The 57,671-nt window shown below is 54.1% G+C and carries 50 protein-coding genes (2 of these 50 cut by a window edge); 25 read left to right on the forward strand and 25 right to left on the reverse strand.

Annotated features, from left to right (window positions below):
• A protein-coding gene (mfd, locus tag BJF95_RS18740) for a transcription-repair coupling factor (RefSeq protein ID WP_075640922.1) crosses the window boundary here: on the reverse strand, positions 1-2,618 show its 5' portion. The gene continues 895 nt to the left of window position 1, outside the view; the window shows 2,618 of its 3,513 coding nt (coding positions 1-2,618); its start codon is at positions 2,616-2,618; the stop codon falls past the left edge of the window.
• Complete coding sequence (locus tag BJF95_RS18745) at positions 2,615-2,932, reverse strand: FAD assembly factor SdhE (RefSeq protein WP_075640923.1); 318 nt, start codon at positions 2,930-2,932, stop codon at positions 2,615-2,617. The genes mfd and BJF95_RS18745 overlap by 4 nt, the downstream gene beginning before the upstream one ends.
• A 94-nt stretch (positions 2,933-3,026) precedes the next feature.
• On the opposite strand from BJF95_RS18745, the gene recG reads away from it, so the two are divergent.
• Positions 3,027-5,132, forward strand: a complete 2,106-nt coding sequence (recG, locus tag BJF95_RS18750) for an ATP-dependent DNA helicase RecG (protein ID WP_075640924.1) — start codon at positions 3,027-3,029, stop codon at positions 5,130-5,132.
• Between the two features lie 28 nt (positions 5,133-5,160).
• Here recG and BJF95_RS18755 read toward each other — a convergent pair whose 3' ends face one another.
• From BJF95_RS18755 to BJF95_RS18785, 7 genes are all read right to left on the reverse strand, one after another.
• Complete coding sequence (locus BJF95_RS18755) at positions 5,161-6,639, reverse strand: esterase-like activity of phytase family protein (protein WP_075640925.1); 1,479 nt, start codon at positions 6,637-6,639, stop codon at positions 5,161-5,163.
• A 132-nt stretch (positions 6,640-6,771) separates the two neighbouring features.
• Positions 6,772-7,479 carry a DUF502 domain-containing protein gene (locus BJF95_RS18760; protein WP_075640926.1) on the reverse strand — a complete coding sequence of 236 codons (708 nt, stop codon included), beginning with the start codon at positions 7,477-7,479 and terminating at the stop codon, positions 6,772-6,774.
• Positions 7,480-7,497: 18 nt separating this feature from the next.
• A complete protein-coding gene (locus tag BJF95_RS18765; RefSeq protein ID WP_075640927.1) occupies positions 7,498-7,995 on the reverse strand; it encodes a GNAT family N-acetyltransferase in 498 nt (165 codons plus the stop codon).
• The gene (gene glmS / locus BJF95_RS18770) at positions 7,992-9,818 is read right to left on the reverse strand and encodes a glutamine--fructose-6-phosphate transaminase (isomerizing) (RefSeq protein WP_075640928.1); all 1,827 of its coding nucleotides are present in this window, start codon (positions 9,816-9,818) and stop codon (positions 7,992-7,994) included. The genes BJF95_RS18765 and glmS overlap by 4 nt, the downstream gene beginning before the upstream one ends.
• Positions 9,819-10,024: 206 nt before the next feature.
• On the reverse strand, positions 10,025-11,386 hold the full coding sequence (gene glmU / locus BJF95_RS18775; protein WP_075640929.1) for a bifunctional UDP-N-acetylglucosamine diphosphorylase/glucosamine-1-phosphate N-acetyltransferase GlmU: 1,362 nt from the start codon (positions 11,384-11,386) through the stop codon (positions 10,025-10,027).
• A gap of 69 nt (positions 11,387-11,455) precedes the next feature.
• Complete coding sequence (locus BJF95_RS18780) at positions 11,456-12,619, reverse strand: DUF1501 domain-containing protein (RefSeq protein ID WP_075640930.1); 1,164 nt, start codon at positions 12,617-12,619, stop codon at positions 11,456-11,458.
• Between the two features lie 13 nt (positions 12,620-12,632).
• Positions 12,633-14,177, reverse strand: coding sequence for a DUF1800 domain-containing protein (locus BJF95_RS18785; protein ID WP_075641153.1), 1,545 nt, complete (start codon positions 14,175-14,177; stop codon positions 12,633-12,635).
• Between the two features lie 452 nt (positions 14,178-14,629).
• On the opposite strand from BJF95_RS18785, the gene BJF95_RS18795 reads away from it, so the two are divergent.
• The 3 genes from BJF95_RS18795 to uvrB all read left to right on the forward strand — a co-directional run bounded on the left by BJF95_RS18795 (position 14,630) and on the right by uvrB (position 20,491).
• Positions 14,630-15,223, forward strand: coding sequence for a cytochrome b (locus tag BJF95_RS18795; protein WP_075640932.1), 594 nt, complete (start codon positions 14,630-14,632; stop codon positions 15,221-15,223).
• 267 nt (positions 15,224-15,490) lie between these two features.
• Positions 15,491-17,494, forward strand: coding sequence for a putative bifunctional diguanylate cyclase/phosphodiesterase (locus tag BJF95_RS18800; RefSeq protein WP_083638906.1), 2,004 nt, complete (start codon positions 15,491-15,493; stop codon positions 17,492-17,494).
• A 78-nt stretch (positions 17,495-17,572) separates the two neighbouring features.
• A complete protein-coding gene (gene uvrB / locus BJF95_RS18805; RefSeq protein WP_075641155.1) occupies positions 17,573-20,491 on the forward strand; it encodes an excinuclease ABC subunit UvrB in 2,919 nt (972 codons plus the stop codon).
• Between the two features lie 108 nt (positions 20,492-20,599).
• Here uvrB and BJF95_RS18810 read toward each other — a convergent pair whose 3' ends face one another.
• The gene (locus BJF95_RS18810; RefSeq protein WP_075640933.1) at positions 20,600-21,355 is read right to left on the reverse strand and encodes a metallophosphoesterase; all 756 of its coding nucleotides are present in this window, start codon (positions 21,353-21,355) and stop codon (positions 20,600-20,602) included.
• Between the two features lie 269 nt (positions 21,356-21,624).
• On the opposite strand from BJF95_RS18810, the gene BJF95_RS24135 reads away from it, so the two are divergent.
• A complete protein-coding gene (locus tag BJF95_RS24135; protein ID WP_175577289.1) occupies positions 21,625-21,789 on the forward strand; it encodes a hypothetical protein in 165 nt (54 codons plus the stop codon).
• Between the two features lie 55 nt (positions 21,790-21,844).
• On the opposite strand, the gene tgt is transcribed toward BJF95_RS24135, so the two are convergent.
• The 5 genes from tgt to coaD form a co-directional block, all read right to left on the reverse strand.
• Positions 21,845-22,975 (reverse strand): tRNA guanosine(34) transglycosylase Tgt, encoded by a 1,131-nt coding sequence (gene tgt / locus BJF95_RS18820; protein ID WP_075640935.1) that lies wholly within the window; start codon positions 22,973-22,975, stop codon positions 21,845-21,847.
• A 4-nt stretch (positions 22,976-22,979) separates the two neighbouring features.
• A complete protein-coding gene (gene queA, locus BJF95_RS18825; protein WP_075640936.1) occupies positions 22,980-24,038 on the reverse strand; it encodes a tRNA preQ1(34) S-adenosylmethionine ribosyltransferase-isomerase QueA in 1,059 nt (352 codons plus the stop codon).
• A gap of 80 nt (positions 24,039-24,118) precedes the next feature.
• On the reverse strand, positions 24,119-24,628 hold the full coding sequence (locus BJF95_RS18830) for a peptidylprolyl isomerase (protein ID WP_075640937.1): 510 nt from the start codon (positions 24,626-24,628) through the stop codon (positions 24,119-24,121).
• Positions 24,629-24,750: 122 nt separating this feature from the next.
• Complete coding sequence (locus tag BJF95_RS18835) at positions 24,751-25,323, reverse strand: peptidylprolyl isomerase (RefSeq protein ID WP_075640938.1); 573 nt, start codon at positions 25,321-25,323, stop codon at positions 24,751-24,753.
• A gap of 27 nt (positions 25,324-25,350) precedes the next feature.
• A complete protein-coding gene (coaD, locus tag BJF95_RS18840; protein ID WP_075640939.1) occupies positions 25,351-25,845 on the reverse strand; it encodes a pantetheine-phosphate adenylyltransferase in 495 nt (164 codons plus the stop codon).
• A 451-nt stretch (positions 25,846-26,296) separates the two neighbouring features.
• Here coaD and BJF95_RS24140 point away from each other — a divergent pair, with 451 nt between their 5' ends.
• Positions 26,297-26,449, forward strand: a complete 153-nt coding sequence (locus tag BJF95_RS24140; protein WP_175577290.1) for a hypothetical protein — start codon at positions 26,297-26,299, stop codon at positions 26,447-26,449.
• A 313-nt stretch (positions 26,450-26,762) separates the two neighbouring features.
• Here the strand turns inward: BJF95_RS24140 and gyrA are convergent, their stop codons facing one another.
• On the reverse strand, positions 26,763-29,543 hold the full coding sequence (gene gyrA, locus BJF95_RS18845; protein ID WP_075640940.1) for a DNA gyrase subunit A: 2,781 nt from the start codon (positions 29,541-29,543) through the stop codon (positions 26,763-26,765).
• A gap of 185 nt (positions 29,544-29,728) precedes the next feature.
• On the opposite strand from gyrA, the gene BJF95_RS18850 reads away from it, so the two are divergent.
• Complete coding sequence (locus tag BJF95_RS18850; protein WP_075640941.1) at positions 29,729-30,358, forward strand: MarC family protein; 630 nt, start codon at positions 29,729-29,731, stop codon at positions 30,356-30,358.
• A gap of 81 nt (positions 30,359-30,439) precedes the next feature.
• Here the strand turns inward: BJF95_RS18850 and BJF95_RS18855 are convergent, their stop codons facing one another.
• Both BJF95_RS18855 and BJF95_RS18860 read right to left on the reverse strand, forming a co-directional pair.
• A complete protein-coding gene (locus BJF95_RS18855) occupies positions 30,440-30,691 on the reverse strand; it encodes a hypothetical protein (protein WP_075640942.1) in 252 nt (83 codons plus the stop codon).
• A 49-nt stretch (positions 30,692-30,740) separates the two neighbouring features.
• Positions 30,741-31,268, reverse strand: a complete 528-nt coding sequence (locus tag BJF95_RS18860) for a single-stranded DNA-binding protein (RefSeq protein WP_075640943.1) — start codon at positions 31,266-31,268, stop codon at positions 30,741-30,743.
• A gap of 264 nt (positions 31,269-31,532) precedes the next feature.
• Here BJF95_RS18860 and uvrA point away from each other — a divergent pair, with 264 nt between their 5' ends.
• Positions 31,533-34,454: an excinuclease ABC subunit UvrA gene (gene uvrA, locus BJF95_RS18865; protein ID WP_075640944.1), complete on the forward strand. Its 2,922-nt coding sequence runs from the start codon at positions 31,533-31,535 to the stop codon at positions 34,452-34,454.
• Positions 34,455-34,598: 144 nt separating this feature from the next.
• On the forward strand, positions 34,599-35,402 hold the full coding sequence (locus BJF95_RS18870) for a DUF72 domain-containing protein (protein WP_075640945.1): 804 nt from the start codon (positions 34,599-34,601) through the stop codon (positions 35,400-35,402).
• Here the strand turns inward: BJF95_RS18870 and BJF95_RS18875 are convergent.
• A complete protein-coding gene (locus BJF95_RS18875) occupies positions 35,381-36,874 on the reverse strand; it encodes a bifunctional ADP-dependent NAD(P)H-hydrate dehydratase/NAD(P)H-hydrate epimerase (RefSeq protein WP_075640946.1) in 1,494 nt (497 codons plus the stop codon). The genes BJF95_RS18870 and BJF95_RS18875 overlap by 22 nt on opposite strands.
• A 337-nt stretch (positions 36,875-37,211) precedes the next feature.
• On the opposite strand from BJF95_RS18875, the gene BJF95_RS18880 reads away from it, so the two are divergent.
• From BJF95_RS18880 to hspQ, 4 genes are all read left to right on the forward strand, one after another.
• A complete protein-coding gene (locus BJF95_RS18880; protein WP_075640947.1) occupies positions 37,212-37,550 on the forward strand; it encodes a P-II family nitrogen regulator in 339 nt (112 codons plus the stop codon).
• Positions 37,551-37,610: 60 nt separating this feature from the next.
• Entirely contained in the window at positions 37,611-39,020 is a 1,410-nt protein-coding gene (gene glnA, locus BJF95_RS18885) for a type I glutamate--ammonia ligase (RefSeq protein WP_075640948.1), read from the forward strand.
• 85 nt (positions 39,021-39,105) lie between these two features.
• On the forward strand, positions 39,106-40,038 hold the full coding sequence (locus BJF95_RS18890) for a DMT family transporter (protein ID WP_075640949.1): 933 nt from the start codon (positions 39,106-39,108) through the stop codon (positions 40,036-40,038).
• Positions 40,039-40,109: 71 nt separating this feature from the next.
• On the forward strand, positions 40,110-40,439 hold the full coding sequence (gene hspQ, locus BJF95_RS18895) for a heat shock protein HspQ (RefSeq protein ID WP_075640950.1): 330 nt from the start codon (positions 40,110-40,112) through the stop codon (positions 40,437-40,439).
• A 109-nt stretch (positions 40,440-40,548) separates the two neighbouring features.
• On the opposite strand, the gene BJF95_RS18900 is transcribed toward hspQ, so the two are convergent.
• Positions 40,549-41,181 (reverse strand): invasion associated locus B family protein, encoded by a 633-nt coding sequence (locus BJF95_RS18900; RefSeq protein ID WP_075640951.1) that lies wholly within the window; start codon positions 41,179-41,181, stop codon positions 40,549-40,551.
• Between the two features lie 280 nt (positions 41,182-41,461).
• On the opposite strand from BJF95_RS18900, the gene BJF95_RS18905 reads away from it, so the two are divergent.
• Genes BJF95_RS18905 through BJF95_RS18915 form a run of 3 tightly spaced genes read left to right on the forward strand, consistent with a single transcriptional unit; the run spans position 41,462 to position 44,986 of the window.
• A complete protein-coding gene (locus BJF95_RS18905; RefSeq protein ID WP_075641156.1) occupies positions 41,462-43,267 on the forward strand; it encodes an extracellular solute-binding protein in 1,806 nt (601 codons plus the stop codon).
• 55 nt (positions 43,268-43,322) lie between these two features.
• Positions 43,323-43,994 (forward strand): DsbA family oxidoreductase, encoded by a 672-nt coding sequence (locus tag BJF95_RS18910; protein WP_075640952.1) that lies wholly within the window; start codon positions 43,323-43,325, stop codon positions 43,992-43,994.
• A 59-nt stretch (positions 43,995-44,053) separates the two neighbouring features.
• Positions 44,054-44,986: a DMT family transporter gene (locus BJF95_RS18915; protein WP_075640953.1), complete on the forward strand. Its 933-nt coding sequence runs from the start codon at positions 44,054-44,056 to the stop codon at positions 44,984-44,986.
• A 76-nt stretch (positions 44,987-45,062) separates the two neighbouring features.
• Here the strand turns inward: BJF95_RS18915 and BJF95_RS18920 are convergent, their stop codons facing one another.
• On the reverse strand, positions 45,063-45,389 hold the full coding sequence (locus BJF95_RS18920) for an HlyU family transcriptional regulator (protein WP_075640954.1): 327 nt from the start codon (positions 45,387-45,389) through the stop codon (positions 45,063-45,065).
• Between the two features lie 231 nt (positions 45,390-45,620).
• A complete protein-coding gene (locus tag BJF95_RS18925; RefSeq protein WP_075640955.1) occupies positions 45,621-46,658 on the reverse strand; it encodes a glycosyltransferase family A protein in 1,038 nt (345 codons plus the stop codon).
• Positions 46,659-47,157: 499 nt separating this feature from the next.
• On the opposite strand from BJF95_RS18925, the gene ilvA reads away from it, so the two are divergent.
• The 9 genes from ilvA (at position 47,158) to fghA (ending at position 55,137) form a co-directional block, all read left to right on the forward strand.
• On the forward strand, positions 47,158-48,417 hold the full coding sequence (gene ilvA, locus BJF95_RS18930; RefSeq protein WP_425348705.1) for a threonine ammonia-lyase: 1,260 nt from the start codon (positions 47,158-47,160) through the stop codon (positions 48,415-48,417).
• Between the two features lie 74 nt (positions 48,418-48,491).
• Positions 48,492-49,613, forward strand: a complete 1,122-nt coding sequence (locus BJF95_RS18935) for a pectinesterase family protein (RefSeq protein ID WP_175577291.1) — start codon at positions 48,492-48,494, stop codon at positions 49,611-49,613.
• 84 nt (positions 49,614-49,697) lie between these two features.
• Positions 49,698-50,630 (forward strand): DMT family transporter, encoded by a 933-nt coding sequence (locus BJF95_RS18940; RefSeq protein WP_075640957.1) that lies wholly within the window; start codon positions 49,698-49,700, stop codon positions 50,628-50,630.
• A gap of 253 nt (positions 50,631-50,883) precedes the next feature.
• Positions 50,884-51,330, forward strand: a complete 447-nt coding sequence (locus BJF95_RS18945) for a hypothetical protein (RefSeq protein ID WP_075640958.1) — start codon at positions 50,884-50,886, stop codon at positions 51,328-51,330.
• A gap of 200 nt (positions 51,331-51,530) precedes the next feature.
• Complete coding sequence (locus tag BJF95_RS18950; protein ID WP_075640959.1) at positions 51,531-52,658, forward strand: S-(hydroxymethyl)glutathione dehydrogenase/class III alcohol dehydrogenase; 1,128 nt, start codon at positions 51,531-51,533, stop codon at positions 52,656-52,658.
• Complete coding sequence (locus tag BJF95_RS18955; protein ID WP_075640960.1) at positions 52,658-53,131, forward strand: GNAT family N-acetyltransferase; 474 nt, start codon at positions 52,658-52,660, stop codon at positions 53,129-53,131. The genes BJF95_RS18950 and BJF95_RS18955 overlap by 1 nt, the downstream gene beginning before the upstream one ends.
• A gap of 5 nt (positions 53,132-53,136) precedes the next feature.
• On the forward strand, positions 53,137-53,586 hold the full coding sequence (locus BJF95_RS18960) for a YaiI/YqxD family protein (protein ID WP_075640961.1): 450 nt from the start codon (positions 53,137-53,139) through the stop codon (positions 53,584-53,586).
• Positions 53,583-54,257: a DUF1345 domain-containing protein gene (locus BJF95_RS18965; RefSeq protein ID WP_083638908.1), complete on the forward strand. Its 675-nt coding sequence runs from the start codon at positions 53,583-53,585 to the stop codon at positions 54,255-54,257. The genes BJF95_RS18960 and BJF95_RS18965 overlap by 4 nt, the downstream gene beginning before the upstream one ends.
• 49 nt (positions 54,258-54,306) lie before the next feature.
• Positions 54,307-55,137, forward strand: coding sequence for an S-formylglutathione hydrolase (gene fghA / locus BJF95_RS18970; RefSeq protein ID WP_075640962.1), 831 nt, complete (start codon positions 54,307-54,309; stop codon positions 55,135-55,137).
• Here fghA and lpxB read toward each other — a convergent pair.
• The 3 genes in view from lpxB to lpxA are tightly spaced (at most 3 nt apart) and all read right to left on the reverse strand, a layout consistent with a single transcriptional unit that may run on beyond the window.
• The gene (gene lpxB, locus BJF95_RS18975; RefSeq protein ID WP_075640963.1) at positions 55,132-56,307 is read right to left on the reverse strand and encodes a lipid-A-disaccharide synthase; all 1,176 of its coding nucleotides are present in this window, start codon (positions 56,305-56,307) and stop codon (positions 55,132-55,134) included. The genes fghA and lpxB overlap by 6 nt on opposite strands.
• A 2-nt stretch (positions 56,308-56,309) precedes the next feature.
• Complete coding sequence (locus BJF95_RS18980; protein WP_075640964.1) at positions 56,310-57,161, reverse strand: LpxI family protein; 852 nt, start codon at positions 57,159-57,161, stop codon at positions 56,310-56,312.
• Positions 57,162-57,164: 3 nt separating this feature from the next.
• Positions 57,165-57,671 carry the 3' portion of an acyl-ACP--UDP-N-acetylglucosamine O-acyltransferase gene (lpxA, locus tag BJF95_RS18985; RefSeq protein WP_075640965.1) on the reverse strand. Its footprint extends 309 nt past the window's final position, so 507 of the gene's 816 nt are visible here — the last part of the coding sequence; its start codon lies off the right edge, out of view — the gene reads right to left on this strand; its stop codon occupies positions 57,165-57,167.

Consider the following 57,671-nt stretch of genomic DNA (forward strand, 5'->3'; position numbering starts at 1 on the left):
TCGCCAGCAGCCATTTGCCCATGGGCGATCGCCACGCGCAATTCCGGCACGTCTGAGTCCAGGAACGCTTTAATGTCGGCCAGATCAGCCAGTCGAGGGCAGACGTAAAAACTCTGGCCACCACGATAATGCTCACGCATCAAGGTTTCGCGGATCACCAGACCATCAAACGGTGAAATAAAGGTGCGCACCGCCATGCGGTCCACCGGCGGCGTGGTGATCAGCGACAGCTCACGCACGCCGGTCATGGCCAGTTGCAAGGTGCGCGGAATAGGGGTGGCCGAAAGTGTGAGCACATGCACGTCGGATTTCAGCTCTTTCAAGCGCTCCTTATGCTTGACGCCAAAATGCTGCTCTTCGTCGATGATCAACAGACCAAGATTGGCGAATTTAATACCCGCGCCAAGCAGAGCATGGGTGCCAACGACAATATCGGTCTTGCCGTCTGCCACTTCCTTCTTCACCAAATTCAGCTCTTTGGTGCCCACAAGCCGCGAGGCCTGCTGAATGCGAATGGGCAGATCGCGGAAGCGCTCGGTAAACGTCTTGAAATGCTGGCGGGCCAACAGCGTGGTTGGCACTACTACGGCCACCTGAATGCCGTTCATGGCGGCAATGAAGGCGGCACGGAGCGCCACTTCGGTCTTGCCAAAGCCGACGTCGCCGCACACCAAACGGTCCATCGGGCGGCCAGCGCCGAGATCACCGCGCACGGCCTCGATCGCGCTCATCTGGTCCTCGGTTTCATCATAAGGAAAACGAGCGGCAAACTCGTCGTAGAAACCTTCTGTGGTGGACAGCACCGGGGCCGAGCGCATCATGCGTTCCGCCGCAATGCGGATCAACCCACCGGCCATATCCAGCAATTGCTTCTTCAGCTTGGCCTTGCGCATTTGCCATGCGCCACCGCCCAGCTTATCAAGCTGCGCTTCGCTGCCTTCCGAGCCATAGCGCGACAGCAGATCGATATTTTCGACAGGCAAGAACAGCTTGGCCTCATCGGCATATTGCAGCTCAAGGCAGGCATGCTGGCCGCCCGCGGCCTGAATGGTGCGAAGGCCAACGAAGCGACCAATGCCATGCTCGGCATGGACAACGATCGAGCCCTCATCAAGGCCCGCCACTTCCGAGATGAAATCAGCGGCCCGCTTGCGACGCTTGGAGCGGCGCACCATGCGGTCGCCGAGAATATCCTGCTCGCCAACCACCACCAGATCGCTGGCTTCAAACCCGCCTTCAAGGCTAAGAACAGCCGCTGCCGCCTCACCCTTCTTGAGTGTCTCCAGATCATCCAGCTTCGATATGTTTTTGAGCCGCTCCAGCCCATGCTCATTGAGCACCTGCAACAGCCGATCCAGCGAGCCTTCAGACCAACCGGTAATCAGCACCTTGGAGCCTGCGGCGCGCTTGTCGGCGATATATTTGACGGCCTGGGTAAAGACGTTGGCGCGCTCACCCTCTTCTTGCTTCTCCGCCGACACGGCCTTGGCCCAACGCGGACCGGAATGGGCGGAAATATCAATAATCTTGCGGCTTGCCGTGCCAATTTCCGCAAACGGCGTCAGGCGAACCGGATTGAGCGCATCCAGCGACTTGGAAAAATCCGCAGCGCCAAGATAGAGATACTCGGGCGGAATAGGCTTGTAAGGCGCGCCCTGCCTCAGATGGCCTTTGCCGGGCGTGGCCGATTCCAGACGGGCTTCGTAATAATCGCGGATCAGTTTGGCGCGCTCTTCTGCCGATTCGCGAACCGTGTGGTCGGTCACCAGCAGGAAGTCTTTCAGGTAATCAAAGACGGTTTCCATCTTCTCATGAAACAGCGGCAACCAATGTTCCATGCCCGCATAGCGACGGCCTTCGGATACAGCCGTATAAAGCGCGTCGTCGCGGGTGGATGCGCCAAACAATGAGAGATAGTTTTTGCGAAAACGGCCAATGCTCTCTGGCGTCAGCGTCACTTCGCTCATCGGGTTCAAGCTCAGCTCCCGCACCTGCGCAATGGTGCGCTGGCTGGCGGGATCAAAGCTGCGGATCGTTTCCAGCGTATCGCCAAAGAAATCCAGCCGCACCGGCTCTTCAGCACCCGGCAAGAACACATCGAGAATACCGCCGCGCACGGCATATTCACCCACTTCGCGCACGGTGGCGACGCGATCAAAGCCGTTGCGCTCAAGGCGGGCGGCTATATCATCCATCCGCACCTGATTGCCGGGGCGGGCCGAAAAGGCCAGACTATCAATAACCTCTGACGGCACCATTTTTTGCAGCATGGCATTGGCGGTCACCAGCACAATGGCCGGATGCGGCTTTTTGGCATGCGCTATCAAGCCGGTGAGGGCAGAAAGACGCTTGGCAGAAATATCCGCGCTGGGCGATACGCGGTCATAGGGCAAACAGTCCCAGGCGGGCAGCGACAGCACCGGAATTTCCGGCGCGCAAAAGCCCAGCATTTGCTCAATATCAGCCATACGGCTGGAATCGGACAACAGATATGCCACCGGCCTGCCCTGTCTGGCCAGTTCCGCCACCAAAAACGCATCCATGCCATCCGGCACGGGCGAAAGCGTGACAGCAGCCTTGGCGGCTGCCGCCTTTTTCGCATCAAACAAAGAGATCATTGATCAACCACTGTCGAATAATCGTGCACAGGCGAGAAATCCGGACGGATGGCAGCAATACGGGTAAAGAGCGGGCCTTTGATATGGTCTGGCGTCTCTTGAGCGCCGGTGACCCATTTCACCAGATCATTGTCTTCTTCTTCCATGATCCGTTCCAGCTCATCCAGATCGGCATCGTTGAGCGTGGCAATCTCGGCCTCGGCAAACTGCCCCAACACCAGATCCATTTCGCGGATACCGCGATGCCAACAACGAAACAAAATGCGTCTACGGCGCGGATCAAGATCAGAGCTGCTGCGAACCAAACCAGTCATTGGGCATACCTTCCTGTTGATGCGTCTCTATAACCTCTGCAATCCAACTTGTCAGCCTTGCATTGCGCTCCAAGTCGCTCCATTTTCATCCATCATGCGCCCAACCATTCTTGATCCCTTGTTTGCATCCGTTTCCACGCTTTCCGGCGTTGGGCCGAAGCTTGCGCAATTGCTGGCAACCCTTGTGGGAGCCGACGATGCCGATGACGCCCGCGTGGTGGATCTGCTGTATCTGGCCCCGCACCGGCTAATTGATCGACGCAACCAACCCGGCATTGCACGCGCCCAGCAAGGGGCCATTGTCACCGTGACCGGCCGGGTGGACCGACACACCCCGCCACCGCGCGAGAATAAAGCAGCGCCCTACCGGGTATTTTTGCACGATGACACTGGCGAGTTGGCGCTGACTTTCTTTCGAGCCAAGGGCAATTGGCTGGAAAAGGCCCTACCAGTGGATGAAATCATCACCGTTTCTGGCAAGATTGATTGGTTTAATGGTCGCCCTTCCATGGTCCACCCGGATTTCATGGTAAAAGCCAGTGAGGCCGCCAATATGCCGTTGGTGGAGCCGGTTTATCCACTCACGGCTGGCCTTTCGCCCAAAGTATTGCGCAAGGCCATTGACCACGCGGTAGAACGGGTACCCGACCTGCCAGAATGGATTGACCCCGCTCTGGTGGTCAAACAAGGCTTTGAAACCGCCAAAGCCAGCTTTGAGCGGCTGCACAGCCCGCGCGATGAAAAGGACGTTGACCCACAAGCCCCCGCCCGCAGACGTCTGGCCTATGATGAGTTTCTGGCCGGACAAGTGTCGCTGGCACTGGTGCGCCAACGCCTTCGCAAAGTGGAAGGCACGCCAGTAAAACCAACCGGCGTTTTGAGCAGCAAAATTCTGGCCTCCCTGCCCTTTATCCCCACCAACAGCCAAGAACAGGCGGTTGCCGACATCCTGAAAGACATGCAAAGCGATGAGCGCATGTTGCGCCTTGTGCAAGGCGACGTAGGCGCTGGCAAAACACTGGTGGCACTTTTGGCAATCGCTGCCGTTGTGGAAAACGGTGGGCAAGCGGTGCTGATGGCCCCGACTGAAATTCTGGCGCGCCAGCACCACGCGACAATTTCAAAAATGGTGGCCAGCGCCGGTATCTCGGTTGATGTCCTGACCGGCCGCACCAAGGGCAGGGAGCGCGAGGCCATTGTCGAGCGCATTGCATCGGGCGATGCGCAAATCATCATCGGCACCCACGCGCTGTTTCAAGACACAGTCATCTATAAAAACCTGCTGTTGGCCGTGGTGGATGAGCAGCATCGTTTTGGTGTGCATCAACGTCTGCGGCTAACATCCAAAGGCATTTCCCCCCACATGCTGGTGATGACAGCAACGCCCATTCCGCGCACGCTGGTGCTGGCTGCCTTTGGCGATATGGACGTTTCAAAGCTGACTGAAAAACCAGCAGGCCGAAAACCGATCCAAACCGTAACTGTGCCCACGGAGCGCATTGGCGATGTTGTTGGCCGCTTGAAAAGCGCTATTGCCGAGGGCAAGAAGGCCTACTGGATTTGTCCATTGGTGGAAGAATCGGAAGAGTCTGAGCTGATGTCGGCAGAAGAGCGCCACGACACGCTGGCACGCTCCATCAAAGCACCCGTCGGTCTCGTGCATGGCCGCATGACAGGCGCTGAAAAAGACGCCGCCATGCTGGCCTTTAAGAACGGCGAAACCCGCCTGCTGGTGGCCACTACCGTGGTGGAAGTGGGCGTTGATGTGCCGGACGCCACCATTATGGTAATTGAACACGCAGAACGTTTTGGCCTTGCGCAATTGCACCAGCTGCGTGGCCGGGTTGGCCGTGGCGCGGAAGCGTCATCCTGCATCCTGCTTTACAAAGGCCCATTGAGCGAAAATGGCAAAGCGCGGCTCTCGATCTTGCGTGATAGCGAAGATGGCTTTCTGATTGCCGAGGAAGATTTGAAACTGCGCGGCGAAGGCGAATTGCTCGGCACCCGCCAGTCTGGCACTCCGGGCTTTCGCATCGCCAGTCTCGAATTTCACGCGGATTTGCTGGAAATAGCCCGCAAAGACGCCGCCTATCTGCTGGACCGCGACCCGGATTTGACATCGCAGCGCGGCGAAGCAGTGCGCACCTTGCTCTATCTGCTGCGTCGCGATGAGGCTGTGCGGTTTTTGCGAGCCGGGTAAAGCATCGCCCTACCCGGCTTTCTCACGTTTATTTCTTCGCCACACCCGGAAGCGTCACGCGAAAGACTTGGAACATGGTGTCAACCTCAGCACCGTCAGCCGCCTTGTAGGCGGCACCCACCTGATAGCCATTCTGCGTCAGGAAGTCGTTGTCATTGGCAACAAACATGAAGAAATCATCGGGAGCGGCGGGATCGAGCACGGGTGCAATTGAAATTGCTTCCCACTTTTCCGAGAGATTGTTCTTGTCGTTCGGTGCACCATTGTGCAGGCCAAAACGGGCGAGATCCTTGGCATCATTGAGGTCGATGAACGGGGTCACTGTTGCCACCTTCACCGATGCATCAACCACACCCTTGGGGGCCACAGGTTTGAAGCCGTCAAACTCGGTATTGGCAATATCGGTGGCACTCGATAGATCCACCACATCAATCTTGCGATAGACGGACGTGTCGCCCTTCAGGCCCTGGCCATTGTTGCTGTCACGCGCCAGCATCAGAAATGTCTTGTCGGACAGCGCCAGAATTTCGCTTTGGGCCGCAACGGCGACCTTACCCTTGTCATCAAATGTGGGCAACGGCACAACATATTCATGCACCAGCCTGAGATTATCCACGTTCGCAGCATCATAGATCAAGGCGCGGGTATTCATGCGGGTGGTTTTCTTGTCGCCGCCATCCTGGCGGGTTGCCGATTGCAAGACGGCAATCAAATATTTGCCATCGGGCGTGAGCGACATTCCCTCAAGACCCTGATTGTTCTGGCGGCCCGTATCCGGGTCTTTCGGATCGGGCTTCTTGCCACCCTCACCGACGTTGTCAGACGAGAAATTGATCTCTCCCTTGCGCATCGGCAAAAAAGCCTTTGGCGGTTGGGTCGCTGAGATCATTTTGCCGTCGGTGCCGAAATGGTAGATGTAAGGACCGTATTCGTCGCTGATCAACATGGAGCCGTCTTTGAGGCGCACAACCGCTTCGGGGTCCAGCGCCACTTTTCCATTTTTTGCTTCTGGCAAGACAGGCATATTGCCACTCGCAGCACGCACGCCGCTTTCAGGATCGAGGCCGGTGGTTGGTTTGCCCTGATTATCCGACAGAATAATCGTATCGGCGAGTTTTGCCTCGAACCCCGTTTGCTGTTCTGCCTGTGGCAGGGTCTCAGCCGGTGCCGCTGGTGTCAGGTGAAAATCAATCCGGTTGATGCGATCGTTGTAATCGGTTGTGCCTTCAACATTATATCCGCGGTCTGGCAGCAAAAACAGCGAGCCTGAATAACCTGTACCGTCCTTTCTCCAGCTCGACAGATCCATTGCCATGCCGGAACCAGAACCGAATGTGTCTCCAAACCGATCTTTCTGACTGGCTGGAATACGACCGACGGCAACCAGACCGTGATTAACAAGTGTCACGCCAGCCACTGTCGCCGAGCTCTCGGCCAATGCACCCGAACTCAAGCAAAAAACAACGCCAGCGGCAAGAAACGCCGATTTACAGGAAAGCAAATTCATCCCAAACCTCCAGGAATAGTGTGGGATACGCTGAACCGACACGCTGAAACCAGCAAAGATTCACCAATTGTCGCACCCCTTCCCTGCAATTATGCTGTATAAATGACAGAGGCGTGACAAAAACGAGAAAGATCAACTGGCCTTTTTATTCGTTACTTTAGAATTGGATCCAGTCACCGTCATCGCACTATCAACTGCTTTCCAATCGGGCATGACCAAACCGCCAGATATGAGAAGTTTCGCGCCCTCTTCCGGCGTCATATCCAAAATCTTGAGCTTGCTTTTGGGCACAAACATCAAAAAACCCGCCGTCGGCACCGGGGTGGGCGGCATAAACACCGCAACCATCTCTTCGCCATTGGCATTCAGCTTGGCCGCAATTTCGCCCGTGGCTTCGGTTGCCACAAACACCAACGCCCACATGCCGGGACTTGGAAATTCAATCAGCCCGACGGTCTTATAGGAGTTGGATTTTTCCTTCAGTGCTGTCTCAAAAATCTGCTTCAGACTTTTGTGCAATGTGCGCACCAGCGGCATGCGGTTGAGAAGCGATTCACCAAAATTGACAACCGACCGGCCAACCAGATTGCGGCCGAGAAAGCCGATGATCGTAATGCAGATGACCGCGATCAGCAGGCCCATTCCGGGGATGGTGATGTTAAAATAATAGGCCGGATTGTAACGCTCAGGAATATAAGGCGTCACCCAGCTATCTGCCCAATCAATGAAGGCAAATGTCAGCCAGATGGTGATGGCAAGCGGCGCACAAATAATCATGCCCGTGAGAAAATTTGTCCGCAAGCGGGCGGCAAAGGAAATTATCTCAGGTTTTTCGGTCATAAGGTCCGTTTCAGTTGATTATTCGCCATAGAATCCAGCATGGAAGGCAACAGTTGCACATGGAATCGCCCCCGACAAAGCCAAGACTTGAAAATACTGCGGCGGAACCTCCGGCAAAACAAGGTCTGGTGTGTTCACAAAGCCGAAAGCACCGTAATAATCGGGCGATCCCAGCAGGCAACACCCTTTGGCCTCTTGTTCTGTGAGCTTTTCAAGCCCGGCCTTGACCAATGCACGCCCAAAACCCTGCCGCTGCCATGACGGCGCAACAGATAAAGGCCCAAGCCCAAACCACCCCTCATCGCCATTGGAGAGGGTAACCTGCGAAAACGCGATATGCCCGATAATCTCTTCGCTATCCATCGCGACCAGAGAAATGTGCAGAGCGCCTGCGCGCCTTAGCCGATCTACAATCAGGTGTTCGGTTTGGTTGCTATAGCTCTTCCCGGCAAAGGCAGCGATGGTAATGGCAGCAATTGCTGCCTCGTCGCCCGCCTTTTCCGGTCGAACCATCATTCCACCGTCACCGATTTTGCCAGATTGCGCGGCTGATCAACATCCGTACCCATAAACACCGCCGTGTGGTAGGCCAAAAGCTGAATGGGCAGCGAGAACACCATAGGCGCAATAATCTCAGCCACATTGGGCAGAACAATTGTCGCCATGGTTTCAAGCTTGGAACTTGCAGCGCCCTTTTCATCGGTGATGAAAATGATCTTGCCGCCGCGTGCTGCCACTTCCTGCATGTTGGACACCGTTTTATCAAAGAAACGGTCATGCGGCGCGATGACAATCACCGGCATGTTTTCATCAATCAGCGCAATCGGCCCATGCTTCAACTCGCCAGCCGCATAGCCTTCGGCATGAATATAGGAGATTTCCTTCAGCTTCAGCGCCCCCTCAAGCGCCAGCGGATAGCTGGTGCCGCGCCCAAGATAGAGCACATCCTTGAACCGTGACAGTTCCCGAGACAGGCTCTCCATCTGCGGCTGAATGAGGTTCAAAACCTTGCTCATAATGCGCGGCATTTCAGCAAGATGGCGCACAAGTTCGTTTTCATCCGCAGGGGTGATCAATCCGCGTGCCTTGCCCGCCGCAATGGCAAGTGACGCCATCACCGCCAGCTGGCAGGTAAAGGCCTTGGTGGAGGCAACACCGATTTCCGGCCCAGCCAAAATCGGAAACACCGCATCGGCTTCGCGGGCAATGGTGGATTCCTTGACATTAACGATGGCACCAATTTTCAGGCCAGAATCCTTGCAATAGCGCAAGGATGCCAGCGTATCGGCGGTCTCGCCCGATTGGGAGATAAACAATGCCGCCTGATCCGGCGACAGCGGCATCTCGCGGTAGCGGAACTCTGACGCCACATCAATTTCGACTGGCAAGCGCGCATAGCGCTCAAACCAGTATTTCCCGACCAAGCCTGCAAGATAGGCGGTGCCGCAGGCGGAAATTGCTAGTCCACGCAGGTTTTTGAAATCAATGGCGGCATCCGCCGGTTTCACCGTATGGTCCGCGAAATCAACATAATGCGACAGCGCGTGCGAGATCACTTCCGGCTGTTCATAGATTTCCTTTTCCATGAAATGCCGGTGATTGCCTTTATCGACCACATAGGCGCTGGCTTGCGAAATCTGACGCGCACGGCTGACCGGGTTGCCGCTGTAATCAAAGACCTGTGCACCATCGGTTTTCACAACGGCAAAATCGCCATCCACGAGATAGCTGATTTCGTTGGTGAAAGGCGAAAGCGCAATCGCATCAGAGCCTAAGAACATTTCACCACGACCATAGCCAATCGCCAACGGCGGCCCAAAGCGGGCGGCAAAAATGGTGTTTGGATCATCGGCAAACATCACCACCAGCGCATAGGCTCCGGTAATGCGGTTCAGAGTGGCCAGCATGGCGGCCTTGGAATCGAGCGCGCTTTTGCGGTATTTTGCGGCAAGATGCGCCACAACTTCGGTATCCGTCTGGCTGGTGAAAACCGCGCCTTCCGCCAACAATTCATCACGAAGTTCAGAGAAATTCTCGATGATGCCATTGTGTACAACGGCCACGCCATCGACAAAATGCGGATGGGCATTGGTTTCATTGGGCACGCCGTGTGTGGCCCAACGGGTATGGGCAATGCCGATATTGCCGGGAAGCGGCTCTTCAGATAGCTTTTTCTCAAGATTGAAAAGCTTGCCTTCTGCCCGGCGGCGATCCATCACGCCGTGGTCCAGCGTGGCAACGCCCGCAGAATCATATCCCCGGTATTCAAGCCGCTTTAGCGCATCCACAAGGCGCTCTGCCACAGGCTGGCAACCGACAATTCCAACGATTCCGCACATGCACGTCTCCTTCTCGCAAAACAACAGGGCTTTCGAATCCCGAAAGACGAGAGTCTTCTGTTCTCGTTTGTCTTTTCGGGAAAACCGGTTTCCACTTTTCCCTGACAAACTCTAGCGCTGCGAGATCTTTCCTAATGGTTTTGCTGGAATTGGCAATCAACGCGGCAGTCACTTTGGGTTTCGCTGCGTTACGAAAATATCGGCCTTTATGACTTGGATTTTTTCATTGCCTTGATGGCGAGATTGCGCGCGCGAATCGTCTTTGCGCGCTCGGGCTTTATCTCCTGGCGGGCACGGCCAAAAGCCAGCGCGTCCGCGGGCACATCCTCGGTGATCACACTGCCCGATGCGATCAGGGCACCATCACCGATTGTCACGGGAGCGACCAACGCGCTGTTGGAACCAATGAACGCATTGGCCCCAATACGGGTTTCATGCTTGTTCACGCCGTCATAATTACAGGTGATGGTGCCTGCGCCGATATTGGTACCAACCCCAACGAAAGCATCACCGATATAACTGAGGTGATTGACCTTGGCACCAGCCCCAATGTCTGCCTTCTTCACCTCGCAGAAATTGCCAACCTTGGAGCCTTCGCCCAGATGTGCACCGGGGCGCAGCCGTGCATAGGGGCCGACAGTCGCACCCTTTGCCACATGCGCACCTTCAAGATGGGAAAATGCATGAATCACGGCACCGCTTTCCACCGTAACGCCGGGACCAAACACCACGTTTGGCTCAATCAACGCATCCTGACCAATCACCGTATCATGGCTGAGAAACACGGTTTCTGGCGCAATCATCGAAACACCAGAGATCATGATCTCAAGGCGGCGACGCTCCTGCCAGAGCTTTTCAATAGCAGCCAATTCCGCACGATTGTTACAACCCGACAATTCCGTCTCAGGCGCATCAATCGCCACCGCCTTGCCGCCTTTTGCACGGACAATTTCAACCAGATCAGTCAGATAATATTCGCCCTTGGCGTTGGCATTGCCAATATTGGAGAGCAGCTCAAGCGCCTTGGCTCCATTAATCGCCATCAGGCCGCTGTTACACCATGTCACCTTGCGCTCTTCATCGCTGGCGTCTTTTTCTTCACGAATGGCAATCAGTGCGCCATTTTCAACCAAAAGCCGACCATAGCCTGTTGGCTTCTCAGTGTGGAAACCGATAACCACAACGTCATTGCCTTCGGCCATCGCAGCGCGGGCCGATTTCAGCGTCTCGGGGGTGATCAATGGCACATCGCCATAGGCAACGAGAATTTCATCATAGCCGCGTGCAATCGCTTCTTTAGCCGTCAATACCGCATGGCCGGTACCAAGACGTTCGGTCTGCAAAAAGGGTGTCACGCTTAAGCCCTTGAGGCTTGCGGCCTTGGCCACATTCTCGGCATCGCGGCCCACCACCAGCGCCACATCGTCAATGCCCGCTGCCAAAACCGCGGCCGTCACATGAGCAATCATTGGACGCCCAGCCACCGGGTGCAGCACTTTGGAGATCGAGGATTTCATCCGTGTGCTATCGCCTGCGGCAAGAATAACGGCAAGACAGGTGCGGCTCATGGTATCTCCGAATGCAAATCACGTTTATGCGTGAGCTACCATGAGCGCGCCTCCATCAGCAAGCGCCCTTCAAATATATTGCGGGCGATCGTCCAGACTGAGGCCCGGAAACACCGTTCCCGTCAGCGACGACGCTGACAAACCAAACTGCTTGCTCAACAAGGCAGCCGCCACGGCACGCACATCGCCGGTAGGGTTAAGGTCGCGGTTGTCAAGCAGGTTTTGGTCTTTCAAACCCGGCCATTTGCCATAAACCCGACCACCCCTCACGGCACCGCCTGCGATGATGCAACACCCGCCCGTTCCGTGATCGGTTCCGGCATTGGCATTTTGCCGCACCGTGCGACCAAACTCCGTCATGGCCACAACGGCCGTTTTGCGCCACGCGTCTGGCCCCAGCTCATCCCGCAGGGTCAAAATTGCGGCGGCGAGATTGCGGACAGCACTGGCAAAATTGTCTTTTTGCTGCACATGCGTATCCCATCCCGTCACCGAAAAACTGGCGATACGATAGCGCTCATTCAGCAGGGACGCCGCCATTTTTGCCATGTCTTTGACGCCGCCGCCGCGCTTTTGCTGCTTGTACAGCAAATCCGTATAGGCATCGATACCGATAGCCTCTTTAAAGGTGGCGGCAAATTGTGGATCATCCTGATACAGCCGCGCCAGAAAGCCCAGCTCATCTCCGCCCATGGCCAGATCGGCCTGCGGAGACCAGACATCTGCTCTGTTCGGCCCGGAGAGAATGATCTCCTTGCCGCTGGAAATATCGATGGCCTGCACCGGCGTGTTGGTAAGCGACAGCGCACGGTTAAGCCAGCCGCTGTCCTTGGATGCCAAACTCATGCCCCCGGCTTCCAAGATATCCTGTCCGTCAAAATGGCTGCGTTGGTTGCGATAGGGCGTGGAAACCGCATGGACAAAGCCCAACTCGCCCGCCTTCCACAAGGGCATAAGCGGTGCCGCAACCGGATTGAGACCAAAGAAACCATCCAGATCAATCAAACCTTGATCAGAAGACAGCGCCAGATCCGGTCTGGCAAGTTTCAAGGCCGGATCACCATAGGGCTGCACCAGATCCAGCCCGTCCATGGCTCCTCGCAAAATAATCGCGATAAAGCGGTTATCACCCGGCATTTCGGCAAAAGCCAAAGGGGTGAAGATAGGGGCGGCAGCGGCGCAGCAGGCTGCGCCCAAAAAGCCGCGCCGTGAGAGCGTGTTTGGCATTTCCATCCTGCAATCCTCTTCACCGTCTGTTGAACTCGGGGGAAACCAGCGTCATCATCAATCCAGATTTTCGATTGGGGGCCTGGGTCACAACGCGAATGGTGTCATCGCGGGCGTAATCGGCCAAAACAAGCTTCACAAACTGGCGCGGGTCTTCGGTGGCCCCGCCGACTTGATTTGTAAGCCGCCGCACCCATTGGATGCGCTGGCTCATCTGGCTGGCACTAAACCAATGATCGGACTTATCAGAAAAACCCGCCGCATCGCTTGGCCGCCAGATCGGCTGCCCTAAAGACGAAATCACATTGGCGGCCTGCCGCCCCAGCGGCTGCTTTGGTGCAGGCACCGGTTTGGCTGCATCCGCCATCTGCGGCGGCTTGGCTGCCGAAGCGCTTTTGGACGCATCCGCCATCTGCGGCTGCATCATCGGGCTCTCATTGCTCTTGCTTTGCGCCATATCGACCACCGGCATGACAATCCGCCCGAGCGGTTTGGCATCTTCGCCCATGATGTCGTCCTTGGTGACGCCCACAGCCCGCAGGGTTGAAACAACGTAATCAAACGGCAGTTTATACTTCTGCCCCGGCTGATCCCATGCGCCCCGGCTTTGCAGCATCGCGCGGTAAACGTCCGGCAAATAGCCATCGCCCTGCTTCCATGCCGCCACCATGGCATTGATGGCGCTATCATCGACCGTTTCAGCAATGAAATGGGCATAAAGCTGGCGGCTGACGTGGCGCATCGTTCGCTCGTCTTTGGCCAGATCTTCCAGCACGGCAACGGCATTCAGAAAAGGCTCCACGCTGCGCGTGTAGGTTTTGCCCAGCACATTGAAACTGCCCGGCTCGGCTCGGTTGACATCATAGCCCGCGGAAACGGCGATCCGGTCAAACGTAATGCCAGTCAACAGCAATGAGAGCTGCCGCACATCAGCCTGTGTATAGCCGGTGCCAGCGCCAAGGGTGTGAAGCTCCATAACTTCACGGGCAAAATTTTCGTTGGAGCCACCATCTTTGCGTTTCAAGCCTGCTTTGGAATTTGGTCCGATGGACTGGGCCTGATCGAGAAAGACGATCATGGCCGGGTGAAGGGACACTTCCTTCAAAAGCGTCGCAAAATGTCCCCCGAGATGCGGGCGAATGGCCTCCGCCTCAAACAAGGGCACCAGCAACCTGTTCTCCGTGCTTTTATCGGCGCTCACGGTGAAATGATTGAGCCAGAAGGTCGCAAGGCGCTCATGAAAGCCAAAAGGCGAAAGCGTGGCTTGCGCAATCCGCGCCGAAACATCGGCGTTGAAGCGGTTGGCGACATCCTTGTTCAGCGCCTTGTCGACCTCGCCATCCGCAAAACCGGCCTTTTTCTTTTCTTCGATTGTTTTGCGAAGAGCAAAATAATCTGCAACAGTCTGCCGCCGGGCCTCTACGCCTTCCAAAGGAAAGAAAGGCGCTTTTTGCGCAGCATCAGTCAATTGCTTCATCATCGCATCCGCGTCTTGCGGCTCGGGATCACCTTGCCGCAAACCATAGCCGTAGCGAATAGCGGCTGTCGTTGAGTGAGAAAGCAACGGAATCACCTCCAGGTTAAACTCATGGTTCACCGACAGCGCCGCATGTCCTGTTAACCGCACACAGCTTGCTGTCGGAGTTTAAATCTGCCACGCAATGTTGCTTACAAGCCATTTTGGCTTCAGGAATGATGCAATAAAAATCAGCATAACAGGCTTCAATCAAAGGACTTCCTTGAAAGCCTTCCGACTGAAGCCTCTCCTATCCGCCGCGAACCTGTCGCTCGCCCCTATGAACTGCCGTTATTGCGGTAAAAACATGGCTGAAACCTTACAGTTTGGTAAACTTTACCAAGACATGAAATACAGGCTGAAAGCCACATGGCTTCAGGCAATCGTTCAGGTTCCCGTCAGGCTGAAAAGCTTCATGCCCTTTGCCCTGCCGTCATCCTCCCCACCGCGATCGGCAGGAATGATTTCATCGATATATTTTTGAGAATGGAACCCGCACCATGACCTCCGTCGCCTCAAGACAAGCAGACACGCAGAATCCCGAACGATATAACAAAGGCATGATCTGGTTGCATTGGGCAACAGTCGTGCTGGTCCTGACACTTTTCATCTCGGCTGAAGCCTGGGATTTTGCCGAGAAGGGCGGAGCACTTCGAGCGGATTTGAAATTGGTGCACTATGCAGCCGGTATAATCCTTGCAGCCGTTTTTCTCTGTCGCGTCGTCTGGCGAATGTTGAGCGCCAAATCCATTCCTGCTGCTGAAAAAGGTCTGATGGGCGTGGCTGCAAAATGCGCCCATTATGGGCTTTATCTCGGCCTGATTGTTCAAATTGCCCTTGGGTTTTCATGGCGCTGGTCGCAAGGCCGCGCTGTCGATTTCTTCAATTTCTTCTCAATCCCCCCGCTTTTGCCAGTTTCGCAAGAATACCGCCATCTGCTGGGAGACCTTCACTCCGCCATCGCCTGGATCATCATCGTTGTTTCAACACTGCATGCGGCAGCAGCGCTCTTTCACCACCTCGTCATCAAGGATAACACGCTGCTGAAAATGATGCCTGCCCACGTCAAGGCAGCCCAAAACACAAGCCGTTGAAAGACCAGCGATTGCAAAAATTGAAAACGCGGCGCTTCAATTGTTTGGGGTGTCGCGTTTCAACTGTCTCTGTTGGGTGCGAAAACTGCGACCAATGATGACAAAAAATATCGAAAAACCAGAACGATAAGCCATTAATCAATAAAAGATATCTCGAATATACAACCTTATAAATCTCATTCAAACGTTATTAACAACGCTATGTAACGGTAACTTAAATCAGACGCCATACAACCAAATGGATTTGTATTTAAGAACGAGATTATTTTGATTTCTGCACCGTCAAATCACAACCCAAACTTCGCCCAGGCGGTGCGTCAAACGCAAGCCAACGGCACGCTTGCGTCCTCCAAGACAATTTTGATTGTCAATCTCGTCACCATGCTCACGGCGGCTGAGTTGATTATCCCTTTGCATGACAATGCTGGCCGCCTGCTGGCGTGGATGGCCCTGCTTTCATTTTTTTCAGTTTTGCGATTTTTGCTTGCCAAGGTCCTGCTCAAAAAGCAACTCGCATCACGGCAGCCGGAGGACGTGATTAAAATCATGTCGGTGGCAGCGTTTTTTCAAGGCTTATCGTGGAGCCTGCTGCCCAATGTCTTTTTTCATCTGGACATGCTTGGCAGTGATGCCCCGGTGATGCTTATCCTCATTGGGTTAGCCGGTGCCGCCATGCTGCGGCAGTCATTTACCAGCCAGACGGCCTTCAGTTTTACCACGCCGATCTTGCTCGCTTGCGCCTGGAATTTCTTACAGCACGGTGGTGTTGTCGCGATTATCTCAACGCTTGATTTGATTTTATTGGCCAGCTTTCTGCTCTATCTGATGGCAAAGGCAGAACAGCGAGCAGTCGAAGGCGAAATCGCAAAATTCACCCGCGATCACGCCACCCAATCCTTGATCATTGCCAATGAAGATATCCGCCAGAACAATATGCGACTGGAAATCCTGGCCAATTGTGATCCGGTAACAGGCCTGTTCAATCGCATTTATCTGAACGGAAAAATTTCAGGCGCACTGGCCGCAGCCACTGTCTCCGAGCAAAAGGTGGCGCTTTTGCTGTTTGATGTTGATCGCTTCAAACGAATCAATGATGCCTTTGGCCATCACGGCGGCGATCAGTTTCTCACCATTGTTGGGCAACGTCTCAAAAATGCGGCCGGTTTGGACGCAACAACAGCACGCATCAGCGGCGATGAATTTGCCGTGCTGATCACCACCGATGATGTGCGCCAAAAAAGCATTGCGCTGGTGCAGGCCATGGTCGAGTGCGATCTACCACCCATTACCATCAACGGAACATCCCTTGTGCCCAACCTGAGCGCGGGACTGGTTTTCTTTCCCTCCGGCGGCATAACGGCCGATGAAATCTTCTCGTCGGCCAGCTTAGCCCTGTTGCATGCCAAACAGACAGGCCGCAAGCAATGGCGCGAGTTTGATCCGAAGTTCAAGCAAATCACCGACCGTCAGCGTCAGATTGAACAAGACCTGAAGGATGCCATTCAAAACGAGGTTATCACCGCTTGGTTCCAGCCACAGATGGATCTCAAAAGTGGAGCGGTTGTTAGCTTTGAAGCACTGGTTCGCTGGCTTCACCCGCGCTTCGGCTATATCTCGCCTCCTGAAATCATAAATGCGGCACAGGCCACAAACCTGAGCCAGGCCCTGACCGTCTTGATAGCGCGCAATGTCTGCGCTTTGCTCAAGGCATTGCCAGATCGCGATTTCTCAGCCGCCACCGTGGCGTTGAACATATCACCGCGCGAGTTTGCAATCTACAATGTTGCAAAAATGCTGGACGATGTCACCGCTGCACACGGCATCAACCGTCAGCGCATCGAGGTTGAAATCACCGAAGAAGCAATCCTCGATCCTGACATTGCGGGCGAACAACTGCGGCAGATGGAAACCAGCGGCTACAAACTGGCACTCGATGATTTCGGCATTGGCTATTCGTCGCTGGCCTATCTGATCAGTCTCAATATCGGCCGCCTGAAAATCGACCGAAGCATCATAACCAACATCAGCGAATCGAGTGTCAATCAGGCCCTGGTGGCGGCCATGGTTGGCTTTGGCCGTGCGCTGGATGTTGAAATTGTAGTGGAGGGGGTCGAGACAGCCGATGATGTGAAAGCACTGACGGCGATGGGCTGCGACGTCGCCCAGGGCTTTTATTATGCGCGGCCAATGCCCGCCGATGCGTTGATGGACTGGCTGCAGCAAGCCAGCAACCTGGCGCAAAACGATAGCGCCCACCGTGCATCAGCGTGATTTTGCAAGGTTGCTTTTTTGTTCTGATTTTTGCATCTCACACTTCCATTTGCCGATGAGATTATCCATATTCAGCTTATGGCAAAATCAACGCGCAAAACACCCGCTCCCAATAAAGACACGCACGCGTCAATTGAGAGCCCATCGCAGCCCTACAATGGATTCGAAGAATCGCCGCAGGCGAGCTTTGAAGGTGCGCCCATGACGACACCTCTATCAGGGAGCGTGTCTGATTGGGTCAGGCAACTCGAAGCAGAGGCCGAGGTCTCTGGCATCGAAACCCAGCGCGAAATTGCCTCAAAAGCGGGCAAGCACCGTAAGAAAATTGAAATTGAGGCGCGCAAGCACAGCGAGAAAGTTGCGCTTGAAAAGGCGACGAAAGCCAAGACCGTTGGAAACACCAAAACGTCGCGTGGTGTTTCCATGGGGGCCACATCGGACCCGGCTGCGCGCGCAGCCGCCGGGCTTCACGCCATTTCCGGCATGGATACCTCTCTGGAAGAAGCCGAGAGCCTTGCATCCGGCGGCGTTACGGCAACAGTTGAGGCCTTGTCAGCTCTGATTGAAAGTGGCAATCCGCTGTTTAAAGACGGCAAGATCTGGACGCCGCACCGCCCTCACCGCCCCGCCAAGTCCGAAGGCGGTATTCCGATCCGCATGGCGTCGGATTTTGAGCCCGCAGGCGACCAACCAACCGCCATTCACGATCTTGTCGAAGGCTTGAACAACAACGACCGCACCCAAGTGTTGCTGGGGGTCACAGGCTCGGGCAAGACCTTTACCATGGCCAAGGTGATTGAAGCGACCCAGAGGCCTGCTGTGATTCTGGCCCCCAACAAAACGCTGGCGGCACAGCTTTATTCAGAGTTCAAAAAATTCTTCCCGGACAATGCGGTGGAATATTTTGTCTCTTACTATGATTATTATCAGCCTGAAGCCTATGTGCCGCGCTCTGACACGTTCATCGAGAAAGACAGCTCGATCAATGAGCAGATCGATCGGATGCGCCACGCCGCCACACGTGCCATTCTTGAGCGTGACGATTGCATTATCGTGGCTTCAGTGTCCTGTATTTACGGTATCGGCTCGGTGGAAACCTACACCGCCATGACGTTTGAAATGTCGGTTGGTGACCGCATTGATCAGCGCCAATTACTGGCAGACCTTGTTGCGCAACAATATCGCCGTCAGGACATCAATTTTATCCGTGGTTCTTTCCGTGTGCGTGGCGATACCATTGAGATCTTCCCGGCGCACTTGGAGGATGCAGCCTGGCGCATCTCCATGTTTGGCGACGAGATCGATGCCATCACCGAATTCGACCCGCTCACAGGGCAAAAAACTGGCGATATGCAGTCGGTGAAGGTCTATGCCAACTCACACTACGTCACACCTCGCCCTGCCTTGAATGGTGCCATAAAAGCCATCAAGGCTGAATTGAAACAGCGCCTTGACGAGCTGGAAAAAGGCGGCCGCCTGCTGGAGGCGCAACGCCTTGAGCAACGCACACGCTATGACATTGAGATGTTGGAAGCGACGGGTGTGTGTGCGGGCATCGAAAACTATTCTCGCTATCTCACCGGCCGTGCGCCGGGAGAGCCGCCGCCGACCTTGTTTGAATATATCCCCGATAATGCCCTGTTGTTTATTGATGAAAGCCATGTATCGGTCAGCCAGATCGGCGGCATGTATCGCGGCGACTTTCGGCGTAAGGCAACCCTTGCCGAATATGGCTTTCGTCTGCCGTCTTGCATGGATAACCGTCCTCTGCGCTTTGAAGAGTGGGATGCCATGCGCCCGCCAACAATCGCCGTCTCGGCAACGCCCGGCAATTGGGAAATGGAACAGTCCGGTGGTGTCTTTGCCGAGCAGGTTATTCGTCCCACGGGCCTGATTGATCCGCCGGTTGAGGTGCGTGCCGCCAAAACCCAGGTCGATGACGTGCTGGGCGAGATCAAGGACACCACGCTCAAGGGCTACCGTACCCTGGTGACCGTGCTGACCAAGCGCATGGCGGAAGACCTGACAGAATATCTGCATGAGCATGGCGTGCGCGTGCGTTACATGCACTCGGATATTGATACGCTGGAGCGTATCGAGATCCTGCGTGATCTGCGCCTCGGCGCGTTTGATGTGCTGGTGGGCATCAACCTGTTGCGCGAAGGTCTGGATATTCCAGAATGTGGCTTTGTTGCCATTCTGGATGCCGACAAGGAAGGCTTCCTGCGATCTGAAACCTCTCTTATTCAGACCATTGGTCGTGCCGCGCGTAACGTCGATGGCAAGGTTGTGCTCTATGCTGATAAAATCACCGGCTCGATGCAACGGGCGATGGATGAAACCACCCGCCGTCGTGAAAAGCAGGTGGCCTATAACGTTGCCAATGGCATTACCCCTGAATCGGTGAAATCCAGAATCTCCGACATTCTCGATTCCGTCTATGAACGTGATCACGTCCGGGCCGATATTTCCGGGGCCAGCGGCAAAGGCTTTGCATCCGACGGTCATCTTGTCGGCAATAATCTGCAAGCGCATCTCGCAGCCCTTGAAAAGCAGATGCGCGATGCCGCAACCGACCTTGATTTCGAAACTGCCGCACGCCTGCGCGATGAAATCAAGCGCCTCAGAGAGGTTGAATTGGCCAGCATGGGCGATCCGGGCGAGAAGGAATCGGCCCGAAATGAAGAGCGCAACGCCTCCACCGCTGGCAACACGCCACGAACATCGTCTTCCGAAGGATCAGATGACGAAACGGGCACAGCAAAACCGCTATTTCGAAAAAATACGCTCGATGAAATGACGGTGGGACGTACCGAAAAGCCGATGCCGGGTAAAATCCCTCAGAAGCCGGATTCAGCCACATCCGGCTCTCGGCGTGATCAAGACGATCCCCGCCCGATCATCCGCGCAAAATCAGGGGCTGGATCGTACGAAGACGAGAGCGAGCAAAAGCGCCAAGCCCGCGGCAAGGCAAAGACTGGCAAACCGGGGCGTTAAGCGCCCCAAAAGTCGCTGCGGTCTTGGCGAAAACAGCAGCGCAGCGCACTTCGATGCATGTCGGTTTCTATCGCCCGACATGCCGAGGGCTTCCGGCAAAGGTCCGGCTCAGATATCGCCCACATGCATCAACATTCTAGCAGCAATGTCTCGCTCGGAGGGATAGCCAAAGGCATTGTTGATATAGGTCACCCCGTCCTTCACCACCTGCCGATTGAGATGGCTATGGCCATAGAAATGCGTGTGCGACCCTAGCGCGCGAATATGCGCCTCTAGCTTGCTGGTGCCGAGAACAGGATAGAGAAAGTGATATTTCTCCGGCATCCGCGCAGGCATGAGATCGATACGCGGCAAAAAATGCGAAAAAGAAAGAATGGATTTGAAACCCGCCGTATCGGGAAGGCGGTTTTCTGTATCGAAAAGGGCACTGACCTCGGCATCGGAATGCCCCTCCCAATCGCACCGGCGATAGTCCATCCACGCACTGCGCAGCATTTGCCCCGGCATTCCAAAAGAATAATCATACCAACCCATGAGCGGCACAATCAGCGTATCACCGCTGGAATAGGCTTCCATACCGATGTTGAGGTCAGCACACAGCGCTTTGATGGCTTGCAATTTCTCAAACGATGACCCGCCAACGCTGCGTTTGATCCACACATCATGATTGCCGGGCACATAGAGCACTTTTGAAAAACGCTCCGCAAGCAGGCTCATAACATAGGAAAACAAGGGCATATCATTGGCAACATCCCCAACCACCAGCAGGATGTCTTGCTGATAGTCTTGCTGGGAGAGTTGCTCAAACCAGACAAGGTTCTCCTGGTAATCAACGTGGAAGTCGGAACCTACAAAAATACGCATGAATGCCTCAAATTCAATCTATCCTTTCAACGCGCATGACACTGCATTTTAACACAACCGAGCGTCGAATTTTATTATGATAATCTTGGTACCACGGCGATATTCTTGGAGAATTCCTGTTTATATATGGGGTTTATTCGAAAATATACTTTCGAGAATCACCATATTTGCTATCGTGCTTCCCATCGTGATCGATATAGCAGGAGGGAATGGCTATGTCTGACAACATTCACTTGGAACGATGGGCTTTGGAGCGCGCGCACAACATCATGTTGCATGAAGGCATGAGCTTGATGAACGCCGCGCAATGGCTGGATAAGCAGCAAACCAGAAAAAGCACACAAAACCTGCGCGATGCAATCCAACGATCTCTGATCGATGCTGCGATGCTCAAAAAACCAGCGGCTCCCACCGATGAGACAGGCAACAGCTAAAACCGCATCGAAGGCGGGGCTCTTTACAAGCCCACGCTGAGTTTATGCAGCCGGGTTAGCGCGGGTCAATATCACCCCTCGCCCACATCTCCATGGTCTCGGCCTTGAAATCTTCAAACCGGCCCTCGGCGATGGACTTGCGAATACCCTGCATCAATTCCTGATAATAGGAAAGATTGTTCCAAGACAGCAACATGCCGCCCAAAGCCTCATTGGAGCGGACCAAATGGTGCAGATAAGCGCGGGAGTAATCGCGCGCAGCAGGACAAGACGATTGCTCATCCAGCGGCCGCATATCCTCGGCATGGCGGGCATTGCGAATATTGACTTTGCCACGGCGCGTGAACGCAAGACCGTGGCGGCCCGAGCGCGTTGGCATGACGCAGTCAAACATATCGACACCAAGCGCCACAGATTTCAACATATCATCCGGCGTGCCAACGCCCATCAGATAGCGCGGCTTCTCAGTGGGCAAAACAGGCAGAGTAATATCGAGCATGCTCAGCATCACGTCCTGTGGCTCACCAACCGCCAGACCGCCCACCGCATAGCCCTTGAGATCAAGCTGCTTGAGACCTTCAGCCGAGCGAATGCGCAAAGCAGGCTGATCGCCACCTTGCACAATGCCAAACATTGCCTTGCCCGGCTGTTCGCCAAAGGCCACGCGGCAGCGCTCCGCCCAGCGCAGCGACATTTCCATGGCGCGCTCAATCTCACGTGGCTCGGCGGGCAGAGCAATACATTCATCAAGCTGCATCTGGATATCGCTGTCCAGCAAGCCCTGAATTTCAATCGAGCGCTCAGGCGACATATGGTGCGATGAGCCATCAATATGGCTCTTGAAAGTTACGCCCTGCTCATCCAGCTTGCGCAGGCCCGAAAGCGACATCACCTGAAAACCGCCGGAATCAGTGAGAATCGGTTGAGGCCAGCGGATCAGTTCATGCAAACCGCCCAGACGCGCAACCCGCTCGGCACCCGGCCGCAGCATCAAATGATAGGTGTTGCCGAGAATAATGTCAGCCCCGCCCTCGCGCACCTGATCGAGATACATGGCTTTAACCGTGCCGACAGTGCCAACAGGCATGAAAGCCGGGGTGCGAATCGTGCCACGCGGCATGGAGATCTCGCCAAGGCGCGCCTTGCCACTAGTGGCTTTGAGGGTAAAGGTGAACTGCTCAGACATCGTTTCAGTCGTCTTTCCGGAAGAGAAGGCTGGAATCGCCATAAGAATAGAATCGGTAGCCGGTTTCAATCGCATGGGCATAGGCGGCCCGCATGGTTTCCATGCCCGCAAAGGCAGACACCAGCATAAACAGTGTTGATTTCGGCAGGTGAAAATTGGTCATCAGCATATCGACAGCCTTGAAGCGATAGCCGGGGGTGATGAAAATGCCTGTCGCGCCGGACCAGGGCAAAACCTGACCATCATCGCCGGACGCACTCTCCAGCAAGCGCAGCGAGGTGGTGCCAACGCTGACAATCCGCCCGCCACGTGCTCTGACAGCGTTCAAGGCATCGGCCGTGGCCTTGGATACATGGCCAATTTCCTGATGCATTTTGTGATCATTGGTATCATCGGCTTTGACCGGCAAGAACGTGCCCGCGCCAACATGCAGGGTCACAAAATGGCGCTCAATGCCGGCCTTGTCCAAGGCGTCAAACAGCGCAGGCGTAAAATGCAAGCCTGCGGTGGGGGCCGCAACGGCACCCTCTTCGCGGGCATAGATCGTTTGGTAATCCTGCTTATCCTGCCCGTCTTCTGGGCGCTTGGCCGCGATATAAGGCGGAAGCGGAATGTGTCCCACAGACGCAATTGCCTGATCCAGCTCTGGGCCAGAGGCATCAAATACCAGATCGATTTCGCCTGCATCCCCTTTTGCAGCAACGGTGGCCAGCAATCCATTGAAATCGATAGAATCGCCCTGCTTTATGCGTTTGCCGGGTCGCGCAAAAGCCTTCCAGCTGTTGGCGGCCACGCGCATATGCAGCGTGCAAGACACGGGCGTACGCTCGGCTCCCTCGCGCAAACGCACGCCTTCCAACTGCGCCGGAATCACCTTGGTGTCATTAAACACCAGCGCATCTCCCGCCTTTAAAAACGAAGGCAGGTCAAACACCTGTCTGTCTTCGAGCATCGGCTGCCCATTGGGGCGCACAGCGAGAAAACGCGCATGATCCCGCGGACTGGCAAGCCGCAGCGCAATATTCTCTTCAGGGAGATCAAAATCAAACAGGTCTACACGCATGATACCGTAACTGCATTTGAAACGCGAAAAACCCGCCCCGGCGTGATCACACCGGGGCGGGTTTATGAATAAGCCCACACTCAGGCGTCGGCTGCAACCTTCATCGAGATGATCGAGTCAGGATCGGTGACAGGTTCACCCTTCTTGACAGCATCAATCACATCCATGCCTTCAATAACCTGACCCCAGACGGAGTATTGCTTGTTCAGCCAAGGTGCATCGGTAAAGCAGACGAAAAACTGCGAGTTGGCCGAGTTCGGGCTCTGCGAACGTGCCATAGAGCATGTGCCACGCACGTGAGGCGTTGCCGAAAATTCAGCCTTCAGGTCTGGCTTGTCAGAGCCGCCCATGCCGGCGCGACCGGGGTTGAAGCTCTCGCCACCCTTCTTGCCAAACTTCACGTCGCCCGTCTGGGCCATGAAGTCAGGAATAACGCGGTGGAAAACCACGCCGTCATAAGCACCTTCGCGCGACAATTCCTTGATGCGCGCAACGTGGCCTGGAGCCAGATCGGGGAAAAGGGCGATAACCACCTTACCCTTGGTGGTTTCCATGATGATGGTGTTTTCCGGATCTTTGATCTCGGCCATGTCTCTCTCCTTGGCTTTTCGGGCTGATCACCCGGTTTTTGCTGCCTCTCCTTGCCATTTCGTCACACCGAAAAGCAAGACAAGGGCAGTGGAAATATTGTCATGCTGCCCAAAGGCCGCAATTATTTACGCCCCAAAGTCACCTTGATCATGCGATCGGGGCTGCTCACTTCGCCGTTGCTGCCTGCGCCGCGCTTGATCTTGTCTACAAATTCCATGCCCGACACAACCTTGCCGACCACGGTATATTGTCCATTCAGGAAGCTGCCGGGAGCGAACATGATGAAGAACTGCGAGTTGGCGGAGTTTGGGTCTTGCGACCGCGCCATGCCCACCGTGCCACGCTCAAACGGTACTTTTGAAAATTCAGCCGGAATATTAGGAAGTTTGGAGCTGCCCGTGCCTGCGCGGCTCTTATCAAAGCCCTTTTCCATATTGCCATACTGCACGTCACCGGTCTGGGCCATAAACCCGTCGATCACGCGGTGGAAAGCAACATTGTCATATTGCCCTTCCTTCACCAGCGTTTCAATCTGCGCAACATGCTTGGGTGCTACATCGGGCATAAGCTGGACGACCACGGGGCCATCTTTCAGCTGAATTGTCATATAATGATCTGTGGCCTGAGCCTTGGCCGCCGTTGTCAATGTCGACAAAGCGAGAAGACCTGCAAATGCAAAAGACAGAATTTTCATGATGGCTCCGTGATTGTGTAAAATGTCTCAGGCATTCTGCCTGGAAGTCAGCGCCTTTAAAACGGGCGCAGGTACAAAAGCGCTGACATCGCCGCCCATCGCCGCGATTTGCCGGACCAATGTGGCCGTTATGGGCCGAGATGCCGTGCCTGCGGGAATAAAAACCGTTTGAACATCCTGCGCCAACTGGCGATTCATGCCTGCAAGCTGCATTTCATAATCAAAATCCGAACCATCCCGCAGCCCACGCACCAACAAGTTTGCGCCGAATTGTCTAGCCGCATCGACCGCCAGACTATCGAACGAAACCACTGAAACATCGGCTTTTCGCGTCGGCAATGCATCGAAAAGACATTGGCGGATCAGATCGGCGCGCTCATCAAAGGTGAACATCGGCGCTTTTCCGGGATGAATACCAACCCCGACAACAACATTGGAAGCCACGTTCAGGGCCTGAACCAGCACATCAAGATGACCATTGGTCATCGGATCAAAAGAACCCGGATAAAAGGCTGTGGTCATGATGAGGCCCTGCTGTTTTATGCATGCCTTTTGTCATGGAAGCCCCAGCACTGCAAGGCTTTGTCTGAACAGGTTTGTTCATATTTATGGCGCGCTCCTCAGCGCCCGCCCCATGAACGCCACCTGAACGACGCATTCAGGCGGGCTTCAAAACAGAGCGGCTATAACAGCATCATGTTCAACCAGACAGCCAAGAGAGATTGAAATGCTTGCAGTATTTTTGATTTTCGCGGCCATCTCGGCACTTTTTATCGAAGTGTTTGTGGATTGCCTGGACGACCATCGTAAGGAGACACTCTTTCACAAGGCACACTAGATGAACGCCAGATGAACGGAGTGTTAAGGACAGCTTCAGCAGCACACTTGTAAAAAGGGTGCAATGCACAACGGAACATGATGTGGGTCTCGCCAGTTTGGCTTGAGGCTTCACGTTTCAAAAAGGATTGATTCAATGCTTGATAAAGTGACGATGATTAACTTGGTTTGGACCGCAATGATCGGCGCAATGCTTGCAACCAGCATCACCTTTCACATGAAGGATCAGAAAATGGCCTCCATGTACGGCCCACAGCTCACAGCGAGCTACGACAGCTTCAACCGCTAAGCGCGAGAGCGTGAATAGAGAGAGCCTTAAACGGCGTGAATTCGCCGCCAGTTCTCTCATTCACCATTCAGATTGATATCTTGCGTCCACAGTTTGGAATGCAGGACATAAACTCAATCGACAAAGAAATTTTTCGAAACCAGCGGTCTATGGCCGCTATTTTTTATGGCTTAAGTTTCGCATGCATATTGATTGCGTTGATTACGCGCTCATCGCAGACATAACAGTAGATCAAACAAAAAAAGCGGCCAGATCGGCCGCTTTTTTGTTTGTCTGTCAGATTCAGTTGAACCTGACAGATCCAAGACTGGTGTTAAACCTCATCGGCAGGCGGTGTCTCATCAACAACAACGCCGGGCTCAACAACCACCTCGAGCTCGTCTTCGTCACCTTCCGGCTCACTGATCCGCTCAACCGACACGACTTTCTCGTCCTTGGCGGTGTTGAAGATCGTCACGCCCTTGGTGGCGCGGCTGGCGATACGAATTCCATCCACCGGCACCCGGATCAGCTGGCCCTTATCCGAAACAAGCATGATCTGATCCTTGTCTTCCACGGGGAAGGCAGCGACCAATTGGCCAATTTCGGCGGTTTTTGACGTATCCGTGGCACGAATGCCCTTACCGCCACGACCAGACGTGCGGAAATCGTAAGATGAAGACCGCTTGCCGATACCGCGCTCGGAAATCGTCAACACGAACTGCTCGCGCGCCTTCAATTCCTGATAGCGCTCTTCCGACAGGTCGCCGACTTCACCAACCTCTTCGCCCACCAGCGCAATATCATCTTCATCAATGCCGCTGGCACGACGCTCAGAGGCAGACCTCTTGAGGTAAGCCGCGCGCTCCCAAGGCTCCGCATTCACATGCCCAACAATGGTCATCGAGATAATACGGTCGCCCGGTTGCAAAGTCACGCCGCGAACGCCAACCGAGTTACGGCCAGCAAAGACGCGCACTTCATCAACCGGGAAGCGGATCGCCTGGCCAAGCGCTGTGGTCAGCAACACATCATCATCAACCGTGCAGGTCTCAACGGAGAGAATTTCATCACCCTCTTCATCGAGTTTCATTGCAATCTTGCCATTACGATTGACCTGCACAAAATCCGACAGCTTGTTACGACGCACCGTTCCACGTGTCGTGGAGAACATCACATCGAGGTTTTCCCAGCTTGCCTCATCCTCAGGCAGCGGCATGATGGTGGTAATGCGTTCACCCGCCTCAAGCGGCAACATATTGATCAACGCCTTGCCGCGAGATTGCGGCGTGCCGATTGGCAGGCGCCAGACCTTCTCCTTATAGACAATACCACGCGACGAGAAGAACAGCACCGGTGTGTGGGTGTTGGCAACAAATAGCCGGGTAACGAAATCCTCATCCCGCGTTGCCATGCCCGAACGGCCTTTGCCACCGCGACGCTGGGCGCGATAAGTCGTCAAAGGAACGCGCTTGATATAACCCAGATGGGAAACAGTGACGACCATGTCTTCGCGGGCGATGAGATCCTCATCGTCCATGTCCGGGCCGCCTTCCATGATCTGGCTGCGGCGCGGGGTGCCAAACTCATCACGAACGGCAATCATCTCAGCCTTGACGATATCCTGAATGCGCTTACGCGACGACAAAATATCAAGGTAATCAGAGATTTCCGCGCCGATCTTGTTCAGTTCTTCGTCAATTTCGTCGCGACCCAGAGCCGTCAAACGGGCAAGACGAAGCTCCAAAATAGCACGGGCCTGCTCCTCGGACAGGTTGTACGTATAATCTTCATTGATGCGATGACGTGGATCATCAATCAATTTGATCAAGCTATCGACATCGGACGCAGGCCAACGACGTTCCATCAACTGTTCACGCGCTGTCTGCGGATCAGGAGCATTGCGGATAAGCCTGATGACTTCATCAATATTGGCAACCGCAATCGCTAGGCCAACCAGCACATGCGCGCGGTCACGCACCTTGCGCAACAGATACTTTGTTCTCCGGCTAACAACCTCCTCGCGGAAGTTGACGAAGGCACGCAGCATGTCCAGCAGCGCCAGTTGTTCTGGCTTGCCACCGTTCAACGCCACCATGTTGCAGCCAAACGAGGTCTGCAGCGGCGTATAACGATAAAGCTGATTCAGGATAACATCGGCATTGGCATCACGCTTGAGCTCGATCACCACGCGATAACCCTGACGGTCTGACTCGTCGCGCAAATCGGAAATGCCTTCGATGCGCTTGTCGCGCACCAATTCGGCCATTTTCTCGATCATCGTCGACTTGTTCACCTGATAGGGAATTTCGGTGATGATAATCTGCTCACGGTCGCCGCGCATAGGCTCAACGCGAGCAACGCCGCGCATGATCACAGAGCCGCGCCCGGTTTCATACGCCTGCTTGATGCCACTGCGGCCAAGGATCAACGCACCGGTTGGGAAATCTGGTCCAGGAATAATCTGCATCAATTCCGGCAATTCGATAGCCGGATTATCCATCAACGCAACGCAGCCGTCGATGACTTCGCTGAGATTATGTGGCGGAATATTGGTCGCCATGCCAACAGCAATGCCGCCGGCACCATTGACGAGGAGATTTGGAAACTTCGCGGGCACAACGACAGGCTCGGAAAGAGTGCCGTCATAATTGTCGCGAAAATCAACCGTTTCCTTGTCCAGATCATCCAAAAGCGAATGAGCCGCCTTCTGCAATCGGCACTCGGTGTAACGTTCAGCCGCTGGCGGGTCACCATCGACAGAGCCGAAATTGCCCTGCCCGTCAATCAGCGGCAGACGCAAGGACCAGTCCTGCGCCATACGCGCCAGCGCATCGTAAATCGCCATATTGCCGTGCGGATGGTATTTACCCATCACGTCGCCGGTAACACGAGCACATTTGACGTATTTTTTATTCCAATCGATACCAAGCTCGGACATGCCGAAAAGAATGCGGCGATGGACGGGCTTCAATCCGTCTCTCACGTCGGGCAGCGCACGGCTCACGATCACGCTCATGGCGTAATCGAGGTAGGACCGCTGCATCTCCGTCATAATCGAGATGGGTTCGATATCGGACGGCATTTTACCGCCGGGGGTGGTTTGTTCAGTCAAAACGGGTCACGCCTGTTAGAATCACTCGGCTTTTTATAGCGGAAAGCCCCTTCCCGCGCCATTTTTCTCAATGGTTTTGAACAGGCTTTTGCGGCTATGACAAGGCAATTCTTAAGCCTCGTCGCGCTATCTTGCCAAATGGGCTATATCGCAGTCTAAATGAATGTTCAAAAAGGAGAAAATCCATGGCCACCACAGAAATTCTCCTCAATGCTTTTACCACGCTGCTGGTGACGCTCGACCCACCGGGCCTGGCACCGCTGTTTTTGGGGCTTACCCGCGGCATGACACGCCAGCAGCGCAAACAGGTTGCCTTGCGCGGTTCCTTGATTGCGCTTTGTATTCTCTCAGTGTTTGCCATCTTTGGAGCCAGCATTCTTGGCGCGTTGGGAATTTCGATTGGCGCATTCCGCATCGCAGGCGGCCTGATGCTGTTTGCCATCGCTTTTGAAATGATCTTCGAGAAACGGCAGGAACGTAAAGAAAAAACATCTGAAGATGCCATCACCCGCGATCACATGCAAAATATAGCCGCTTTCCCACTCGCCCTGCCGCTGATTGCGGGCCCCGGTGCCATTTCGGCAACCATTCTGCTCGCAGGTGCCCTTCCGGGACCAGTCGAACGGTTGGGGCTTCTCGCTGTGATCGCTCTCAGCGTCAGCGTGGTGCTCATGGCAATGATTATTGCCGACCGCCTGGACCGTTTTTTAGGGGTGACGGGCCGCGCCATCCTGACACGGCTGCTGGGGGTCATTCTGGCCGCCCTGTCCGTGCAATTTGTACTGGACGGCATCAAGGCGACGTTTCAGCTATAAAGCCGACAGCCGTGGCGAGAAAGGTAGCGGACGCCAGCAATATCCAGACATTGATACTGTCTGGATATAAAAGGTTTTTCATCACCTCGCGCGCAATATCCATTTCCAGATCGTGCCACCGAAAAATCGATTGAACACGACAAAATACACCACGACCAACGCAAACATGATGAAGGCGGGCAAACCGTTCAGCTGAAAACCGTCAGGCGTTAGACCGCCGCTCAGATAGCCCACGATATAGCCCAAAACAAAGAATGACGTGAACAAGTCTAGAATAAAGGCCAGAATAATGCGCCAGTTAGCCGGCCTAGCTCTGATTTCGTTTTCTGACATTTCAGCTCAATCTCCGTGCAACGACGCTATTTTTCAATAAACCATTTTATCAAAACGGAATATCATCATCCAGATCGCGCGAGAAGCCGCCGGAAGGTGCGCTGGCACCCCGACCGGACGATGCGCCGCCACTGCGGCTTGGCGCCGAAGGTGCGGAACCATAATCGTCATAACCACCGCCGCCGCCAAAGTCATTACCGCCACGGCTTGCGCCGCCGCCTTCGCCGCGACCACCCAGCATGGTCAGTGTCGAATTGAAGCCTTGCAGTACGATTTCCGTGGAATAGCGGTCGTTGCCGGTCTGGTCCTGCCATTTGCGCGTCTGGAGTTGACCCTCAATATAAACGGTCGCGCCCTTTTTGAGATATTGCTCGGCAACTTTGCAGAGCCCCTCATTGAAAATCACCACGCTATGCCACTCGGTCTTTTCCTTACGCTCACCGCTGTTGCGGTCGCGCCAGGTCTCGGATGTGGCAATACGCAGGTTTGCAATCGGCCTGCCGTCCTGTGTGCGGCGAATTTCAGGATCTGCCCCGAGATTGCCGATCAGAATAACCTTGTTGACGCTTCCAGCCATGATACTCACCTAACTGCCGCCACGGGGCGACTTACAAAACCTAATCAAAGTTAACCTTACCCCATACAGCCCCAACAATGGCAGGGCGAAGGAATGTAATCCACAACGAAAAATGTTCTTTCTTTGTTCTAAATAATCTCTATGATCGTGTCAAGTGAATCAAAAACGGTCCATAATGACGCCGCCTGTCTCGACAGAACGTCATTGTGATCTACATAAGGGCAGCAGTCTTCCCGCTGGCTCCCTCCCAAGTCGAGTTTTGTTATGAGCGAATTGAAAACGATTTCCATCCGCGGCGCGCGCGAACACAACCTCAAGGGCGTTGACCTTGATTTGCCTCGCAACAGCCTGATCGTTATGACAGGCCTGTCCGGCTCCGGCAAATCGTCGCTCGCATTCGACACGATATACGCGGAGGGGCAGCGGCGCTATGTGGAAAGCCTCTCGGCCTACGCTCGCCAGTTTCTGGAAATGATGCAAAAGCCCGATGTGGATTTGATCGAGGGCCTGTCACCGGCCATTTCCATCGAGCAGAAAACCACGTCACGCAATCCGCGCTCGACAGTCGGCACAGTCACCGAAATTTATGACTACATGCGCTTGCTGTTTGCGCGCGTGGGCGTGCCTTATTCACCAGCCACAGGCCTGCCGATTGAGAGCCAGACAGTGAGCCAGATGGTGGATCGCGTTTTGGCCTTGGAAGAAGGTACTCGGCTTTATGTGCTGGCACCGATGATCCGTGGCCGCAAAGGTGAGTACAAAAAAGAACTCACCGAATTGATGAAAAAGGGCTTTCAGCGCGTCAAGATTGATGGCCAGTTTTATGAAATTGCCGAGGCTCCGGCTTTGGACAAAAAATACAAGCATGACATTGATGTTGTGGTGGACCGCGTGGTGGTGCGGCCCGATATGGCCGCGCGTCTGGCCGACAGTCTTGAGACCTGCCTTCGACTGGCAGATGGTCTGGCTGTGGCCGAATTCGCCGACAAACCATTACCGCCCGAAGAAACGGCGGCAGGTGGCTCCGCCAACAAATCGCTGAATGAAACCCATGAACGTGTTTTGTTTTCAGAAAAATTCGCCTGCCCGGTTTCTGGTTTTACCATTTCGGAAATCGAGCCTCGCCTGTTTTCGTTCAACAATCCTTTCGGTGCCTGCCCGTCTTGCGACGGACTGGGTTTTCAGCAGAAAATTGACGAATCCCTGATCATCCCGGAAGTCGACAAGCGTTTGAAAGAAGGCGCGATTGCCCCTTGGGCCAAGTCAACCTCCCCCTATTATGAGCAAACGCTGGAAGGACTTGGCAAGGTCTATAACTTCAAGCTTTCCAGCAAGTGGTCGGATTTGAGCGCAAGCGCGCAGAAAGTCATTCTGCACGGCACAGACGAAAAAATTACCTTCACCTATGCCGACGGCGAAAAATCTTACACAACAACCAAGACGTTCGAAGGCATCATACCCAATCTGGAGCGGCGCTGGAAGGAAACAGACAGCGCTTGGGCGCGCGAAGAGATTGAGCGGTATATGGCGGCGGCCCCCTGCCCGGCGTGCCATGGATTTCGCTTGAAGCCTGAGGCTTTGGCCGTCAAGATCAATGGTCTGCACATCGGTCAGGTGACTGAAATGTCCATCCGCGTGGCTGGGAGCTGGTTTGAAGCTTTGCCTGCTTTGCTGAGCGACAAGCAAAATGAAATTGCTCAGCGGATTTTGAAAGAAATTCGAGAGCGTCTGACCTTCCTCAATGACGTAGGGCTTGATTATTTGAGCCTGTCGCGCAATTCCGGCACCCTATCGGGTGGTGAAAGCCAGCGAATCCGCCTTGCATCGCAAATCGGTTCCGGTTTGACGGGCGTTCTTTACGTGCTGGATGAACCTTCCATCGGCCTGCACCAACGCGACAATGCCCGCCTTTTGGAGACGCTCAAGCATCTGCGCGACATTGGCAATACCGTGATCGTGGTCGAGCATGACGAAGATGCCATTCTGGCCGCTGATTACGTCGTCGATATCGGGCCGGCTGCCGGTATTCATGGTGGCGAGGTGATCGCCAAAGGAACGCCTCAGGACATTATGGCGCATCCCAAGTCGCTCACCGGCAAATATCTGACCGGCGAACTCGGTGTGCATGTGCCCAACAGCCGACGCAAGCCCAAAAAAGGCCAACAGATTAAGGTGGTAGGCGCACGTGGCAATAACCTGAAAAACGTCACCGCCGCCATTCCGCTTGGCGTGTTCACAGCCGTCACGGGCGTATCTGGCGGGGGTAAATCCACCTTCCTGATCGAAACACTGTATAAGTCTGCAGCCCGCCGGGTGATGGGGGCGCGTGAAAACCCTGCAGAACATGACCGCATCGAAGGCCTGGAATTTGTGGACAAGGTGATTGATATCGACCAATCACCGATTGGCCGCACGCCGCGCTCCAATCCTGCCACCTATACCGGTGCCTTCACGCCGATCCGTGATTGGTTCTCTGGCCTGCCGGAGGCGAAAGCGCGGGGCTATCAGCCAGGACGTTTCTCATTCAACGTCAAGGGTGGGCGGTGCGAGGCGTGTCAGGGCGATGGCGTTATCAAGATCGAGATGCACTTTCTGCCGGATGTCTATGTGACCTGCGATGTGTGCCACGGCAAACGCTATAACCGCGAAACACTGGATGTCACCTTCAAGGGCAAATCCATTGCTGACGTGCTGGATATGACCGTGGAAGAAGGCGTTGCCTTCTTTGATGCCGTTCCGGCTGTGCGGGATAAATTGAAGGGCCTTTTCGATGTGGGGCTTGGCTATATCAAGGTGGGCCAGCAGGCCAATACGCTCTCGGGTGGTGAAGCCCAGCGCGTGAAACTGGCCAAAGAGCTTTCGAAAAAATCGACCGGCCGCACCCTCTATATTCTCGATGAACCAACCACCGGCCTGCATTTCCACGACGTCGCAAAACTGTTGGAAATGTTACAGGAACTGGTCAATCAGGGCAATTCCGTGGTGGTTATCGAGCACAATCTCGAAGTCATCAAGACAGCGGATTACATCATCGATTTTGGCCCCGAAGGCGGTGACGGCGGCGGGCAGATCGTGGCCCAAGGCACGCCGGAGGAGATTGTGAAAATCGATGCATCTTATACCGGCCACTTCCTTAAAGAGCTGCTTGAGCGCCGTCCGATGAAGAAGACCGAAGCTGCGGAATAAAGCGTGGACTGTAAAGTGTGAGAGCCGCTTATGGGTGATCACCGTGAGGACGGTCAAACATGTATAACCGTGCCGCCATTCGTGGTCGGCACTCTTCCCTGTGCATCATTTGAGTGGGGCTGGATGTGAGAAGGGCTAACAACCATGAGCGCTGGTAAAATACGAACAGGAATTGGCGGCTGGACCTTTGAGCCATGGGAAGGCAAGTTTTACCCGGAGAAACTGGCGAAGAAGCGGCAGCTGGAATATGCCAGTCGCCAGCTCACGGCGATAGAAGTCAACGGTACCTATTACTCCAGTCAGAAGCCCGCGACCTTTGCGAAATGGGCCTCTGAAGTGCCCAAGGATTTTGTGTTTTCCTTGAAGGCCAGTCGCTATTGCACCAACCGTAAGGTGCTGGCCGAGGCTGGACCTTCGATCGAAAAGTTTCTGGGCCAGGGCATTGCCGAGCTTGGACCCCATCTTGGGCCGATTCTCTGGCAATTCATGGGGACCAAGAAATTTGAGCCTGATGATTTCGAGGCATTTTTAGCGCAACTGCCAAAAACGCTGGATGGCCTACCCCTTCGTCATGTGGTGGAGCCGCGTCACGTCAGTTTTCAGGTGCCTGAATTTATTGACATGTTGGCCCGCCATAACATTGCAGCCGTTTGCGCCGACCATCACGATTATCCGATGTTTGCCGACGTGACAGCCGATTTTGTCTATGCACGCCTGCAAAAAGGTGAAGACGAAACAGTGACTTGCTACCCGGAAGACCAAATCGATGATTGGGCAAAACGATTCAAGGCCTATGCGGCGGGCGATGTGCCTGAGGATTTGTCCTTGATTGCCAGCGGGCGGAGTGCGGCGAAAGAACCGAGAGACGTTTTTGCCTTCTTTATCACCGGCGGGAAAGTGAATGCGCCGGAAGGTGCCCGAAGACTTCAAAAAGCCGTTTCCATCTGAAGCGGGCGAACGGCTGCCGCCAGATCTTCAGCCGTCAGCCCTTCGCCAACGCGCAAAGCCGCCTCGCCGTGCATATAAACACCGGCGGCTGCCGCCTCAAAAGCTGGCATGCCTTGCGCCAGCAAGCCACCAATAATGCCTGCTAAAACATCGCCTGAGCCTGCTGTTGCCAGCCATGGCGGGGCATTTTCATTGATGAAGGCACGTCCATCTGGACTGGCGATGACGGTGTCAGCCCCCTTATAGACCACAATCGCATTGGCGCGTTTGGCGGCAGCCAGCGCTTTTTGCACTTTGCCAAGCGCTGGTTCGTTGGCAAGGTCGGGAAAAAGCCGGGTAAACTCGCCCTCGTGAGGGGTCATAACCAGATGTGTTGGGGCATTCTTTGCAAAATGCTCGAACAGATCCTCGGGCTTTTCATGGAAAGAGGAAATGCCGTCCGCATCCAGCACCAGTTTGCGATCACTCAAGGCGAGCGTAAACGCGCGCGCCTTCTCACCAACGCCAAATCCCGGACCGAGCACAAAAGCGCTCATCCGCTTGTCCTTCAAATATTCATGCAGCGCAGGCAGATCATCGACCTCTTTGACCATCACCGCCGTCGTTTGTGCAGAATTCACGCACAATGCCTCGGTGGGCGTTGCGAGTGTGACCAAGCCCACCCCCGCCTTCAATCCCGCCATTGCAGAGAGGCGGGCAGCACCGGTCGCACTCATCGGCCCGGAGAAGACAGTCAGGTGGCCACGGGTAAATTTATAGGCCGCACCGGTTAATTTCGGCAGAGAACCACCCCAGATCCCGGGTGTGTTGATCGCAACATCGCCTCTATGGGCATCGAGAATGCGGCCGGGAATGCCGATATCGAAAACCTCAACGGTTCCACAGAGCGCCCTTCCCGGCATCAGCAGATGGCCCGGCTTGCGCGCCATGAAGGTCACTGTGTGGCATGCCTGCATCGCCACAGGTCTTGGCTGCCCCGTCAATCCATCCAGACCTGAGGGTAAATCGACCGCGATGACCGGCACAGACGCCGCATTGATCCGCTCAATGACCTCCACAACAGGCTGATCCAAAACTCGCCCGAGGCCTGCGCCAAACAGCGCATCAATCACCAGATCACCGGAGCACGGCCCATATTCGGCAAAAGGACGCACCTTGCCGCGATAAGCCAGAAAAGCTGCACTGGCATCCCCTTTCAAGAGAGCCGGATCACCCAGATGAAACACATGCACGTCCACACCGGACAGGCGCAACGCCTCGGCGGCAATGTAGCCGTCGCCACCGTTATTGCCGGGTCCGCACAGCACCGCCATTCGCACAGCTTCGGGAAAAAGCCGCAGTGCGGCAGCACACACAGCCTGCCCCGCCTTTTGCATAAGCCCAAAACTGTCAATGCCAGAACGCGCGGCATCTCTGTCCACGGCTGCCATGGCCGCAGGGGTAATCAAATGATAAAATGAGCGCTGTTTCATGCCCCCATTAGAGGGCAAAGCAACGATGCAAAGCAAGTCTTAAAAAAAGCGGCAAAAAGATCAAAATTTATGCATTTGCATTTTTAATGCGCTATTTATTGTGCATTATTTTTGCGCATCCTGCTTCCTGCGCGAAAAGATCGATCTTTTTAATAGTCACACATTTTAGAGACTTACCTCTGGTGTTTTGCCGTGCTTTAGGCAAGACTGTGCCTGCAATGCGCGTGGTTTTCTGTTTTCTTCGCAATAAGTGAACAAAATTGGCACGGAAAGTGCATCAACGCAGGGCAAACAGGGCAAACCTGCATCAATGAGGGAAGCGGAGATACATTTTCTCATGAAAAAGATCGAAGCGATCATAAAGCCTTTCAAGCTGGACGAAGTGAAGGAAGCTCTTCAGGAAGTTGGCTTGCAGGGTATAACGGTCACCGAAGCCAAAGGGTTTGGACGCCAAAAAGGCCATACCGAGCTCTATCGTGGCGCTGAATACGTCGTGGACTTCCTGCCGAAGGTAAAGGTTGAAGTTGTTTTGGCCGACGAAAATGTGGATGCGGTGATCGAAGCAATTCGCAACGCTGCGCAAACAGGCCGCATTGGCGATGGCAAAATTTTCGTATCCAATATCGAAGAGGTCGTCCGGATTCGTACAGGCGAGACCGGTATCGACGCTATATAACGGCGGCTGGGCACAGGGAGGCCCCGCCGTAAATCGTCATCCAATTGAGGACTATAATAAATGACGACCGCACAAGATATTTTGAAGCAAATCAAAGACAATGACGTCAAGTTCGTTGATCTTCGCTTTACCGACCCAAAGGGTAAACTCCAGCACGTCACCATGGATGTCGTCTGTGTTGACGAAGACATGTTTGCCGATGGCGTGATGTTTGACGGTTCATCCATCGGTGGATGGAAGGCAATCAACGAATCAGACATGGTGTTGATGCCAGACGTCGATACGGTTCATATGGACCCGTTTTTCGCGCAGTCCACCATGGTTATCCTCTGCGATATTCTCGATCCGGTTTCGGGCGAAGCCTACAGCCGCGATCCGCGCGGTACAGCCAAGAAGGCTGAAGCCTACCTGAAGGCATCCGGCATCGGCGACACCGTTTTTGTTGGCCCAGAAGCTGAATTCTTCATTTTTGACGATGTGAAGTATAAGGCCGATCCATACAACACAGGCTTCAAACTGGATTCGACCGAGCTGCCATCCAACGATGACACTGATTACGAGACCGGCAATCTTGGCCACCGTCCACGCGTCAAGGGCGGCTATTTCCCGGTTCCGCCAATCGACAGCTGCCAGGACATGCGCTCCGAAATGCTGACCGTGCTGTCCGAAATGGGCGTCACGGTTGAAAAGCACCACCATGAAGTGGCTGCCGCCCAGCACGAACTTGGTATCAAGTTTGATACGCTGGTGCGCAATGCCGACAAGATGCAGATCTATAAGTATGTGGTGCATCAGGTTGCCAACGCTTATGGCAAAACGGCCACCTTCATGCCAAAGCCAATTTTTGGCGATAACGGCTCGGGCATGCACGTTCACCAGTCGATCTGGAAAGATGGCAAGCCAACCTTCGCAGGCGATGAATATGCCGGCCTGTCGGAAAGCTGCCTCTATTACATCGGCGGCATTATCAAGCATGCCAAGGCGCTGAACGCTTTCACCAACCCCTCCACAAACTCTTACAAGCGTTTGGTACCGGGTTATGAAGCACCTGTGCTGCTGGCCTATTCAGCCCGCAACCGCTCTGCCTCTTGCCGTATTCCTTATGGCAACAATCCGAAGGCAAAGCGCGTTGAAGTGCGCTTCCCCGACGCAACTGCCAATCCTTACCTCGCTTTTGCGGCCATGCTGATGGCTGGTCTTGATGGCATCAAGAACAAGATCCATCCCGGCAAGGCCATGGATAAGGATCTCTATGATCTGCCACCAAAGGAACTCAAGAAGATCCCAACCGTTTGCGCATCGCTGCGTGAAGCGCTGGATAGCCTCGACAAGGATCGCAAGTTCCTGACAGCCGGTGGCGTGTTTGATGACGATCAGATCGATGCCTTCATCGACCTGAAGATGCAGGAAGTCATGCGCTATGAAATGACCCCGCATCCCGTAGAATTCGATATGTACTACTCGATTTGATCAGACGGACATTCCAACGCAATCAACCGGCGGCCATACCGCCGGTTTTTTTATTCATATCAGAAAATTAACGGATTTATTTAATATGCAGGATGAGAAAAAGAGACCCATCACTTTCGACTGGATTCTGTTTTTTGCAGCGCCCTGCCTGTTCTCATCCAATCTCATTTTCGGCCGTGGTATTCAGGGCGAGATTGGGCCTTTTATCACCGCCTTTATCCGTTGGGCTGGGGCGCTGCTGCTGATTGCGCCGCTGATCTACCAAGACCGCCGCGCATGCCTTGCCTTCATTCGCCACCATACGCTGCTTTGGCTGATGCTTGGCATTCTGGGCATGGGCATTTGTGGGGGCTTCGTTTATTGGGCGCTGACGGTAACCACCGCATCAAACGCAACCCTGATTTACACCACATCATCCCTGTTTATCATTCTGTTTCAATGGATGTTTCAGGGTCGCCGATTGATCGTTCGGGAGATTTTAGGAATGATGATCGCGTTTACCGGCGTGGCAGTCATTGTTCTTAAAGGCGATGTTGGCGCACTTCGCCACCTGCACTTTAATATCGGCGACCTGGGCATGTTAGCAGCGGCCATTGCCTTCGCGGTCTATTCCATGCTGCTGCGCCATCCCGCCGTATCAACCGTTGCACCCTTCTCGCTTTTCGGCTTGCTGGCATTGTCAGGTGCTCTGGTCTTGCTGCCTCCCGCCCTTATTGAAGTGGCCCAAGGGGGGCTGTTACCAACCACAGGGACCTCCTATATCAAACTTGCGGGCATCATTGTCTTTGCTTCCATCATGGCATTTTACAGCTTCCAGCATTCTGTTCGGGTGTTTGGTCCGGCCATGGCGGGCACAACGCTCTATCTCATGCCACCCGTCTCCATTATCATGGCGGTTCTGTTTCTTGGTGAGAGATTTGAGTCCTATCATGCAGTGGGTATTGCCCTGGTCATGGCAGGCGTTATCTTGGCCACAGCACCCATCACTGTTTTCAAATCGAAAAAAACAGTTTTATGACAAACATTGATCAAAGGTCTTGATGTTTGCCATCTTCTCTCCCAAATATTGAGGGGAAAGGAAACCAAGCCATGAAAGAACGTAGCGCTAAATTTGGCATCGGTGACATTGTCCGCCACAAGATTTTTCCGTTTCGCGGCGTTGTTTTTGATGTCGACCCAGAGTTTTCCAACACTGATGAATGGTGGGAGTCTATTCCGGCTGAAATTCGGCCTGTGAAAGACCAACCATTCTACCATCTTTTGGCCGAGAATGACGAAACAGAATATGTTGCTTACGTCTCGGAACAAAATCTGGAGCAGGATGAAAGCGGTAAGCCGCTTAGAAATCCCCATATTCAGGCGATTTTTGTCGAAGAACAATCGGGGCATTTCAAGCCGCGCGCAAATTTCGCGCATTAAGGTGATGTAGAGAACCGACTCCCATTTTCGGTTCCATGCCGTCACCCTTCGCTGAAATAGCATAAAAAAGGCCCGGAAAACCGGGCCTTTTTCTGTAGAATAATAAGAGTTATTTGCTCTGCTTGGCGGCCTTTTGCGCGTCTTCCAGAGCCTTCTGGGCTTCTGCATTCTTTTTCTGCATGGCTTCTTCGAGCAAACGCTGACGCTCTTGCGCCTGAGACTGCGTGATGGCCTTGCCATCGTAAGAGCCGGTGAAACCTTCAAGCGAGATCTTGATTGGGTTTGGTACACGGCGGAAGTTGATGGACGTGAACACAACTTCGTGACCCTTCTTGAGGGCAGCAATCATTGCATCCGTCATTGGAACTTCAGCTGTGCAACGGTCTGCAAAACATACAGCGTAATCGAGCTTTTGGCCCTTGCCGCCGTCGATCTGCATCATCACGCCCGGAGGAATCAAACGAGCAGACGGCACGGACACCTGCATCAATTTGCGGCTGACCTTACCTTCAACGGTGATCAGGCCTACAGCAATCACCATCTGGCGGTTCTGGGCCAACTGGATGTTTTGCACAGAGCAAATATCATTGTCTTCCTGCTTGGAGCAGGTCTTGAACCAGCCCTGCGGCGGCAAACCACCGTCACCAGCGGCCTCTTGAGCGAAAGATACGCCTGCAAAGCCTGCTGTGAATACGGACGCGGCGATGACCGCACGCGCAGTCTTGGTTGCTTTAAACATCATAACGAGATCCGTCTCCTGAAATCTTTGTCGAACCGCAGCTCAGACCCGATTAGCTCGGTCCATTTACGCATCACCTGGGTTTCAATTGAGGCAAATAGATGACCTGTGCTTTCTGGCCAATCTGTTAGCGCGCATTGCTACAAATTTCCAGTGCTTCTTGGCCATTAAATGACATATGCCCGAATTCTCGCAATAGCGATTGGATTTCCACCAGTTCGTGATATTTTGCCGCGAATTCCAGAATATTGATTTGAGAGGAAATGGTGTGCGGCACCTTTTGTTGACCCTACTGGTCCTGCCGTTTTGCGGTATTTTCACGCCCTCAGTTGTGAAAGCGTCACCGGTCTACGGCATTTCCATGCATGGCCAACCAGCCCTGCCAGCCAATTATCAGCATTTTCCCTATGTGAACCCCGAGGTCAAAAAGGGTGGCAAGATTGCCTATGGCGTGGTGGGAACGTTTGATAGCCTTAATCCCTTTGTTATCAAAGGCATGCGCACCACAGCTCGCGGCATTTGGGACCCAGAATACGGCAATTTATTCTATGAAACGCTGATGACGCGCTCGGCTGCCGAGCCTTTCTCACTCTATGGTCTGCTGGCAGAAAGTGTGGAGTGGGATGATGCCCGCAGCTTCATTCAATTCAATCTCAATCCGAAGGCAAAATGGCAGGACGGCCAGCCGGTGACACCGGAAGATGTGATCTTTTCCTTCCAGATTTTGCAGCAAAAGGGCCGCCCACCCTTTAACAAGCGGCTGGATACTGTTTCCAAAATGGAAAAGGTCGGCGAGCACAGCGTGCGCTTTACCTTCAACGACAAGGCTGATCGCGAAACACCGCTGATCATTGCCGCTTCCACGCCGATTTTGCCGAAACACGCCATCAACCCGGACAAATTTGAAGAAAGCTCACTCACAACCCCGGTGGGTTCCGGGCCTTACAAGATCAAGGAGATTCGCCCCGGTGAGCGAATCACTTACGAGCGAGATCCGAATTATTGGGGCAAAGACATTCCCGCCAAAGTCGGCTTCGACAATTATGACGAGATCAGCATCACCTATTTCCTGCAAGACAGCACGCTGTTCGAGGCCTTCAAAAAAGGTGAGGTCGATATCTATCCCGATGGTGACACCAGCCATTGGACGCGTTCTTATAATTTCCCGGCCGCCAATTCTGGCGATGTGCAGCGCGACACATTCACACCCCAGCTCCCCACAGGCATGCTTGGATTTGTGTTCAACACCCGCCGCCACACATTTGCCGATGTGAAAGTGCGCGAAGCGCTGACCTTGGCATTCGACTTTGAATGGGTGAACAAGAACCTCTATGGCAACGCCTTCAAGAGAACAGAAAGCTATTGGCAGAACTCGGCTCTTGGCGCTTTTGGCCATGCCGCCGATGATCGCGAATTGAGCATTTTGGGTGCTGCCAAAGATAAGATTGCCCCGGAAATTCTGGCTGGAACCTATACCCTGCCGATCTCGGACGGCTCTGGTGCCGACCGCAATGTGCTGCGTCAGGCTGTTGCTTTGCTCAGTCAGGCTGGCTACTCCATCAACGATGGCAGAATGGTTGATGCCTCGGGCAAGCCCCTTTCTTTCGAAGTCATGACCCAAAATGATGGACAGGAAAAAATGGCTTTGGCCTATCAGCGCACGTTGCGGCTGATTGGAATCAATATGACCATCCGCACCGTGGATGATGCGCAATATCAGGCGCGTTCGAACAGCTTCGACTATGACATGATCGTCAAGTCCTACCCCTCTTCGCTCTCGCCGGGCGCTGAGCAGTTCAATCGCTGGGGCTCGGCCTCACGCGACCAGCAGGGCAGCTTCAATTACGCGGGCGTTGCCAACGCTGATATCGACCGGATTCTTAAAGATATTGTTGATGCCAAAGGCCTGGAAGATTTTCAGGCCTCGGTGCGCGCTCTTGATCGGCTTTTGGTGGCAGGGCATTATGTGGTGCCACTCTACTATAGTAACGAACAACGGCTGGCCCGCTGGAAGCGGATCAGCAGGCCAGATCAGGTGCCCCTGCAGGGCTACCAACTTCCCACATGGTGGGATGCACGCGCTCAATAATCCGAGCAGACTTTTTTGAAGGGCCTAAGCCCCACTCCCAACAGGAGCGTAATCTATGCAACGTATTACTATTGATCTCGTATCTGACGTCGTGTGCCCATGGTGCTACGTCGGAAAGGCCCGTCTGGAACTGGCCATTGCCGAAGTGCAGGACGAAGTCGGCATTGATATCAATTGGCGTCCCTATCAGCTCAATCCCGATTACCCGCCAGAAGGCGTTGACCAGCAGGTGGAGCTGGCGAAGAAACTTGGCGGCAAAGAAAATATGGATCGTGGCCATGCGCAGCTCTCGGCCATGGGCAAGGAGATCGGCATCAATTTCGATTTCGACGCCATCAAAATCGGTCCTAATACGCTTGATGCCCACCGCCTCATCCACTGGGCAGGTGTAGAAAGCCGCGACATACAGGACAAGGTGGTCTCGGCTCTGTTCAAGGCCAATTTTGAGCAGGGGCGCAATATTGGTGATCATGCGGTTCTGGTGGAGATTGCCAAAGAGGCCGGTCTGGATGGTGCGCTGATCGAACGCCTGCTTGCCAGTGATTCGGACCGAGATATGGTGTTGAGCGAAATCGAAGCCGCCAAGGACATGGGCGTTAACGGCGTGCCATTTTTCATCATCGACCAGAAATATGCCGTCAGCGGTGCACAGCCGCAAGATGTGCTGGCCAATGCGTTTCGCGAAATCGCCGCCGAGAAAGCCGCGGAACAAAGCAAACTGAATTGACCTAAGGCAAGATCAGCCATAATCACTGTTCGTCTCCCTCCCCCAGGACAAGCCGAATCGTGACATCTGATAAAACTTCGCGCGGGATTTTTCTCGCTTTTGCGGCGTTTGCCGCCTATGCCTTCAGCGATGCTTCTGTGAAGCTCGTTGAAGGCCGGGTCAGCCCGTTTGAGTCTGCCTTCTTCGGCTCACTTTTTGGCATGCTGGCCCTGCCATTTTTGCTCAAAAAAGGCGACAAAATCACCGACATCGTCAAAACAAACGCGCGAGGGCTTTGGCTGACGCGGTTTGTGGCCTCTGGCACCAGCGCCATTGGTGCGGTGACCGCCTTTACGCATCTTTCCATGGCTGAGGCTTTCTGCCTCATCTTCCTGCTGCCGTCTTTCGTCACCATTATGTCAGTGATTTTCTTGAAGGAGCAGGTCGGAATCCGCCGCTGGAGCGCGGTCATCATCGGCTTCATTGGTGTGATGATCGTGCTTCGCCCCGGATTTCGCGAGCTTTCCGTCGGCCATCTTGGTGCCGTGATTGGCGGACTTGGCGGCGCGGTCAGCATCGTCATTTATCGCGCCGTTGGTCCGCGCGAAAAAGGTGTTTCGCTCTACGGTGCAGGCGCGCTTGGCACCATTACCATCTCGGGAATTTGCATGCTGCACAGCTTTACCTGGCCGCAAGGCACAGATTGGCTGCTTTTGATGAGCTATGGTTTGCTTGCCGCACTGGCAACCGTGTTGATGATGTTTGCGACAAAATCTGCGCCAGCGGCCGTGCTGGGTCCAACACAATATAGCCAGATGCTGTGGGCAATCTTGCTTGGCTATCTGGTCTTCGGGGATAAGGTTGATATTCCGATCATTCTCGGTAGCCTGCTGATTATCGGCTCCGGCCTGATAACCCTGTCACGCGAGAAAACCCGTGGCGTGCCGCTGCCGCCATCTGTGGCTTCAGGGCCACAAGCCAGCCTGTCAACGACAGAAGACAATCTGGATTAAGCAAGCCCTCCTGCCCCAAAAAAAGCCACCGCTTTAAGGGCCCCAATGAAAAGCCGCCCCGTTAAGGGGCGGGATTTTACGTGCTGCGTGTTTTCTCGCCATCGGCAAACAGCGCCGGTCCATTCTGATCAATAATCATTTTTGCCTTGCGCAAGGTGCAATCCTGCGCATCCTCTTTTGAGGTAAACAGATCGGCGCGAATGAATGTACGGGTCAGGATTTCGCCATTCACGTCCTTTTCGATGCGCCCCGCCAGCCGCAATTGGTTGCCCTCACGCAAAGGCTCAACATAGATGCGGCAGTCGCCGTGCAAAACCGGCTCAGAGGGCTGTGCCTGTTTTTCTTCAGAACCGGACGATGCGCCCGAAAATGCCGAGAGAAGCTTTTTAAAAAATGCAGCCATTAGATACGCCTCATGCCTGTCACAGCACAATTTTAAACGCCACTTCAGCGCCTGCAATTTGCCACAACGTTACGCCGATCACACATCACTTCACCATGGGCGGCTCAACTGATCGTGCAACATCAAAACCAGACTTGGTTTTGGCCAGACATGCACGATAAATCAAGAGCAAAACCAACGTTTGTTGAAGAACATCGCCAGCACCGGGCTGTATCATAACACGTTAAGGAATCATGCCGTGGCATTTTCAGCGTCGAGCGATTTCACTGCCGTCTCGTCGGTCATCAAACGGCGATTGCGCAAAAAGAAGCTCAAACTCCTTGGTATGCGCATGAAAAAACCGGGGTAGGCAAAGCCAAGACGCGCCAAGACCTTCAAATCCGGCAGAAAGCCTTTGGCCACGCCACGCAGCAATGCGTATATGTAAGCACCCTCGTAGAGCTTTTGGCGAAACAAGACTGTCGGCTTGTCTGCCATCAGAATAATCGGCGTGTCCTTCAAGTAATTATATTGAAGCGCCAGACATCCCTGAATAGCCACGGACTTCGGGCTATCCCACGAGACATTCGACCAATAGAGATTAACACCTTCAAGGCAGCTGACATTGATCCTTGGATCAATCACCGTGTCGTTGAACAGGCAAAGCTCGATCCAGAAAACATGGTCTTCGCCCGCACTTCGCAACTGGCCATTGAAGCGCAAATCTGCATTTTTCTTGTAGCGATAAACCACTGTGGACGTCTGTGGCGGGCATTCGCGGATCATCACCTCAGCCATCTCGCCCTTGCGGACCGCATGATAGCCGTCTTTGGCGATCGAGCTGCTGTTTTCTGCAAGCGCCCGCCGTGTCAGCGGTAAGCCCACGAAATAATCGGGGTAATGTTTGCCACGCACGTGGTTACAGAAGAAGAAATCGCCATGTTCCAGTCCATTCAGCGCCCGCTCAAGATGATCGTCATGCCAAACATCATCCGAATCGAGAAAGGCAACGTAGTCGACAGGCGTTGATTCCAGAAAATCCAGCGCCATGTTGCGCGCTTCCCCGGGGCCGCCATTTGATTTTTCCAAAAGCGTCAGAAAAAATGCCACGCCGGGGTCAAAATCCGCCAGTTCCTGTTTTGTCGAGATCGGCGAACTGTCATCTACAATGATCACGCGCAAATCCAGGTTGCGATTAACCTTTTGTGCCTTCACGGACTCGAGCGCCCGGCAAAGAATGCCACGTTCCTTTTGAAAGAACGGAATGATGACGGCAACCTTGATATTCATCGACACACCTCATGTTGCCTGCAGGGCACAGAAACTCCGCCCGAGAGAAACGCAGGTTTGATCCGTTCAGCTCAGATTTGACGCTGTCACACGGCTGTGGCCCAGTGAATACTTAAATTAATTAAAATTTAACCATATTCAAGAACGAATATCGTATAAACGATTTAAAATGACAATTATTCGTTCTGTTGCATGAAATAATGTTGAAATGAATCACAATAGTTTCATCTTGATACATCCGTATCACAATCAGAATCCCAAATTGATACAACAATATAACTCTAAATTACATAATAAATTAAATACAACCACTTTGAATTGCACCAAGATGCACAGCGATGAAAATATTCGTTGGAATGATGATGAACACTGGCGAGCAAGATAAAGTATTTCGGGGATCATGGCGGAATGGGTGGCACAGCCCTGTTCGAAGGCGAGGGCAAATTTTCCGTGCATTTCGCAAGGGTATGTCTTATCGAAGCAATCTCGCAGTATGGGAATGACGACGATGATGAAATCTGGTGTTGATCACGCGGTGAATGCAGTTCGGGAATTGTTTGCGGCAACGCCTCTGCAACTGAACGAGCACCTGAGTACGCTGTTTAACGCCGATATTTATCTGAAACGCGAAGACTTGACGCCGGTGCGCTCCTATAAGGTGCGCGGTGCTTATAATTTCTTTCAGAAAGTGATTGCCAAGGGCGACACCGACAAGGTGTTTGTCTGCGCGTCTGCCGGTAATCACGCGCAAGGTTTTGCCTTTGCCTGCCGCCATTTTGGCGTTAAAGGCGTTGTTTTCATGCCCGTCACCACACCACAGCAGAAAATTGACAAAACCCGGAAATTTGGTGCCGAGTTTATTTCCATTCGGCTGGTCGGCGATATTTTTGACCAATGCTACAAGGCCGCTCGCGATTACGTTGCAGAGGCCAATGGCTATATGGTACCGCCCTTTGATCACGCTGATATTATTGAAGGCCAGGCCACGGTGGCCGCAGAAATTGTTGAGCAATTGCCAGAGGGCGTCACACCAGACCTTATCATTCTGCCCGTTGGCGGCGGTGGCCTGAGTGCTGGCGTTACCAGCTATCTGAGTGACACCCTGCCGCCCTCCTCTTTTATCTTTGCCGAGCCTGTAGGTGCACCCAGTCTCAAGCGCTCGCTGGAGGCGGGCCATGTTGTTACCCTTTCCAAGGTCGACAATTTTGTCGATGGGGCTGCCGTTGCCCGCATTGGCGATACCAATTTCGAAGCATTGAAGCATTTTTCTGCAGATCAGGTGATGCTGATACCGGAGAATGCCATTTGCGGCACCATCATCGACATGCTCAACGTCGAAGGCGTGGTTCTGGAACCCGCCGGTGCGCTCTCTATTGCAACGCTCGGCCTTTTGGACCCCAAAAGTATCGAGGGCAAAACCATTGTGTTAGTGGTGTCTGGCGGCAATTTTGATTTTGAGCGCCTGCCGGACGTCAAAGAGCGCGCCATGCGATACGCGGGATTGAAAAAATATTTCATCCTTCGTCTGCCGCAGCGTCCCGGTGCCTTGCGTGATTTTCTCAACCTGCTTGGACCAGAGGATGACATTGCACGGTTTGAGTATCTGAAAAAATCTGCCCGAAATTTCGGCTCCATCCTGATTGGCATTGAAACAACCGAAAAAGAAAATTTCGCCGGTTTGTTTGATCGGCTTGAGCAAAACGGATTGGGCTTCGAAGACATCACCGACAATGAGATCCTCGCCAATTTGATTATTTGAAATCTCGGCCGCGGCAGAGGAGATCAATCATCGTGTCTGAGCTATCTCGCCGCATATTCATGAAAGGCTGTTGCATGGCTGCTGTTGTTTATGGTGCCTCTTCCAGGGTGGCACAGGCGCAAACCCCAAACACGCCAGATGCCATTGTCGATCAAAACCACATTCGCCAAGCCACGCAGGATGGCACACCGATCTATGGTACGGTCGCAGACGCCCTCGCCAGCGCACCAGACAACAGCGTGACCCCGTGGACAATCGCGCTTATGCCCGGCCACTATAGTGAAAAGCTGACGATCACCAAACCGAATATATGTCTGGTTGGCAGCGGACGCGGCGAAACATGCATTGCATTTGATGCCTTTGCCGGTGCGGAAAAACCCGATGGCACCGGCCAATGGGGCACCCCTGGCTCGGCTACGCTCACCATCAACGCGCCCGATTTCAAAGCTTACCATCTGACCATAGCCAATGATTTCGACTTTCTCGACAATGATCGTCGTGATCCCCACGGGGCCAACCGCATCGGTGCCAGTCAGGCCGTTGCGATCTATTTGGGAAACGGTGCCGATAGAAGCCTGTTTTACGATGTTGCCATGACAGGCTATCAGGACACCGTGTTTGCAGATCGCGGCCGTAGCCTGTTTTCCCATTGCATCATCAGCGGTAATGTCGATTTCATCTTTGGCGGCGGGGCCGCATTGTTTGATCATTGCGACATTGTCAGCCGTCCGCGCGCGGTCCCCACCACCCTGCCCGCCGGCTTTGTCAGCGCACCCAGCACCGCCAAAGACAGCCCGTTCGGGCTTATTTTTCGCTATTGTGATCTGAAAAAAGAAAATGCCGATCAGCCTGCTGGCAGTCACTACCTTGGCCGCCCCTGGCACCCGACCCGTGACTTCAAAGACGGGCGCTACGCCGACCCGGACGCCATTGGCCAAGCCGTGTTTTTTCACTGCCATATGGAAGACCATATCGCCACGGATGGCTGGACCTCTATGTCCGGTCTCGCGAAAGATGGCCAGAGAAAATGGTTCCAGCCCTTAGTCGATGCGCGATTTTTGGAATATAAAAGCACTGGTCCCGGCGCAAACATCAATGCAAGCCGCCCGCAATTGTCCAATGCAGAAGCTTTAACCTATAGCCCTGAACACATATTGGGTGACTGGAAACCGCAACTCGAACACTTCAATTTATAACGCGGGAGAAACCGGAGGGATAAGCCCCCAGCCCTTGCATCTTACTCATGTGCGTGATCATCATTGGAGAAAATAGGAACTCCGATGGCTTCTGTCTCCGATACAACCTCCAGCCATTTGCAAGGCATGGCCTTGATGGCCGGCTGCATGCTGCTGTTGCCGGGCATGGACGCGATTGCCAAATATATGGCCAATATGCAGGGAATGTCGCCCGGGCAAGTGACCTTTTATCGCTTCTTTTTTCAACTGGCCTGCACGCTCCCCTTTCTGATGGTCTTGCAAGGCCGCCATGCCTTTACCGCCAAACGCCCATTTCTCAATCTGCTGCGTGGCGCGCTGCATGGTGCTGCGAGTTTGTGCTTTTTTGCCGCCGTGAAATATATGCCGCTCGCCGATGTCTTCGCCATCTATTTCGTCGAACCTTTTATTCTCACCGCCCTTTCCGCTTTGTTTCTGGGTGAAACCGTCGGTTGGAGACGCTGGCTTGCCATTCTCGTCGGTTTTGGCGGCGCAATGATTGTCATACAGCCGAGCTGGGAGGTTTTTGGCGCAACGGCTTTGCTTCCGGTTTTGTGCGCCTTCCTGTTTGCGCTCTACATGTTTCTCAACCGCGCTATCGGCAACGCGGATTCGCCCATGACCATGCAAACGATGTCAGGTGTAGGCGGAACAGTGTTCATGGGCGGAGCCATAGTGCTGGGTCACGCTGCTGGCAGCGCAGATTTCACCCCATCTTTGCCCATCAACGCTCTTGGTCTGGGCCTTCTGGTGCTGCTCGGCGTTTTGTCAGGCTATCTCCACCTTCTGGTGGTGAAAGCCTTTCGCATGGCACCTTTGTCTGTGCTGGCTCCTTTTCAATATTTCGAAATCATCGCCGCAACCGTGCTTGGCTATAGCCTTTTTGGCGATTTCCCGACCCCATCCAAATGGCTCGGCATTGGCATTATTGTCGGCTCCGGCCTGTTTATTCTTTGGCGGGAACACAAGCGCAACCGCAACACGACGCAAACCCCATAGCCAGCCCGTGACATCAGGCAGGCACGAAGGAAAAGAAACGATATCCCTAAAAAGGTACAGGACACAAAAAGGTGTTTGCCTTGGTATAACATCTTCAAAACGCACTGAATTACTTAGATATTTGCACCAAATCTCCACAAACTTGCATCAACCCAACACAGATTAACACATCATAAACCATAGCTATTAGCTTAAGAGCAACGGGTGCGAACTACAGCAATCTGCGGTTTCATGAAGAAACGAGGTTCTGAGCATGAGCGATTTTCGGCTCTCATTTCCAGCGTGTGTTATCGCTGGAAAGACGAGATTGGACTTACATGACGTTGTCCTTCTCAAAACATACAGCCTGCCCAATGGCGTTCGCAACCGAGGCGATGCCATGACACTTTTGGTTCTAAATTCTTGCTGCCCCGAAAAATGTGCGGAATGGCACAGCTATTTCGTCGAAGCGATGGCGTCATACATCGTAGAAATTTTAGAACCCAAAAACCGTATTGATCAAACAAAACTCGACTGGATGACAGAGATCTTCATGACAGACGGTTTGGCGAATTCACCCATTGATGGCGAAGTGCTTCTCGGTGTCATGGATTTGTTGATCCATCCAGCCAAGAGGTCTCACTCGAAACTTCACAACTGGCAATTGCCGCAGCATGAAGACGCATCAATGCAGCCCCACGAGCACATTCGCATGCATTGACAGCACGGCATGCAGCAGGCTGCAAATCGCCCTGCTGCTTGGAAAATCCTGTGGACCACAATCGATAGGCCCGCCATTTTGCCATGCATTTCAAAGCATGCGAATAGTGGAATAAATGGAATAAAATCGAAATCGCATCTTGAGGCTTTTTGCCTGAGGGTGCAAAACTCGCCCGAGAGATGTGAAAGGGAAAAAAGAAAATGGATGTTCGCGCCGCCGTTGCCACACAAGCTGGCAAACCACTTGAGATTATGACCGTGCAACTGGAAGGCCCCAGAGCCGGAGAAGTTCTTATTGAGGTCAAGGCCACCGGCATTTGTCATACCGATGATTTCACGCTGTCCGGCGCTGATCCTGAAGGCCTGTTTCCCGCCATTTTGGGCCATGAAGGTGCAGGCATTGTTGTTGATGTTGGTCCCGGCGTCACGTCCGTGAAAAAGGGTGACCACGTTATTCCGCTCTACACGCCGGAATGTCGGGAATGCTACTCCTGCATGTCGCGTAAAACCAATCTGTGCACCGCCATCCGCTCCACACAGGGTCAAGGCGTGATGCCCGATGGCACCTCGCGCTTTTCGATCGGCAAGGACAAGATCCACCACTATATGGGCTGCTCGACATTTGCCAATTTCACGGTTTTGCCGGAAATTGCGCTGGCGAAAGTCAATCCCGATGCGCCCTTTGACAAGATTTGTTACATCGGTTGCGGTGTTACCACCGGCATTGGTGCGGTGATCAACACGGCCAAGGTTGAAATTGGTGCGACAGCCATTGTCTTTGGCCTCGGCGGCATTGGCCTCAATGTGCTTCAAGGTTTGCGCCTCGCAGGTGCAGATATGATTATCGGCGTTGACCTGAACAACGAGCGCAAAGCTTGGGGCGAAAAATTCGGCATGACGCATTTCGTCAATCCGAAGGAAGTTGAAGGCGATATCGTGCCCTATCTGGTCAATATGACCAAGCGCAACGGCGACACAATTGGCGGAGCGGACTATACGTTCGATTGCACCGGCAATACCACCGTTATGCGTCAGGCGCTGGAATCCTCGCACCGTGGCTGGGGCAAATCGGTGGTCATCGGCGTTGCCGGTGCAGGTCAGGAAATTTCAACCCGTCCGTTCCAGCTCGTCACCGGGCGCAACTGGATGGGCACCGCCTTTGGCGGCGCGCGTGGCCGCACCGACGTGCCAAAGATTGTCGATTGGTATATGGATGGAAAGATCATTATCGACCCGATGATCACCCACACCATGCCGCTGGATGACATCAACAAGGGCTTTGAGCTGATGCACAAGGGTGAAAGCATCAGAAGCGTGGTGCTCTATTAATGGCGTCCGCGCCCTATCAGGTTCACACGCGGAGAATGGAAGACTTCTCCGCGCATGAGCTTTATGCGCTGCTCAAGATGCGAGTTGACGTGTTTGTGGTGGAGCAGAAATGCCCCTATCCAGAGTTGGATGGCAAAGACGTTGGCGCTTTGCACGTCACCCTGCTGGATGGCGATGATCTGCTGGCCTGTGCCCGCATTTTGCCACCCTCGCAAGCTCAAGACCCCGTGAAAATCGGCCGTGTCGTGGTGTCACCCAGCCACCGCGGCAAGCATCTTGGAGATGCATTGATGCGCGAGGCGATTGCGGTATGCGAACAGCATTTTCTCGGTCACGCCATTGCGCTGTCCGCCCAGAGCCATCTTCAGCTTTTCTATCAATCTTTCGACTTTGCGCCGACCTCGGCGGAGTATCTGGAAGATGGAATACCGCATATCGATATGGTCAGGCCCGTCTCGATCGGAAGGGCTTGAGCATCATGATTTACGTTGATGCCGATGCCTGCCCGGTGAAAGCCGAGATCTTGAAAGTCGCAGAGCGCCATAATTTTCCGGTGACGTTTGTGGCAAACTCCGGCCTGCGACCTTCCCGCGATCCCATGGTCACCAATGTCATCGTTTCCAGCGGTTTTGATGCGGCCGACGACTGGATTGCCGAGCGCTGCGGCCCGAGCGACATTGTCATCACCGCAGACGTACCTTTGGCTGGACGATGCGTTGCCAGTGGCGCACTGGTCACCGGCCCCACGGGCCGCGTGTTTGACGACACCAACATCGGTATGGCCACGGCCATGCGCGATCTTGGCGCGCATTTACGCGAAACCGGCGAAAGCAAAGGCTACAATGCCGCCTTCAGCCCGCGCGATCGTTCTCAATTCCTCGAAACCATGGAAAAGCTCTGCCGTCGCAGCAAGGCCGTCACATCATGAAGATGCCAGGAAAGCTCCGGTTTGCGCACAGCCTGCGCTCGCATCGCCGCAGTCCCTTTTATGCCGCAAGCATTATGGGGTTAATGACCCTTGTGATCTTGCTGTATATCAAGCCAGCGCTCTCGATTGAATCCGCAGCAATTGTGTTTTTTCTGGTCTACCTCGGCTTTATGATCAGGCGTATTCCAACGGTCACCGCTGAACGGCTAAAAACCAGCCCTGAGCGCGATGACGGGCCAGCGGTCCTCATTCCCGTTGTAAGCCTTCTGGCAATCGTCGCTGCCGTCGTGGCCTTGTTCAATGCGCTCAATCAATCCGGCACACCCGATCTGCTGAAAGTGTCGCTGGCATTCCTCTCGGTTATCAGCGGGTGGTTCACCATTCACACCATGTTTGCCATGCATTACGCACATCACTACTGGCAATATCGCAAGAGTGATCAGGGCGAAGGGCCGCGGCAGGGATTGGACTTTCCCCAAACGGAAGAACCCGGCAGTTACGACTTTCTCTATTTCTCCTTCGTTATCGGCATGACCGCCCAGACCTCTGACGTTGCTGTCACCACAACAGAGATGCGCTGCATCAATCTTGCCCATGCCGTCGTATCATTTTTCTTCAACACGGTCTTGGTCGCCGCCGCCGTCAACGCGGTGGTATCAATAGCCTCTTAAAACGTCGGACTGAAAAGACGGAAAACCATTGCATTCTCAGGAGAGCAGCATGAAAATCCTTTCCCAAAACACCGCATTCGGCGGCATGCAGGGCGTGTTCAGCCATGAGTCAGATGTCTGCAAAACCGAAATGGCCTTCGCGGTCTTTGTGCCACCACAGGCTATTTCTGAACCCCGCCCGGTGTTGTGGTATTTGTCGGGTCTCACCTGCACCCACGCCAATGTCATGGATAAAGGCGAATATCGCCGTTTGGCAGCCGAGCTTGGTTTGATCATCGTCTGCCCCGACACCAGCCCACGCGGCAATGACGTGCCGGATGAACTGACCAACTGGAAGATGGGCAAAGGTGCCGGCATGTATCTCAATGCCACCGAGATGCCTTGGTCCGAGCACTTCCAGATGTATAGCTACATCACCGAGGAACTCCCCGCGCTGATCGCCTCACAGTTTCGTGCTGATATGACAAGGCAGGGCATATTTGGCCACTCCATGGGCGGCCACGGCGCGCTGACCATTGCCTTGAAGAATCCAGAGCGTTTCAAGAGCTGCTCGGCATTTGCGCCCATCGTCAGCCCACTGAAAGCGGATTGGACACAGGACGCCTTTGAGAAATACCTTGGCCCGGACCGTGCCAACTGGCGACCCTATGACGCCTGCGCCCTGATCGAAGATGGCGCACGCTTTCCGGAATTTCTGATCGATCAAGGCAAGGCCGATAGCTTTCTGGAAACGGGTTTGCAGCCGTGGCTTCTGGAAGAGGCTGTCAAGGGAACTGATATTGGCCTCACGCTGCGCCAGCACGAGCGCTATGACCACTCCTATTATTTCATCTCATCCTTTATGGATGACCATCTGCGCTGGCATGCGGACCGACTATAGGATCTTCCGATCCTTTAAGAGATCCAGCACAACCTTCGCCCCTGCCTCACCGGCGGGGGTTTCTGTCTGCATCTTCTGCCACACCAGATCAAAGCCCTGCATCATCGCATGATGTTCCGGTGTATCGCTCGAAAGACGCTCCATCCAGCGTGCCAGCGACGCACCGCGCAACTGCTCATTCAAATATTCCGGCAACACGACATAATCAGCAATCACGCTGGGCAGCGCCCCGGTCCAGATCTTGATGCGCTTGTGCAAAAGTTTGATCAACCAATCGGTCTTATAGGTCGAAACCACCGGCACGCCGGCCAGTGCTAGCTCCAGCAATACCGTTCCAGACGCGGCAATGGCAGCATCGGCTTGAGCAAACGCCCGCCACTTCTCATCTTCGCCAATTAGAATTTCGGGCTGAATGGCCCAATCTTTCACGGCATCGCGCACCATCTGTTCGCGCCGCGCCAATGTTGGCAGCAAAAACCGTGTGGGGCCGTTTCGTTCCACGAAAATTTGGGCCGCATCGCCCAATACCGGCGTCAGTCCCGAAATTTCGGCCCCGCGCGATCCGGGCAGCAGCATAATGGTTTTGGGCGCACCCAAGGCAGTGAGAGGCCGAAGCGCGCGCGCCGCGCGACAAGCCAGAACAGCCGGATTGGACGCGAGACGATGACCAATGAAATGGGTTTTCGGCCCCCCCAAACGCTGCATAACGGCGGGCTCAAATGGCAAAACCGCCAGAACCGCATCAACATACCCCAGCATGGCTTGAGCGCGATATTCCTTCCACGCCCACACGCTGGGACATACGTAATTCACCACCGGCAACGCAGGCATTGCAGCGCGCATTTTTTTGGCAACCCGATGGGTGAAATCAGGACTATCGACAATCAACAAAAGATCGGGTTTCGCTTCACTCAACGCCTTGGCGGTTTTGCCAATCAGCGAAATGAACCGTGGCAATCGTGCCAAAACCTGGGTGATGCCCATCACCGAAAGTTCAGAGAAATCGAACAATGATGTCAGTCCCTGTGCCTCCAATGCAGGACCACCAACGCCGATCAACTCGATTTCGCCAGCATACTGGCGTTTCAAGGCGGCAATCAGATCGGCCCCCAGAAGATCGCCAGACACTTCACCTGCAATCACCGCAATCTTCAGCCGTTTTGCATTCACCGTCACATCTCCAGATCCAAACCAAAGACGAAGATACCCGCAGCGTCAGCACGCTTCAATGTCTCTTCCCGCTGCAACAGCAGTGCCCGCCCGGCCTGCACAGCAACGCCCGCAAGGCCCGCTGCCGCCACCCGATCAATCGTGGATTGACCGATGGTTGGCAGGTCCGCACGGATATCCTGCTGTGGCTTGCACAGTTTCACGAGAACACCGCGGCGCTTGGCCGAAATGCGACCTTCAGCACGAAGCTCCGCCACCCGTTCCAGCATTTTATCTGTGCCTTCAACGCCTTCGAGTGCGACAATGCGCCCGCCGACGCTTACGGCCCCCTGCCCGACATCCAGACGCCCAAGCGCTTCGGCAGCGGCCATTGCCGCTGCTATATCGCGTCTATCATCTTCATTCGGAGCCTGATGCCCCAATGGTCCCGTCTCGGCCAGCAGCTGCGGGGCAATCTCGTGGGCACCCACGACGCGGCACCCTTGCGCTTCGATCAACTGAATGACCATCTTGAGCACAGCATCATCGCCGCCTGACAGCAGTGTTTTCACCGCGAAAGGCAGCTTCACCAAAAAGCGAAGATTGAAGTGTATCTCATTGAAATTTGGTCTTTTCTTGACAGCACCAGACATGACCACACGTTTGATGTCGTGTTTCTTGATCAGGCTTGCCAATTGGCGCATATCGCCAACGCTGATCACTGCGTGATCAAAGCCACTCCAGCGTTGATCGGCTTCATTTTTCAGTGGAAAGATGAAAGGATCTTCACCGGCTGCGCGCGCCGCATCGGCCACGTAAACCGGCAGCATGCCGCTGCCGGCAATAATTCCGAGCCGTCCGGCCTCGCCGGTCATCGCTCAGCTCTTGCCACGAAATGGTGAAGACAAGGCCCGATCACTGTCTGCCGCAATGAAATCAAGAACTTCCATGGCTTCTTTACAGTCAGCAAACTCGTCCCGAATGGCTGATGCTTTTTCCCGGATCGCACCCTCCTCATCGAACAACGCCTTGTAGGCCTTGCGCACCCGATGGATGGTGGCGCGGTCAATGCCAGCCCGCGTCATGCCAACAACATTCAGCCCGCCAAGCAGGCCCGGGTTGCCATTCAACATGCCATAGGGAATGAGATCGTAGCTACAGGCAGAAAGGCCGCCAATAAAGGCTTGCCGTCCGATACGGGTAAACTGATGCACAGCACATCCACCGCCCAAAATCGCCCGATCATCAATTTTGACATGCCCCGCCAACATAACGTTGTTCGAGAGAATGATGTGGCTGCCAAGCTGGCAATCATGAGCGACATGCGAATTGGCCAGAAAAAGGTTGTGATTGCCCACAACTGTACGCCCACCACCCTCGACAGT

This window comes from Rhizobium oryziradicis (assembly GCF_001939045.1).
Classification (GTDB): Bacteria; Pseudomonadota; Alphaproteobacteria; order Rhizobiales; family Rhizobiaceae; genus Allorhizobium; species Allorhizobium oryziradicis.

What these genes read in the sequence shown, in the direction of transcription:
- BJF95_RS18900 (WP_075640951.1), bottom strand. Translation starts at nt 41,181, where the DNA reads ATGATGTTTAAAGCAACCAAGACTGCGCGTGCGGTCATCGCCGCGTCC.
- BJF95_RS18965 (WP_083638908.1), top strand. Translation starts at nt 53,583, where the DNA reads ATGAAGATGCCAGGAAAGCTCCGGTTTGCGCACAGCCTGCGCTCGCAT.
- ilvA (WP_425348705.1), top strand. Translation starts at nt 47,158, where the DNA reads ATGACGACGATGATGAAATCTGGTGTTGATCACGCGGTGAATGCAGTT.
- queA (WP_075640936.1), bottom strand. Translation starts at nt 24,038, where the DNA reads ATGCGTGTAGACCTGTTTGATTTTGATCTCCCTGAAGAGAATATTGCG.
- recG (WP_075640924.1), top strand. Translation starts at nt 3,027, where the DNA reads ATGCGCCCAACCATTCTTGATCCCTTGTTTGCATCCGTTTCCACGCTT.
- uvrB (WP_075641155.1), top strand. Translation starts at nt 17,573, where the DNA reads ATGGCAAAATCAACGCGCAAAACACCCGCTCCCAATAAAGACACGCAC.
- BJF95_RS18980 (WP_075640964.1), bottom strand. Translation starts at nt 57,161, where the DNA reads ATGACCGGCGAGGCCGGACGGCTCGGAATTATTGCCGGCAGCGGCATG.
- fghA (WP_075640962.1), top strand. Translation starts at nt 54,307, where the DNA reads ATGAAAATCCTTTCCCAAAACACCGCATTCGGCGGCATGCAGGGCGTG.
- glmU (WP_075640929.1), bottom strand. Translation starts at nt 11,386, where the DNA reads ATGAGCCGCACCTGTCTTGCCGTTATTCTTGCCGCAGGCGATAGCACA.
- BJF95_RS18950 (WP_075640959.1), top strand. Translation starts at nt 51,531, where the DNA reads ATGGATGTTCGCGCCGCCGTTGCCACACAAGCTGGCAAACCACTTGAG.
- BJF95_RS18760 (WP_075640926.1), bottom strand. Translation starts at nt 7,479, where the DNA reads ATGACCGAAAAACCTGAGATAATTTCCTTTGCCGCCCGCTTGCGGACA.
- BJF95_RS24140 (WP_175577290.1), top strand. Translation starts at nt 26,297, where the DNA reads ATGCTTGATAAAGTGACGATGATTAACTTGGTTTGGACCGCAATGATC.
- BJF95_RS18855 (WP_075640942.1), bottom strand. Translation starts at nt 30,691, where the DNA reads ATGTCAGAAAACGAAATCAGAGCTAGGCCGGCTAACTGGCGCATTATT.
- BJF95_RS18945 (WP_075640958.1), top strand. Translation starts at nt 50,884, where the DNA reads ATGAGCGATTTTCGGCTCTCATTTCCAGCGTGTGTTATCGCTGGAAAG.
- BJF95_RS18850 (WP_075640941.1), top strand. Translation starts at nt 29,729, where the DNA reads ATGGCCACCACAGAAATTCTCCTCAATGCTTTTACCACGCTGCTGGTG.
- coaD (WP_075640939.1), bottom strand. Translation starts at nt 25,845, where the DNA reads ATGACCACAGCCTTTTATCCGGGTTCTTTTGATCCGATGACCAATGGT.
- BJF95_RS18910 (WP_075640952.1), top strand. Translation starts at nt 43,323, where the DNA reads ATGCAACGTATTACTATTGATCTCGTATCTGACGTCGTGTGCCCATGG.
- BJF95_RS18835 (WP_075640938.1), bottom strand. Translation starts at nt 25,323, where the DNA reads ATGAAAATTCTGTCTTTTGCATTTGCAGGTCTTCTCGCTTTGTCGACA.
- uvrA (WP_075640944.1), top strand. Translation starts at nt 31,533, where the DNA reads ATGAGCGAATTGAAAACGATTTCCATCCGCGGCGCGCGCGAACACAAC.
- BJF95_RS18880 (WP_075640947.1), top strand. Translation starts at nt 37,212, where the DNA reads ATGAAAAAGATCGAAGCGATCATAAAGCCTTTCAAGCTGGACGAAGTG.
- BJF95_RS18810 (WP_075640933.1), bottom strand. Translation starts at nt 21,355, where the DNA reads ATGCGTATTTTTGTAGGTTCCGACTTCCACGTTGATTACCAGGAGAAC.
- BJF95_RS18890 (WP_075640949.1), top strand. Translation starts at nt 39,106, where the DNA reads ATGCAGGATGAGAAAAAGAGACCCATCACTTTCGACTGGATTCTGTTT.
- glmS (WP_075640928.1), bottom strand. Translation starts at nt 9,818, where the DNA reads ATGTGCGGAATCGTTGGAATTGTCGGTTGCCAGCCTGTGGCAGAGCGC.
- glnA (WP_075640948.1), top strand. Translation starts at nt 37,611, where the DNA reads ATGACGACCGCACAAGATATTTTGAAGCAAATCAAAGACAATGACGTC.
- BJF95_RS18795 (WP_075640932.1), top strand. Translation starts at nt 14,630, where the DNA reads ATGACCTCCGTCGCCTCAAGACAAGCAGACACGCAGAATCCCGAACGA.
- BJF95_RS18755 (WP_075640925.1), bottom strand. Translation starts at nt 6,639, where the DNA reads ATGAATTTGCTTTCCTGTAAATCGGCGTTTCTTGCCGCTGGCGTTGTT.
- BJF95_RS18925 (WP_075640955.1), bottom strand. Translation starts at nt 46,658, where the DNA reads ATGAATATCAAGGTTGCCGTCATCATTCCGTTCTTTCAAAAGGAACGT.
- BJF95_RS18935 (WP_175577291.1), top strand. Translation starts at nt 48,492, where the DNA reads ATGGCTGCTGTTGTTTATGGTGCCTCTTCCAGGGTGGCACAGGCGCAA.
- BJF95_RS18875 (WP_075640946.1), bottom strand. Translation starts at nt 36,874, where the DNA reads ATGAAACAGCGCTCATTTTATCATTTGATTACCCCTGCGGCCATGGCA.
- BJF95_RS18765 (WP_075640927.1), bottom strand. Translation starts at nt 7,995, where the DNA reads ATGATGGTTCGACCGGAAAAGGCGGGCGACGAGGCAGCAATTGCTGCC.
- BJF95_RS18745 (WP_075640923.1), bottom strand. Translation starts at nt 2,932, where the DNA reads ATGACTGGTTTGGTTCGCAGCAGCTCTGATCTTGATCCGCGCCGTAGA.
- BJF95_RS18940 (WP_075640957.1), top strand. Translation starts at nt 49,698, where the DNA reads ATGGCTTCTGTCTCCGATACAACCTCCAGCCATTTGCAAGGCATGGCC.
- BJF95_RS18830 (WP_075640937.1), bottom strand. Translation starts at nt 24,628, where the DNA reads ATGGCCGAGATCAAAGATCCGGAAAACACCATCATCATGGAAACCACC.
- tgt (WP_075640935.1), bottom strand. Translation starts at nt 22,975, where the DNA reads ATGTCTGAGCAGTTCACCTTTACCCTCAAAGCCACTAGTGGCAAGGCG.
- BJF95_RS18955 (WP_075640960.1), top strand. Translation starts at nt 52,658, where the DNA reads ATGGCGTCCGCGCCCTATCAGGTTCACACGCGGAGAATGGAAGACTTC.
- BJF95_RS18920 (WP_075640954.1), bottom strand. Translation starts at nt 45,389, where the DNA reads ATGGCTGCATTTTTTAAAAAGCTTCTCTCGGCATTTTCGGGCGCATCG.
- BJF95_RS18860 (WP_075640943.1), bottom strand. Translation starts at nt 31,268, where the DNA reads ATGGCTGGAAGCGTCAACAAGGTTATTCTGATCGGCAATCTCGGGGCA.
- BJF95_RS18780 (WP_075640930.1), bottom strand. Translation starts at nt 12,619, where the DNA reads ATGGAAATGCCAAACACGCTCTCACGGCGCGGCTTTTTGGGCGCAGCC.
- BJF95_RS18960 (WP_075640961.1), top strand. Translation starts at nt 53,137, where the DNA reads ATGATTTACGTTGATGCCGATGCCTGCCCGGTGAAAGCCGAGATCTTG.
- BJF95_RS18870 (WP_075640945.1), top strand. Translation starts at nt 34,599, where the DNA reads ATGAGCGCTGGTAAAATACGAACAGGAATTGGCGGCTGGACCTTTGAG.
- BJF95_RS24135 (WP_175577289.1), top strand. Translation starts at nt 21,625, where the DNA reads ATGTTGCATGAAGGCATGAGCTTGATGAACGCCGCGCAATGGCTGGAT.
- hspQ (WP_075640950.1), top strand. Translation starts at nt 40,110, where the DNA reads ATGAAAGAACGTAGCGCTAAATTTGGCATCGGTGACATTGTCCGCCAC.